Genomic DNA, 54,685 nt, shown 5'->3' on the forward strand with positions numbered 1-54,685 from the left:
CGGCGTGGGCGGTGGCAAGGCCGGTGATGATGTTGGTGGCTCCCGGGCCGGAGGTGGCAAAGCACACGCCGGATTTTCTCTTTATCCTGGCATAGCCGTCTGCCATGTGCGCGGCGGACTGCTCGTGCCTGACGAGTATGTGGCGGAGGTTTGCGCCTACGAGCGCGTCGTATATCGGAAGATTTGCCCCGCCGGGAAGTCCAAAGACTACGTCTACGCCCTCCTTCTCAAGGGCATGGATCAACGCTTTTGCGCCGGTCATTTCAACCATTTTTTACATTATCACCATGATTTTTGAAGACAAATGCCCGCTGGTCAGCAGAGATTTGTCTAGGCAAGTAGCAGCAGGACCAGAATCTTAACTTTGTGCCTAGAACATTCGCTGCCTGTGTGGGGCATCCAGAATGGATTGTAGTGATATAATTTATAAAGTTTTGTGCTCTAACTGCCAATGAACATTATATTGTCCGTGACGAATTCCGCTAAAATCAGGGACCTGATTTACAAATATTTCCAGATAGCCAAGAGCAAGGAGATAGAGGGATTGCCTGACTTTTTCGCCGAGCGGTTTACAAAGTTTGGCGACTCGCCGCCGTACGACCTGCGCGACATCGACAGGGCGCTAATGTTGGAACAGTTGCAGTTTGCAAGCATCTCTGACTATGACTTCAAGATAAACGACCTAAAGATTGAGCTAGTGGGCGACGATGCCGCTGTCGCGACGTTTGCGCTTGAAAGCACCGGGATCATAGTCGACGATTACAGTTTCCGCGGGACTGCAATCAACAACAAGTCGCGCGTCACAATCGTGCTCCAAAAGGACAAAAAGAGCGGCGGGTGGAAGATGCTCCACCAGCACTTTTCAAAGATGCCGGGTTAGTCAGTCAAAGTCCGCCGATCTGCTTATCGCCTTGACTACCTTTTGCGGCTCTTTTGTCTTGGCTTTTTCGCGCTCGCGCAGGAATATGTCATACGCCTCCTTGACGTCTGCCTTGCCGTGCACGATTGCCTTGACTGCCTTTACCATGGCAACGGGGTAGTCTGACTGCCAGATGTTCCTGCCCATGTCCACTCCTGATGCACCGTGCGTGACAGAGTCGTGCGCGAGTTTCAGTGCGTCCATCTCTGGAAGCTTTTTTCCTCCTGCCACGACCAGCGGCACTGGGCACGCCTCGACGACCTTTTCAAAGTTGTCGCAATAGTACGTCTTGACCACATGCGCGCCAAGCTCTGCCGCGACCCTGCACGCAAGTCCGAGGTAGCGGGCGTCGCGGCCCATCTCCTTTCCTACCGCGGTGACTGCAAGCACCGGGATGCCGTATTTCTCTCCCTCGTCGACGAGCCTGCCAAGGCTTGCCAATGTTTGATGTTCATATTTGCTCCCGACAAATATTGAAAGCGCAAGGCACGACACGTTCATCCTTATTGCTTCCTCGATGGAGGTCGTTATCGTCTCCTTCGACAGGTCCTCGCCGACGATGCTCGTCCCGCCGGAGACGCGGAGCACTATCGGTATGTCACGCTCTGCGGGGACGCAGTTGCGCAGAATGCCGCGGGTAAGCATGAGAGAATCGGCGTACGGGAGAAGCGGGGCTATTGTCTCGGTGGCGTTTTCCAGTCGCTCTGTTGGGCCAAGGAAATAGCCGTGGTCGACTGCAAGCATGAGGCAGCGGCCGTCTTGAGGGCGGATTATCTTTGAAAGGCGGTTTTTCATTCCCCAGTCCATTTACTATCGGCGGGCAATGGCTGTTTTTATTATTTATATATTCCCCGTGGTCACGATGACCTTCATCGCGTCCTTGGCCTCGTGCGCGCATTTTATCGCCTCTGACGCGTCGTTGATGTCAAAACGATGCGTGATGAGAGACGCAATGTCTATGCGCTTTTCGGCCATCAGTTTTATCGCCTGGTTCGTCTCGACCTCTGATGCAGCATAACTTGGGATGAGCGAATGCTCGTTTGAGTACAGCTTGCTCATGTCGTACGACATTGCCGAGCCCTTGGAAGGCACGCCAAACATCACTATCTTGCCGGCGCGCCTTGTCATGTCAAACGACTGCAAGAGCGCCTTTGTGCTGCCGGTTGCGACTATTGCAACGTCGACCCCCCGCCCGTCAGTTTGCTCTTTGATTTTCTGGGTAAGGTCGGGAACCGCAATAGAGTTGAATATCTCAACGCCATATTTCTTGGCAAAGCCAAGCCTGAAATCGTTGATGTCGGAAACAAACACCCTGCCCGCGCCAAATGCCTTTGCCAAGATGACGTGCATCAGACCAGCTGGGCCGGCGCCAAGCACCGCGACGTCGTCGCCGTGCTGGAAATTGCACTTGTTCCACGCCCTGATGCAGCAAGCCAATGGCTCAACGAGCGACGCCTCGTCAAACGTCATGCCTGCTGGAAGTTTTATCAGGCCGCCCCTCGACACGTTCCACTCGGGCACCAGAAACTGCTCTGCAAGGCCGCAGGGCGAAATGTTGCTCTTCTGGTACTCGGGGCACATGGTATAGTCGCCGTGCAGGCAATAGTGGCAGGAGTAGCACGGCACGTGGTGGTGTATAAAGACGCGGTCGCCGGGCGCAAAGCCCCTTGTGTTCTTGCCGACTGCAACCACCTCGCCGGCCGGCTCGTGGCCAAGTCTGCCTGACGCCATGCCATACTCACCGTAGACCTTCTCAAGGTCCGAGCCGCAGAGGCCGCAGGCGCGCATCCGCACTAGCACGTCGCCCTCACCTACAATCTCTGGAGTCTTTATCTCGTCGACTGAAACGGCGCTGTGGCCCTTTACAAAAACCGCCTTCATGCCTTTTGGGAATACGCCGGCGGTCTATAAATAGCGTTTGAATCAGGCAAGTTTGCAGCAAAAACAAAAAAATCTTAAGAAAGAAAAAAAGTTAGGAGAGGGGGTTTATCTCCCTGATTGTAAAGTCCGAGTACGCCATCGTCCCGAATTCGTGCCTTGCGTAGACGGAAAGCATGGGCTTCTTCGACTCGCTGCTGGCGTTTATGAACGAGTGTATTAGAGGCAGCGCAGGATTCACGCCGGACCTGCAGGCGCCGTGGCCGTCGCCAAAGTTCTTGCCGTTATCTATGAATTCTGTCACCTTTTGCCAGTTGCCGCCGTTTACGCCGCCGGTCGTGTCGCGGTACAGCTCTAGCTTTACCTTCGTTCCTCCGTCCATGTTGCGAAGGACGTACTTGAAGCCTACCCATGTGTTCTTTGGAAGGTCGCCTGACGGCCTCTGGTCTGCCGCGCCCGCATAGCCGTTGTCTAGATGATGTGCCGTTTCTTTTTCAAACGACCAGTCGCCATTGATGTTCACCAGGCCGCCGTAGCCCCTGTCATCGCAGAGGTTCACTTCTTCGTTGGCGTTCGTGCCATGGTTTGTGCGCGCAAACACCTGGAGGCCGGAATAATCCACGACCTGTGTCTCGCTTATCCTCTTGACGTACATCGTTATTTCCAGGTTCTCTGACCATTCTCTTACCTTGGCAGGATCGTGGACATACATCCTGACGGTGTCGCCTGACGCGGTCAACGTGCCCTTGCCATCGATTGCATACCTTCCTTCTCCATGTGCGGTATCAAACCATCTGTCGTCAGGGTCTATCGCATTGCCGATTGTCCGTGCGTGCCCGTTGTCCCAGCTCGACGACCACTCTATTCCTCCTGCGGCTGTCGGGTTTAGCTTTGTGATGCCAAACTTGTCTTTAGAAGTCGTGGGGCCTGGTATTATTACCTGAGGTGGTGTCGTGGCCGGCTTGGAGACCTTTACCGAAATGGCAAACACCTGCTGGTTTCCGGCGTTATCAGTCGCGCGTGCGGTTATCTGATGGCTTCCAATCGACAACGTGCGGGCCTGGGTCCATGTCGACCAATCTCCCAGAGTCTTTGGTGTCGCTGGCTGGTAGGCGCTGCTTTCCGTCCTGACCTCGACCAGTTTTATACCGCTACCCGTATCGGACGCCCTGCCATTAAGGCTGACTGCGGCCGTGGTGGAAGAAGATGACGCCGCAACTATCTCGCTTTTGTCTGTAGGCTGATCTATGGCTATGAAAGGCTTGATCACGTCCTGCGCGCCGCCTCCTGGAACGTACCCGTACACCTTGATCTCTGTGATGGATGCCCATTCGTTCTCAGTGTTGCCGTTCACGATAATCCTGACGTACCTTGCGCTGATGTCTGGAAAGTCGTACCTCTGAAGGCCCGCGCTCGTACCTGAGCTTTTGGCAGAATAGTCCGGGATGTATGTTTCGCCGTCAGACGAATGCGATATGACAAAAGCGTTCTGCCTTTGGTTTCCCTTGTACCAGGCCACGTCGATATAGCAGACGTTCACGAGTCCTCCGAGGTCCGCTGTAATCCACGAGCCTTTGCCAAGGTTCGACCATCTCGTCCCAAGCTTGCCGTCAATAGCGTTTTTTGGTACGTTCCCGTCGTTTCCCGATGCTATTACTTTTGTTACTTGCAACACCGCGCAGACCGGAGCCGCGCTTGCATAAGGGATTGTACCTGTAGCTGCCGGCAGAGCCAGCATCAGGATCGCGCCAGACATGAAAAAAACCAGTCGCTTGCCGATGCTGCTTCTGTCCGGAGTTTTCGTTGGGTGGTTCACCGTTGCTGAAATTCGCATGGTGGTGTGGGGGTCGCAAGTAGATAATTCATTAATAACTTTAGGTAAGCCAGTTCTATGGATTTTTTGTGCTAGATAGCTGCAGTAACAATATTCTTTTTAAACAAACAAGCGATATATCTGCATGTCCCATTTCTTCTAGGTAATTCACATTACTTGCCGACCCTGCGGCAACTGCATCCGGTGTATGAACAAGTCCGTTCAAACAACCTTTAAATAGAAAAAAAGCCAAAGTTGCTCCTGTCTGCAATGCTTCTCCCTTCTGAGATAGAGGCCAAATCGCTCATCCCTGCGGTAAGGGCCATCCTTGCCAAGAAGCTGATAAGGGAATACCTGCTCAAGGAGGAAGACGTCGCAAGAGTGCTTGGCATCACGCAGGCCGCAGTCAGCAACTATGTAAGGGGGACGAGGGGCGACCTTGAACTCATCCTGAAGCTGGAAGGAATTCGCGAGGTGATGCGCATGATTGACGACATTGCGCGCGAACTTTCTACCAACAAGGCGTATACTCCAAGCACACTTGCAAAATTCGTGGGCCTGACGAACTATATGCGCTACTCGCTCCTCATATGCGACGTGCACCACAGCATCGAGTCCAACATCGACGAGACTATATGCGAGCAGTGCAGGGGCACACTCATTCGCGAGCAATAGCGAGCGTTAGCAATCGCCTCTGACAAAAATTAATATACAGTCTGTAGTGATTTTCCATTCAATAATCATGGAACGCATAAACGGCGAAGCAATCGCAGGTGCCGCCCTGACCATTCTCGGAGCACTTTTCATGTTCGCAGCACAGGTGAACAAGACGTGGGTAGCCGCAATACCTGCAGCCATCGTCCTTATTGCTGTCGGCATCGCCCTCATCGTGCTTGGCGCATACACAATCAGGAACAACCGCTCCCGCCCGCACACAGAGGAACACTCAAGCCACCACTAACTTAGCCGGCAACGCTTAAAATGATGTCGGCCTTTTGCTTTATCATCCATGCCAGCCCAGGACGAGGACCTTGTAAGCGCCTACTCCAACACTGAAAAGACGTTTTTCGAGCTTGCAAGCGAGCAGCGCCTTTCAATATTGTTCCGGCTAAACGAGAAAAAGGCCAAGATCTCGCAGCTTGCCAAGGACCTCAACATAACCATGCAGGAGGCCCATAGAAACGTCAACCGCCTCCAAGACGCCGGCCTGATAGAGAAGGACCCCGAGGGCATATTCTCGCTCACGACCTTTGGCAACACGATAATCAAGCAGATCCCCACGTTCAACTATCTCTCAAAGCACAAGGAGTACTTTTCCGAGCACATCCTAGGCGAGCTTCCGTTCAAGTTCATAATGAGGCTTGGCGCGCTGGACAGATGCGAGTTTGTCAAGGGTGTAGTCGCTATACTGGAGCGCTGGAAGGACATCTACAGAGAGGCTGACGAGTACATCTACGAAATAGTGCCTCAGGTGCCCATCGACCTTATCGAGCCTGCGCTCAGCAGGGTCAAGGAGAAAGGCGTGAAATACAGCTATGTCCTGCCGCAGAACGTCATAATCCCAAAGGGACGAAAGGATCTGCTGAAAAAGCTGGGTCACAACGAACTGTTGACAAAAGGTGCAATAGAGCGCAGGATGGTGGACAGGGTGCAGGTAGCAGTCATCCTGAACGAAAAGCAGGCGGCAGTCATGTTCCCAAACCAAAAGGGGGAAACCGACATGAACATGATATTTTCCAGCACCGACAAGCTCTTCCACGAATGGTGCCTAGACTATTTCCGGTACCGCTGGTACGGCTCGGACATATTTGATGAAACGCACCTGAAAGAGATCTAGCTATTTTTGTGTATTTTCTTGACAGTGTAAAATGCTGCCAACAAGCCTGCAGTACAAATCCCTGCAAGCACGATAAATGATGTTGGATCATCGATCCCGTATGTAATATCAGCTACGTCATTTCTGACCATCCAAGAAGAGTTGTACATGTCAGGTACCTGGTCGCTTATGTAGTAATAGAAATACGTATTGTAATTGGCATGATAGTTCAAAGTGTCCCCATCTTCGATCCACTCTTTTAGTTTCCCATCCTTGATTGCTTGATCCATTGCCACCTTTTTCATCTCCATCCGTTCTTTGCCTTTGTAGTCATAGTACTTTTGCCATACCTCTTTGAGGTAGGACTTTGAATAAGGCGGGGAGTCAAGACACGGCTTTTCGGGCCAGTCGTCATCTACTGTGCGTAGCGCTTGGGCTTGCGGAATAACGTTTGCAGTTATCGGCGCCGAGGCTGCAAGTGCCAGAATGCCTGCCGCTAGAAGATGCATCTGCAACATTTGTAGCAATCATCAATTGTCTTTCGTACTATTAGGGAAATATGCCCAAAAATGCAAAATGCAGAGGATTGATTGGATCTTTTTCTACTTCATCCAGTCAATCGGTATGTCCTGATACATGCCGTTTGGCAATACACGGCGTATGGAAATGGGGAGAGCCTTTTTCTCTACCTCTAGCATCGCAAGCGCGATTGAAGTGTTGGCGCCGTCCGGCTTTGTCAGCGGCGGCGCGCCAAGCGACAATTGCAGCGCACGGGCCCCTGTGATCCTTGCGCGCTCGAACCTCGTGAGCCATGGCAGGCCAATCAGAATCTTGTTTCCCTGCGCAGGGACTTCTTTTAGCTCGTACTCTTGCTCAGAATAAGTCACCACCTCATCGGCCGGGCGGTTCGACTTCTTGGTCTCCTCTACTTCGGCCTCCGCACCCTTTTTACCCTTGGTCTTGGAGGCGGAGGACTTGCGTGCAGCAGATTTTTTTGTAAAGCGCTTGATTACCAAGAATGTATGGAAAAGTTGGTTGCTATCTAATTAAATGTTGCGAATTTTTCAAGGTGCTTTTCTGCGGTTTTTCCAGAAACGTTTTCATTACATCGGCGCTTTTCAGCCTTTGTGCAGGCTGCTGGTTCCGTGTCAAGGGTCAGGTTGGCGGCGGAAGTCGCCGGCAAGGGCTCTGCCGAGTGCGAGCTGGTGCGCCACCTTGCGCCGCTGACTACGAGCGCGCTGCTAAAGGGCCTGCCTGTGCAGGACAGGGTGCACAGGCTTGAGGACAAGTTCGTCTACATCGAGACCGGGCTTGTCATCGGAGCGGAAAAGACGCGGACGCAGTTCAAGCGGGGAGACCTTGCTTTTCTGCCGTCAAACGGCGCAATCTGCTTTATCGTTAAAGACTGCACGACGCAGGCGATGAACGCGGTAGGGAAAATAGTAAGCAATATCAAAGTCATTGAAGGCGTGCAGGCAGGCGACGTTATAGCCGTAAAAAGGCTGGCTACTATTACTACTTGACCTTGGCGTACACCCTGTGGCCGCTGTAGCCGCCGACCTTCTTGACGACTCCTTTCGCTTCAAGCGTCTTTACCAGCGAGTTTGCCACCGAGATCTTTACTCCCGCGGCCTTTGCGACCGACTGAACGGTGATTGCCTTCATGTTCTGGATGGCCTTCATGCCCTGGTTCTCGTCAATCGTTACTGCCAGCCTTTGCTTTTGCTGCGGCTTTTTCTTCTCTTCCTTTGCCGCCGTCTTTATCTCGCCGGCCGGGCCCACTGCCGTGCCCTTGTCCTGTTTTGCTGCTGGCTTGTTCTTGTTTCCGCCCATTCGTAATCTGCCCTTTTACCGGTTTCCCCTTTAATATTCATATTCAAACAAACCTTAAAGCGGGAACCGCCCAAGCTCTAGCCGTGGACTTTCAGCCGCTGGTAGAGACGTTTTGCAAGATGGAGCAGACATCCAGCAGACTGGCCCTTACCGATCATCTAGTTGCATTGTTGAAAAAGACGCCGGCGGACCTGATAGACAAGGTGACGTACCTCATACAGGGCAAGCTGTACCCAGACTATGAGGGAATAGAGATGGGCCTTGCAGAGCGCATGGCACTCAGGGCCATAGCAAGCTCATCCGGCAGGGGCATGACCGAGATTGAGACAATATACCGGGACACAGGCGACATTGGCGACACCGCCGGCAAGGCCATGGTGTCAAAGGGCCAGTCGACCTTGTTTTCAGAGCAGATGACTGTAGAGCGCGTCTACTGCACTTTTGACAAGATTGCCAAGACCACTGGACCAGGGTCGCAGGAGACGAAACTGCGCCTAGTCGCAAGCCTGCTCAACGATTCCACGCCGGAAGAGGGGCGCTACATCATGAAGTTTGTCATGGGGGCTCTGCGTCTTGGCATCGCAGACTATACTGTGCTTGACGCGCTAGCCCTTGCATTTACCGGCGACAAGGCAAACAGAAAGGCGCTTGAAAACGCCTACAACGTTTCAAGCGACCTTGGCACGGTAGCCAAGCTGCTTGCAACAAAAGGTCTTGACGCAGTCAAGGCTGTCCAGATAACCCTGTTCAAGCCGATAAGGCCGATGCTTGCCGAGCGCGTCTCCACTTCAGAAGAGGCAATGGAGCGCATGGATGGCCGTGCCGCAGTCGAGTACAAGCTGGACGGCGAGCGTGTCCAGATACACAAGGGCAAGGACCGCGTCGAACTATTTTCGCGCAGGCTAGAAAAGATAACCGACCACTACCCCGACGTGAGCAAGGCCGCAATGTCGCTTGCCTGCAAGGAGGCGATAATGGAAGGCGAGGTCGTAGCGGTAAATCTGCAGACGGGCGAGTACCTGCCGTTTCAGCAGCTCATGCACCGAAGGCGCAAGCACGGTATTGAAGAGGCGATGGAAAACTATCCAGTCGTCATCAACCTTTTCGACATGCTCTACCTTGACGGCAAGAGCCGGACGGAACTTTCGTACGACGAGCGCAGAAAGCTCTTGGCAAAGACGGTCGTCAATAACAAGAACAAGAATAACGACATGACGATGTTGAAAATAGTGCCGCAGGTAGTTGCAAAAGAGCCTGGTGAGATTGATCGCTTCATGGCTTCTGCAATAGAGAACGGCTGCGAAGGAGTCATGGTAAAGATGCCGTCTAGCACGTACCGCGCAGGAGCGCGCGAGTACCTGTGGGTGAAGCTAAAACGCGAATACCGGACGGAACTAGCGGACACGCTTGATCTTGTCATCGTGGGCGCGCTACACGGCCGGGGAAGGCGCGTGGGCAAGTACGGCGCTTTGCTTTTGGCGGCGTACGACCCAAAGGAGGACATTTTCCGGAGCGTGACAAAGGTGGGGACTGGCTTTACCGACGAGCACCTTGACCAGTTTTACCGCGAGCTGGAAAAGCACGTGATACACCAAAAGCACGCCCGCGTGGACACGGGCATGGACATGGATGTGTGGTTCGAGCCGGCGATAGTAATCGAGGTCATCGCGTCAGAGATAACACTCAGCCCGTCGCACACCGCGGCAATGGGCACAATAAGAGATGGCTATGGCCTTGCACTGCGGTTCCCCAAGTTCACGGGTAAGATCCGCGACGACAAGGAGCCAGAGGATGCGACCACCACCGACGAAATTGCGACCATGTATAGGCGCCAGCTAAAGGTGCACTCTGGCGCCAAGCCGGAAGAAGAAAAGGTAGAGAAAAAGAAAAAGGAAAAAGAAGAAGGGGAAGAAGAGTGAGCGGCAGGTTAATTACGCCTACAGTTTACACCGGATTGATAATATAATAATGAAGGTCTCGGAGCTGTGCGCCATGATTCAGGATTCTATAAGGTCCGGCCGCTACCCGCTTGCGACAGAGACTGAAAAAAAGTTTGCCGGCGCGCTGCAGGTAACGCTGAAATCCGGCGCCGACGACCTGAAGGCCAAAGACATTGCAGTAGAGGTCAGGGTGCACGATTTTTACATCGTCAGCAACTATGTTCCAAATATCCAGCACCTTCCCGGGGTCATAGAAGCCGAAATTGTGGATTCGTACAAGATGATCTGCCGCAAGATAGATCGGCTTGACAGTGGCGTGCAGTTGAAAAAGCTCTAGAGATCGTTACTGCCTTCGCTTTCTACCCTTGAAGCCATCTCGTCAAGTTCTTCCATGCCCCGGAATTTCTGGTACGTCAGTTTCTCTAGCGTAGCAAGCAGGCTTTTTGCCGCGCGGAACTGGGGTACCTGCGGGTCGTCGATCTCTGCGTACAGCCCTATTCCCTGCAGGCCGGCCTCCTTGGCAAGGCCCAAGATGAGGCCGTTAAATCCTGTGATGAGCGACGAGCCGGGCGTCGGCTCTAATCCAAGGCGCTGTATCTGCCCTGCAAGCTCTTGCGTCGTTGCCGCGAAGAAGGTCTTTGGACTCTTGCCGTATTTCCTGTCGGTGTGAAAAGCGCCGAGCGTGTATACGAGCTGGGCGGAATACTGCCTTGCGACTTCTATAACGTCTTGGCACAAGTCGTAGAGCTCCTGATTGGTCTGGGGCTGGCCCATCCCGCCCCCGAACACGACCACCGATCCGTCAGAGCCGTACCTGTACTCCCACTTTTCCCGCTGAAAGTCGATGTACCCGCCGTTATCCACGACATAGTTTGGAAATGGAATTGTAATATGCCTGAACGGCCGCGTGCCGAGGCTCTTGTTTACAAAGTCGATGGCGATGCTCCCGACGTTGCCCATGTCCTGCATGGCGGCTATGACTATGGGCTTGCGTATGTCCGCATCCTCGACCCTGACGGCCTTCATATAGGGTACTTTCCGCAGGCGCCTGATAAAAAAGTGTAGCCGGATAAAAGATTAAAAATCAGGGTCTGCTGCCAATGGTGCGTAGAGACTTGACTGGTAGCGAAGGCAATGACGATCTTTCCGGGGATCACAAAGCGGCAATGGCCGGATGGAAGGCACGAAAAGAGCAGTTGCACCGCCAGCAGGAATCAGTGTACAGGGCAAACGACGAGGCAGAAAAGGTCAGCCTTCTCTCCCTTTCAAAGAAAAAAGAAGAAAAGAACCCGCTAGCTTGACAGCCTCGGTTTCCACCTTTTGAGCGCAAGCGAGCTTGCAGTCACAGACACCGAGCTTGCGGCCATTGCGAGGCCCGCAAGAGCTGGATAGAGCAACCCCATCGCCGCTACCGGTATCAGGACGACGTTGTAGAGAAACGCGTACGCAAGGTTCTGCTTTATCTTGCCCACCGTCTTTCTCGCAATCTCTACAGCCGATACCACATCGCGAATGTCGCTTTTCACGAGCACAACGCTCCCTGCCTCTATGGCAAGGTCCGTGCCAGAGCCAATTGCCATGCCCACGTCGGCCGCAGTCAGAGCGGGGGCGTCGTTGATGCCGTCGCCCACCATAGCCACCACCATGCCTGCCTTGCGTATCTTGGCTATCGCGTCAACCTTGCCGGACGGAAGCACGCCAGCATAGACCCGCTCTATGCCGACTTGCCGGGCTATCTCCTCTGCAGTCCTCCTGTTGTCGCCTGTAACCATCACCGGCTCGATTCCTAGGTTCTTTAGAGCCTCTACCGCTTCCCTTGCCTCCGGCTTTGGCGCGTCCATCAGGCCAATTACTCCAATAACGTCGCTTCCTGCAGATACTAGCACCGCTGTCTTGCCCTGCGCCTGCAGGTTTTCCACAGCCTGCACGGAAGAGCCGGTGCCTATGCCTGCCTGTTCGATGAACTCTCTGCTGCCCACCCTGACTGTGGCGCCATCCCAAACAGCAGTCACGCCCATACCGGGAGTCACCTGAAAGTCTGACACCTCTGCCGGCTCGATTCCTGCTCCCTTGGCGTGGCCGATTATCGCTTTTGCAAGTGGGTGCTCCGAGTAGTTTTCTGCAGTGGCGGCAAGGAGCAGCACGCCTGCGCCGCCGGGCACGCTCTGGCCTTGCGCGCCAACCTCTTGCTTTAGCTGTATCACGTCCGTGACCTGCGGCCTGCCCTGCGTAAGCGTGCCTGTCTTGTCAAACACGATTGCCCTGACCTTGCTGAGGGCTTCTATTGCGTCGCCGCTCTTGAATATCACCCCGTGCGAGGCGCCCTTGCCCATGCCGACCATTATCGCGGTGGGCGTTGCAAGGCCGAGCGCGCACGGGCACGCCACGACCAGAATCGCGACTGCCGGGATTATAGCCGCCTCTGTTCCTCCTGCCGCAAGCGCGTACCACGCACCAAAGGTCGCGACGGCTATTGCCATCACCGCGTACGCAAAATACCCTGCGACTTTGTCCACGAGTTTCTGCATCGCCGGTTTTTTGCCCATCGCCTCTTCGACGAGTTTCACCACCTGCGAGAGAAAAGAGTCTGCGCCGACCTTGGTGGCCTTGACAAGCAGCATCCCTTCCCTGTTCACGGTGCCTCCGATCGCGCCATCGCCGGCTTTTTTGTGCACGGGCACGGATTCGCCTGTCGCCATCGACTCGTCGACTGCGGACTCGCCCTGCACGACCGTCGAGTCGACGGGTATCTTTTCACCCGGCCTGACTATTATGATGTCGCCGGGCTGTATCAGCTCAACCGGCGTCTCGATCTCGGAGCCGTCAGCCTTTTTGACCCTTGCTGCCTTGGGCTGGAGCTCTAGCATCTTGCGTATAACGGCGCCCGTCCTGCCCTTTGTTTTTAGTTCAAGGTATTTTCCAAGCAGTATGAACGTGATGACAAGCGATGAGGCGTCGTAGTAGATGCCGTGCCACGTTGGCGCCGGGAACGTGTTGTACGCGCTGAAAGCGTACGCGGCAGTCGTGCCAAGGACCACGAGCGTGTCCATGTTGGCAGACTTCATCCTTGCTATCCTGAAAGCGCCAGAGTAGAACCTGCTTCCCGTGACAAACTGGACTATAGACGCTGCTGCAAAGGCGATATAGGCTGCGGCGTTTGTCCCTGCAAGCGGCAGGAACGAAAATACTTCGGGATAGCTGAACAAGACGGCAGGTATCGTGAATGCAACTCCGAGAAGAAACAGGCCCTTGAGTTTGCGAGCCTCGACATCGTGAGCGCTTGCCTGCGCGCTCTCGCCGACAACGCTGTAGCCATAGTCGCCTACCTTTTTGCGGATGTCGGCAAGCGACACAAGCGCGGGGTTGTACTCGATAAGCACCTGCGCATTTCCATAGTTTGCAGATGCCGACCTGACGCCTTCCATCCTTGAAATCCCGCTTTCGAGCCTCTGGGCGTCTGCCGAGTCGGTAATGCCCTCGACCTTTAGCGACACCTTCTCATAGACTACCCTGTAGCCTATTTCTTCGACCGCTTTTTCAATGTCGGGCAAGCCAATCTTTGCAGGATCAAACTCGACTGCCGCCTTTTCGCTTGCGAGGTTGACCTCGACTCTCGACACGCCGTCGACTGCAGAGACGCGCCTCTGGATGGAACTGACGCACCCTGCGCAGTGCATCCCGCCTATCTTGAGAAGCGTCTTTTTTGTTGCCTGGGCGCCTGCCTCTGTCTCCACGGCTGGTTTTTCGGCAGCCGGTTATTTAATTACCGGACCTTACAATTGTAAAGCCTGTTTTCTGATAAATTCACGCAGCTCTTTTGCTTCTTCCCTGTACGCCTTGACTGTGTGAACACCGTCAGGGCACGCGACGGTCACGATGACTATGTTGACCTCCGCGTCGGACGCAAAGACTGCAGGCTGCACCTTTTGTACCTTGCAGCCTTTTTGCAAGAGGGCTTTTAGCTCGCCAACAGCCGGCATGTACTGCATTGCCGCCCAAGATGATAAAAACATTGAAAATTCTTATTAGCCGTGCGCCTGCAAATGGCATCATGTCGCTCTCGACAAATGACAAGCTCACCCTGCTCCAGTACGCCATAAACAAGTACGACTCGGAAAACACCATCAAGGAAAAACTGAACGGCATACTGTCTACAAAGGACGTCGAGAGGGGAATCGACACCCTTATTGCTACACAGAGGGTGCGCAGGATAGGCCCCGACATCATTCAGAACAACGTCAGCCACACCGAACTTCCAGAACTTCCGGACAGCCTCAAGGAAATAGTCGAAAGGTTCTAGGCATTTTTCAAACACGCGATGCACTCGGTCAGTATCCTTGCCGCAAGGCCCGCGGTAAGGCCATCTGCGTCATAGTCAGGCGACAGTTCCACGATGTCAAAGCCGACGATCTCGCAGCTGCTTATCGTGCTTGTCAGCAGGTACAGCAGGTCTGCGATGGTAACTCCGCCCGGCGAAGGCACAGAAACACCGGGCGCAAACGCCGGGTCGACACAGTCAAGGTCGACAGAAATGTACACCCTACTCCCTGCGACCTTTTCCCTTATCATCTCTGCAACATTGTGCACGCCAAAGTCCGTGATGTCGATTGGTGTGACCATTGCAAGGCCGGCCTTCTTGGCATTTTCAATCTCTTCCGGCTCTGCCGCCCTTGTCCCTACCAACATGCTCTTTTTGTAATCAATATAGTCTGCCGAGTCGGTCAGCACCGAGCCGTAATAGTTCCTTGCCGACGACACGAAATCCGGGTGTGCGTCAAAATACAAGAGTGCCAATTTCTGCGCGCTTCCTGCAGCCTTTAACACGTCGGCGGTAAGCGAGTGGTCGCCTCCAAGCGTAACGGGGACCTTGCCCGCCTCGATTATTTTCCGCGCCTGCTCGTACACCTTGTCTCTCTGCACGTTTCCTGCATCAAAGACGCGCTTGCCCTCCAGCGTCCCGCGCATGGGGACGGTAGGTATGAGTTTTCCGTCGCGCATAAAGAACTCGGACTCGTCGGATATTGCGCGTATGGTGTCCGGCGCCGTGTTTGTGCCTCTGCGAGTTGCGTGTGACCTGGACTCGTCAGGCACGCCCATCACGACGACGTTTGCGTCGCCAAAACTCTTGGCGTTTGCGCGGTGGAACTTTGCCAACGCCACATACCATGTACTAGCCTGCTTTTAACTTCGCACCCTTGTTGGCGTGTACGGCCTTCACAACGTACCTGAACAAGCTTTAATTTGAGGCAAAAGCTGCCCCTCTCCCATATGTCCACAATGAAGTATATCCAGCTTGAACCGCACGGCGACATTGCCGTCGTCAGGATAAACAGGCCAGAGGCGCTCAACGCCATGAACGTTGACGTCGTTGCCGAGCTTTCGCGCACAATAGACATCCTTGCCGCCGACGAGGGAACAAAGTGCGTCATCATCACCGGCGCCGGCGAGCGCGCGTTCTGCGCAGGAGCAGACATTGCCTTCATGGTAAACATCGAGCCGATGGCCGCAGAGAAATATGCCTCAGCGGCACAGGCGGTCCTCAACAAGATAGAGAAATTGGACAAGCCGGTGATTGCAGCGGTAAACGGCTTTGCCCTTGGTGGTGGATGCGAGCTGGCGATGGTCTGCGACATACGCATCGCCTCTGAAAACGCCAAGATGGGCCAGCCAGAGGTAACGATCGGAATCCCGCCGGGATGGGGCGGCACTCAAAGGCTGTTGCGCATAGTCGGCCCGGCAAAGGCAAAAGAGATGATATACACCGGCAAGATGATAACCGCAGACGAAGCGGCGTCAATCGGCCTCGTCAACAAAGTCATCAAGCTGGGCGCTGAAGATCAGCTGCCACCGGAAGCTCCAAAGGGCGACGCGGCCACAGAAAAGGCGCGCGCCGCGGAAGTGGCCAAGGTCCTGAACAAAAAGCTGATGGCCGACTGCATGGCCCTTGCCAAGGAGATAACAAAGAACAGCTTTAATGCCGTCAAGGTGAGCAAGATGCTCATAAACCGCGGCATGGACTCTGACATCGAGACGGGCCTGCGCCTAGAGATCTACGGCTGGGCGCTATGCTTTGCGCACGAGGACAGGAAGAACATGATGTCAGCCTTCCTTAACAAGGGCAAAAAGTAACTACACTATACGCGCGCCCTTGCTCGGACCACAGGCAAAGGTCCGGCATTTTACCCCGGACTCCAAAAAGCCTGCGGCCATCGCCCCTGCCACCTTTTTTATTCCCTTTTTCCCTTTCAGAAAAGCAATCATCGAAGGGCCTGCGCCGCTGATGGTCACCGCAAGCGCGCCTGCCGCAAGCGCGTTTTTCCTGACGCCGTCATAGCCTTGTATCAGGTGCTTTCTTGCCGGCTCGACAATGACGTCGTCAATCCCGCGTGAAATCATCTCTGCATCGCCAAGCGCAAACCCTGCGACGATGGTGCTTGCGCCAGACACGTTGTGCACCGCGCTTTTCAACGGCACTTCCCTTGGAAGGACGCTCCTTGCGACCTCTGTTTTTTTTGCCGGCACCGGAATTGTCGGTACTGCGACTACCATGAGAAGGTCTTTGGGGGGCTCGATGCGGATGAACTTTACTCCCTCCTGCCCGATGCTAGAGATTACAAACCCTCCGAGCACCGACGCCGAGACGTTGTCGTAGTGGCGCGCCCCTGCGCTTGCCACCTCGCCTTCGGCCGCGTACTCGACCAGCTTGTTTCTGTCTATTTTCAGTTTGTAAAGGCCGGCAAAGGCAACTGCCGCCGCAGCAGCCGACGCGGCGCTTGAGCCCATGCCGTACCCCGCCGGCACGCCCTTTTTCACCACGACATCGAGGTTGTCCGTGATGTTAAAGTCCTGCGCCATCTTTTTTATGACGAGCCCCGCCGAGTTGGACTCGGGCGCAGAAGGTATCGCGCTGTCTGACATCTTTATCGCTATCCTGCTGCCGTCGTCCTTTCCAGCAGCCGCTTTTGTTATCCTGACCCTGTCGTACAGGGCGTCAAGCGCAAGGCCAAAGACGTCGTAACCGGGGCCGAGGTTTGCAGTCGACGAGGGCGCAATAGCCGTACAGGACTTTTTTTTCACGACCGTGCTATCCGTCCTCCCCCTGATTAAGGGTTCGGGCAAGGGCGGCCGCTATGTTTACGAGCCCATTCATGGTCGTGCTAGAGATTGCGACGAGGCCGGGCGCAAAGCCAGCGCGGGTCATGCTCCTCGACAAATCCTTGCTCAAAAGCGAATACTCGGCATCCTTTTCAGAATTGAGCGCTGACTCTAGCGCCTGCGCCGATCCCGCCCAGTCTAGTATGTCCTTTAGTTTGTCGATGACAAGGTCCCTTTTTGTGAGCGCGTTTACCTGCGCGGTCTTTAGGCGCAGTTTCACGGCCGAGGCAAGGAGTGAAATCGATACAAAATTGATGGGCGATGAAACAAGTGTTCCGTCAAACGCAAATACTGTCGCCTTGTTGTCTGCCTGCAGGTTTGATACAAAGTAGGGTCCGCTTGCACGGAACGCAAACAGCTCTATCTGACCCGGCGTGTCCACTATCAAATAGTCGGGGTTTGCCTCGTCGACTTCCTCCTGCAGCTCGTCGAGTTTTGTCGCCACCATATCGCTTGCCATCACTAGCGCGCCGTTTGGTCCAAGCGCATAACTATCCATCAAGGTGCCGATGTCTATGTAGTTACGCACGTCGATGTCCGGCTCGTAGGGAAGGGTGACTGCGCCAGGGTCGAGGTTGAGTGTCACGGGGTACGCGCCCGTGTCACGGTACCACTGCACCAGCCTGGAGGTCAAAAGCGACTTGCCCGAGCCGGCAGTCCCGGTCACGAAAACGGCGTTTACCATCTCTAACTGGGCGCTGTGCGAAGTATATCTGCTTTCACATTTTTGCTGTCGTCAGCCAAACCTGACTCCAAGGAGGCTTGCAACCTTTTCTAGCAGTTCATCATGGCCGTACGGCTTTACTATTGGCAGGATGAGCACGCTGCCGTCCGGGACGGCGAATATAAAAGTGTCAAGCGTCTCGTGGTTGGTCATGACGTAGCCGGTCCTTCCAAACAGGTGGTCGCTCTCTTTTGTCATGCTCAAAAACGCCTCTGCGCGCATGAACAACTTTTCCAGCTCCTTGGCCGGAGGGATGGGTACTGCCTGTCTGACGTGTCTGGCCTTCATCTCTCCTCGCAGGACGACTATTGCCGCCTGGATGTTGCCGTGGATGGCCACAGCGGCCCTGCAGAGGCCCCCTTTATCCATGACTAGAAGGTCTTTACCTGTCGGATTAACATTTCTGGCATTACTGCTATGCGTTATTATATCTCCAAAACGTACAAAACACAGCGTTGAACTGGAGAATCGCTGCTATCCCGGCGAGCATCGTCCCCTTCATCATAATGTTCCTGACCACCAAGGTCTCGCCGCAGGATATATTTTCAGTAGGGCTCGTGCCCTTTGCCGCCTCGGCAGTGGCGGCCGTGGCAAGGATAATGCTCCAGGCGTACCGGTTCAAGTACTTTGTGCGCAAGTTCATAGGTTACGACGTGAGCTCGCCCGGCAAGACCATGGCCGCAAGGCTTGCAGGCGAGTTTGTCACCTACACGACGCCCTCGTACGTAGGGGGCGAGTTTGTCAGGATAGCGTGGTTGTCCAAAAACGGCGTGCCGGCAGGCAAGGCCGCGTGGGTGGCCACGATGGAGATAATAGCCGACGTCTTTGCGGTGACCATACTTGCCTTTATCGCCGGCGGCCTTGCCATATCCCGGGGCGGAACTGCCATCGGGATAACCGTGCTACTCGTCGCGCTGCCGACGTTTGCCTTCTGGCTCATCCTCATACTCTACTCTGCAAAGCGCAACCTGCACGTTCCGCAGTTCATCGACAGGCTCGTCCGGCGCTTTGGCAAGGACAAGGCAGACAAGTACCTTACTCAGGCCAACAAGGCCCTCGACGACCTGTGCATGATGAGCCGCGAGAACTTTTCCTCCAGCAAGGTCATCTGGCCGTTTGCAGTCGGGCTTGCGATAACCTTCGCGTCGTTCCTTGCGTACGGCATCTCCTTCATGGTCCTTGCCGACTCGGTCGGAGTGGGAATCGGGATGTTTGACTCGCTCATGGCAGTCGCCGCGTCAAACGCGATTGCAAACCTTCCAGTTACCATAGGGGGCTCGGGCCTTGCGGAACTTGGCATCTGGGCGTACATCTCTAATCTGTCAAGTGTGCCAGACCTTACCGCAATAGCCGCCGACTCTAAATTGAGCGTGATAATCGCGTGGAGGATTGCGACCTACCACGTGCCGCTTGTCATAATGTGGATTGCCCTCATGAAGCTTGCGATAGGCAAGAAGGAAACCGTGGTTCCCGCCGACGGCAGCAAGAAAGAGGACTAACTAGTCGTCGCCTTCGCCATCGTCGCCGGACGACGCCGGAGCAGGCATGTCTGACTCTACGTCCATTAATGCAAGCTCCTTCATCTCAAAGTTGAATATCGCCTTCATCTCAAGGTTGAATTTCGTCTTTAGCAGTTCAGATACTTTGTCGCTCAGGGGCGCGGTGTAGACGTTTATCTTGAACTCGTATACAAAGCCCTTCATGAGGTCGTTTATCTTGACCTCCTTTGGCAGGCTGATGCCCTCGATTATGACCCTGCCGTCGGGCATCGGCTCGTACACTTGTATGTCAAGTCTGGAATCCTTCTCGTATATTTCCAGTATGTATCCTGTCCTCGTCGTGACTTCAGGCTTGCCAAACTGCGCCGATTTTATCTCGTCCTCGGCCCACTTGGGCAGTCCTTCCTCGTTGCTCTGGGCCTCGGCCTTTTTCGCTCTCGGCATGTGTGTAAACAGCGTCGCATCTTGATGATTTAATGTTTTCCACTGCCGGCGCGTGTCTACAAAATATTACCACTTGGTTGTCTAATTATGACATTTCTATTTAACGTCGTTTTCCAAGGCTAGCAGACATGACGAGCTTCAGCAATAACTGGGTCAAGGACAATAAATCGACGATGTCTGAGAGAGTGAAGGAAAGCCTCGGACCTCAACAACCACTGAAACCGAGGATCGAGTTCGCAAAGAACAAGATCCAAGCACAAAATCAGAAACTGGATGCTATTCTTGAGAAACTAAAGGGCAAGGAAAAATCCCTGTTCAACCAGGTGGTTTCCGCGCTCCAGAGGCACGACGCGCAGGCAGGCAAGATGGTCTCAAACGAGATTGCGCAGGTCAGAAAGACGATCAAGATGATCTCGCAGCTCAAGATGGCGCTTGAGCAGATACAGATGCGCCTAGAGACTACAATCGACCTTGGCGACGTAATGGTGGCAATCGGCCCGGCAATGGGCGCTCTCACGAGAGTGAGGTCCGGCCTTGCAGGTGTGATGCCAGAAGTCGACAGGGAACTGGGCGAGATAAACGGCGTGTTCAGCGACATCATGATGAACGCTGGAAGCATGGGCAACACCTCGTTTGCCTTCGACGCATCAGGCGAAGAGGTAGACAGGATACTCGCAGAGGCCGGCGCAGTCGCGGAGCAGAGGATGACTGAGAGCTTCCCCGACGTCCCGGTGGGCTCGGGCGCATCCAAGTCGTACGCAGGCGGAAACTCGCAGTAAGCGGGCTCTTCCCTCTCCTTTTTCCTTTCTTTTCTTTTTCTAATTTTCTAAAAAAATAATTATTACTTTACCGTCACTGACTTTGCTAGGTTCCTCGGGTAGTCGGGGTCGGCGTTCTTGGCAAGCGCAAGATAGTATGCAAGCATCTGCAGCGGTATCACTTCTACAATCGGGTAGAATGCCTCCTCCGCCATGTGCGGTATCTCTATCCAGTGGTCATAGACCTCGCTCTCGGTGTCTGAAATCCCAATGACGCTTGCGCCCCTTGCCTTTATCTCGTGGGCGTTTGAGACCGAGTCATTGTATGTGGCGTCTCTGGGGTTGAGAAGTATCACGAGCGTGTTTTTCTCCATCAGGGCAAGGGGGCCGTGTTTCAGCTCGCCGGCGGCCACGCCCTCTGCGTGCACGTACGCAAGCTCTTTCAGCTTTAGCGCGCCCTCAAGCGCAATCGGGTAGTGGATGGACCTGCCAAGGAGGTAAATGTCGTTTACCTTCTCCATCTCGCCGGCCATCTTTTCTATAGCGGTCTGGCTCGTCGCGATGGTTTTTTCCACCGCCTTTACAAACTCGGCCTCTTCGCCTGCCGCAAGAGCGCCAGAAGACAGCCTTGCAACGATGTTGTAGACAAGCGCCAATTGACCCGTAAAGCTCTTTGTCGCGGCCACTCCTATTTCCGGCCCGCAGTTGACCGATAGGAACGCGTCGCTTGTCCTTGCAAGCGACGATGTTGTGACGTTTACGATGCCAAGCACCCTGGCGCCCTGCCTTTTGGCTATCTTGACCGATTCAAGAACGTCCGCAGTCTCGCCGCTCTGCGAAAACGCTACCAGCGCAGAGCCCTCGTCGAGGCCCACAAGTCCGTCCTGCGCCTCGCTTGACATGACAGTCTCGGCGCGTATCTTGGCAAACCTGGCAAGCATGTGCTTCATTATCAGGGCAGAATGGTAGCTGGTGCCGCTCCCCGTGATGTAGACGCTCTGCGCGCCAGACAGGATGTCGCAGAATTTCTCCATCATGGCCTCGTCCTGCCTTGCAGCATTTGCGACCGTGAGGCGCTGGTCGTTTATTTCCTTTAGCGTATAGTGGGCGTACTTGCCCTTGTCGACCTCTCCAAGCTCCCAGGCGACCTGCGTTATGGGGCGCGCGACTGGGTTTGCGTCAAAGTCAAAGATCTCCATCTTGCTCCCGTCGATGAGTGCAATGTCATAGTTGTCAAGGAATATCGCCTTGTCCGTGTACTGCAGAAACCCTAGCACGTCTGACGAGATAAAGTAGCCGTCGTTTGCGACGCCGATTATGAGCGGCTCCTCGTACCTTGCGCCTGCAATGGTCCCGTCCTGGAAAACCGCGACAAAGGCAAACGTGCCTCTGAGCCTCTTGCATGTCGCCGTGAGCGATCCCTTGACGCCCTTGTCAGCATGTACCTCCAGTAGGTGGGCTATGACCTCGCTGTCAGTTTCACTTGAAAAGACATGCCCGGCCTTGATGAGCTCCTCCTTCAATTCCTTGTAGTTTTCGATGATGCCGTTGTGGACTACTGCGACGTTGTTCTTGCAGGCCGAGTGCGGATGCGCGTTGCTGTCAGTCACGCCGCCGTGCGTGGCCCACCTGGTGTGGCCTATACCTATCATACCGGACATGGAGCTGATGTTGAGGCTCTTGTTGACCTCGACTACCTTGCCCGTGCCCTTTTTCACCAGTATGTCGCCGTCCTTGAAAGTGGCTACTCCGACACTGTCATAGCCTCTGTATTCCATTCTCTTCAGGCTGTCGACCAGTATGGGCGCCGCAGACTGCTTGCCCTTGTAGCCAATGATTGAACACACGTGGAATGTTCCTCTTTCGCGTTTAAATTGATTATGAATAGAGTCTCTAACCACTACAAAAAATGCTATAATCATCTGTGCGTAAAACAACGCTTATTGGCCAATCAAAGTTTATACCGCTATAAAAGATTATATAATTCTGTCAGAACTGTACGGCATTGGCACGCAAGTCGCTCGTTTCAGTTTCGGACCATGATGGCCAGGCGTCGGCAAAAAAGATAACCGTGTTTCGGGACGTGGCGCAGATGCGCGTCCTTTCAAACCCTGTAGCGTGGCGCATGATGGAGCTCTTGTCAAAAGAGCCGATGTACCCTGCGCAGGTCGCAAAAGAACTCCGCATACACGAGCAGAGCGCTTATTATTACATCAGGCGCCTTCTGCGCGCCGGCGCGGTGGAAGAGGCCGGGAGCAACCTTGTCCGGGGAGGAACCGCGCGGCTGTACCAGGCGTCCAGCCCCGCGTTTGGGATAGAGCTCGACTGGGGCGAGACTGCGGTGGATGCGCCCGGTACAAGCCGCAACAGGGGCGCCCTCAGGTTCTTTGAGGGGTTTGTACACGATGGCGTATTTGATGGCCTCATCGTAGTCGGCGCGCCCGAGCCGCACGGTCAGTACAAGTCGTCGGCAAGAGACGGGCACTATGCGGTCCACCTCGCGTTCTTTCTTGGCAAGGTATCCGGCGTCATGCCTGCGGAATTTGCGGTAAAGCTGGACGTTGACGCCAAGGCGGAAAAGATGCTTTCCGGGACTAACCTCGTGACGATAGGCGGGCCGGGCACAAACATCGTGACTGCAGATTTCAACCGCCATCTGCCCATACGCTTTGACGAGGGGAATTTCTGGTCCGGCCTAGTCGACGGCGCGGGCAGGCGGTACAGCCAGGATAACCACGGCCTCATCGCCAAGATAAGGAATCCCTACGACAATGGCAAGTCAAGCGTCATAGTGGTCGCCGGCGTCAGGTCTGCCGGCACGAAATCTGCAGTAATCGCGCTGACAAACTATGGCGAGGAGATTCTGAAAAGATACAAGAGTAAAGAAGACTGGGCCCTGGTCGTGCAGGGCTTTGACATGGACGCGGATGGAAAAATAGACCACGTGGACGTGATAAGCGGCGGCTAGGATGCCGGCGCTGCGCCGTCGCCTGCTGGCGCTGCCGATGGGAGCTCAAGATGGAGGAGTATCTGTGCCTCCTCTTCCGTCTTTACAATGTAGCCCGGCCTGTTTATCTTCCTGTTGCCTATCGAGACGTGGCCGTGGCTCACCACCTGGCGTGCCTGCGACGCAGACTTTGTGCCCATCCTCTTCATGACTATTGTCTGGAGCCTGCGCTCAAGCAGGTCCTCAACCTTCAATCCGAGAATGTCATCAAGCGTTGCACCCTCTTTTACGAGGCCAATCCTCGACAAAAAGTTAAGCAACCTCTTTTCCTTCTCTGCCCTGGCCTCTGTCGAAAGTGCAAGCAGCGCGCGTGCCTGGTTCCTGACCCTTGCCATCTCTGTCTGGGCCTTCCAGAGCTCGCGCTTGTTCCTCAGGCCGTACGAGCCCATGATATAAAGTTCAGCGTTAAGCTGGTCTGTGGTCCATATTCTCCTTGGACGGTGGAAAAGTTTCTTTTGCTTTCTAGGATCTCCCATTCATGACACCTCTTACTTTTTCGCCGGCTCCTTTGCCGCTGCTGGCTTGGCTGCCGGTGCTGCTCCTCCTGCCGCGGGTTTCGCCGCTCCAGCTGCTGCCGGTGCCGCGCCCGCTGCTGGCTTGGCTGCCGCTCCTCCTGCTGCAGGCGCCGCAGCTCCTGCCGCCGGTGCTGCTCCAGGCGCTGCCGGTGCCGCGCCAGTGACGAGCTTGGTCTTTTTCACTCCGACCGCTCCTCCCTTCCTGCCGGTCGTCCTCGTGCGCTGGCCTCTCACTCTCAGGCCGAACATGTGCCTGTAGCCTCTCCAGCTCATGACCGTCTTTTCGCGGTCAACATCGTTGCCGACGGCAAAATCAAGATCCGAAGTAATCATGTGGTGCGTCGTGCCAGTATCCATGTCCTTCTTGCGGTTCAGGTACCATTCCGGCACGCCGAACTTGGTTGGATTAGAGATAGCTTCCTCTATCTCGCGCAGCTCCTTGTCTGTCAGGAAACCGACGCGCATATTCGGGTTAACGTTCAGCGACTGCGTCAATACTTGGGCAAAATTGTAACCTACGCCTTTAATCTCGCTGATGGCGACAAGCAATTTCTTGCTGCCTTCAACGTCCTTTCCGGCGATTCTGAGTATGTGTTTGTACTCCGAAGCGGACAAATCACCTTCACGGCGTATACTCGGCAATAAAAACCATGCTGGGCGTGCGGGCGCAAAAACCATGCAATATTTACAACAAACAGCCGCCTCGCCCGCCTGCTGACACTGGTTATTGAACACAGGAAGCAGTTTTGTAAAAATATTTTATTCCATTGCGCGGTTTGGTTCGGGTAAATCGTTATAAGCTGAGCCTTATAATAAAAACGAGAAATATGCCGTCAAAGAAAGAGGCTCCAGTGGCTCCAAAACTGGTGGCCCGGCCTATCAAGACGGCGCAGGATCTGGAAAACGAAGAATACCTGCGCCAGCTGGAACTTGCGATAGAAAATCATTGAGTATCTTTAAATTTGTGAGGGTCGAAAACAGCCCGTCTCACTAATATGAGCAGCAGCAAGATAGAAGAAACAGTCCGCCGTTCTTACACTTCAAAGCCCAAGTATTCAGAGGTAATGCCTGGTGTGCCCGAAGACTATAAACAGCTAAAGACGCTTGGCGATCTTTTGAAAATTAACTACAAGCACGTCACAGTAGAGGAGCAGCTGCGCGGCAACCTCGTTGCCAAGTTGAAGGCAGGCGAGCACCCGTACCCCGGCATCATCGGCTATGACGACGACGTAGTGCCGGCCGTCAACCGCGCGATTCTCTCTGGACACGACATCCTGCTCGTGGGTCAGATTGGGCAGGCCAAGACCAAGATTGCAGAGGCAATTGCCAAGAACTTGCTTTCTCCAATTCCTGTCGTGCGCGGGACAGTCACGAACGACATCCCGACCTCGATGCCTGAGGAGCACCTTTCTGCGCTGCTTGCAGACAGAGAGGTTGTCAGGACAGTCCCCGAGTTCACGGTGTCAAGGGAATGCGAGGACGTCATCCGTCAGGACAAACTAGAAACAAAGATCGACTGGCTCTCTGGCGCTGACAGATTCAAGTACATCCTCTCCACGCCAGACATCTCTGTCAAGGACCTCGTGGGGCAGATAGACGCGATAAAGATTGCAAAGAAAGGAGTCGAGCTGTACAGCATGGAGTCGTATTCCGCAGGCCAGCTGTTGCAGGCGCGCCACGGCATCCTGTGCATTGATGAATTGCCGGTGCTTGACCCAAGAAAGCAAGTGTCGCTATTGAGCGTGCTCCAGGAAGGCCGGTTTACCACGGGCGCTTACCCCGTCGTGTTCAAGCCTGACGTCAAGATAATCGCCACTGCAAACCCGATTGACTATACCCATTCTGGCAAGATAATCGAGCCTTTGTTTGACAGACTAAAGAGCCACGTCGACACGCACTACCCCAAGACTGTGAGCGACGAGATGCTGATCATAACACAGGAAACAAGGGTCGCAGATCCAAAGAACGTTTTCTTGCCCGTCTTTATAGTGAAGGCGATTGCCAAGATAACGCAGGCGACACGCGCCCACCACGACGTCAATCACGACAAGGGAGTCAGCGTCAGGATGGCGGTGCACTCGATGGAGATGATGATAGGGGAAGCCGAGCGCACGCGCTCTATCATATACAACATCAAGGCGGTGCCGCGCTTTTGCGATATACACTGCATACACCAGTCGTCCAAGTTCGAGCTTGCCGAGATGGAAGACACGCGGGAAAACCGCAGAAACATACTGGACTCTGTCATAGATGCCACGCTAAAGGAAGTGTCGCTTGAATACGTGGAGAAAATATCACCGGATCAGATAGCCAAGATGAAGAACGAATTTGCCAAGAACAAGGCGTTCCAGGTGTCGCAGGTACTGCCCGGCGGCAAAAAGGCCGACACCTCCGACTACGAGTCGCAGCTGACAAAGTTCCCTGCGCTAAAAGCGGCAGTCGCAGAGACTCTGTCTGCCATAAAGGACGAGCAAAAGCAGCTCGTAGAACAAGCAAAACAGCTTGGCATCCGTACTGACAGCATCGCACTTTCTGACCTTGACGGCGAGTTTACAGCCGCAGTCGCCGAGGTGGTCCTTGAGGGCCTACGCCACATCCAGCCACCACTCCTCGACAAGAAGGACAACAGCTATGCCCTCTCCCAGTAAGGTACCGGGAAGCAAGAAATTCGTCTACTTTGCACTGGAAGACGACGGTCAAAGCCCGCAGCAACAACAGCAGCAGGAAAAAAGCAGAGACCTGCCAAAAGATGTCCTAGACAAACTGCTAAAAACAATAGGCAGAGAGGCCCTCCGCGAAAAGACACCTTCCCTGCAGGAGCTTGAGCAGAGCCTGCAGAATGTCATGTCGCAGATGTCAAGCGAGCAAGGCCCGCAGGAAAAAGAGCAACAGCAGAGCTCGCAGTCCGGCAACCAAGTGGACGACGGCGACGGGATGCCGCTTGTACGCCAGTTAGTGCAAAAGGGCTACCTGAAAGACTCGCCAAAGTGGCTTTCAAGCAAGGGCTTTGTCAACATCGGCGGCAGGATACTGAGCGACGTGATGAAGGCGCTCAAGGCCGGCGAGTACGGGATGCACGAGACGCATGACTATGGGCAGGGATCGATAGTGCTTGACACGAGCAAGAAATACGAGCCCGGCGACGACATCCGGCTCTTAAACGTGCCAAAGTCATTGCTCAATACAATCCAGCGCTCGTTCAAGGACGGCAAGGACGTGAAACTCCCGCTGCAAATAGACGTGGAGGATTTTGAAGAATATGAGACGATGCAGGACGTACGCGTGGCGATGGTCTACTGCATCGACCTTTCGTCCACAATGCGCTACTCGACTATGTACGGCGACATGAGCAGGATAGAGGCTGCAAAACGCGCACTGTGGAGTTTGTATCTCTTGAACCGCAAGTTCTTTCCTTCTGATTCTGTTTACATCGTAGGCTTTGGGGCGCTTGCGTCAAAGGTACTCCCGCAGGACATCCCGTACCTGAAAACGTTTGAACCCGGCTCTGACTTTCTCCATTACACGAACTACCAGGCGGCATTCCGACTTGCAAGCAAGATTCTGCAAAAGGACGGCGCGGAGAACAAGCGCATCGTGCTTGTAACCGATGGACACCCGAGCGCGTGCTTTATCGACGACAAGGGCGAGCAGGACAAGATCCTGTCGCAGAGGCCGTACTCGCACTTTTACACGCCTGACAAGGACACGCTTGACACGGTCAAGGCAAACCAGAGCATGAACCTTGACGTTGCGTCCGGGGAACTGGTGTACCTGTGCTACCGCTATCGGCAGGTAGATCAGTACATCGGCGAGCGCACGATAGTGGAGGCGAAAAAATGTCACTCGATGAAGATAGATATTGACACCATCATGATAAGCGAGGAGGATTCCTTGCTTGGCTACGTAAACGAGATGGAGAAGTACGTGAAGGGCAGGTCGTACTACATCAACCCTGCTGAAATCGACAAAGTGCTGCTGACAGACTATTTGAGCAACAAAAAACAGCAGACAATCCGGGGCCGTTCATACTAAACTTAATATAATGAGGTGAATTTGCTTTGCTTACGCAACGAAACATGCTGGCTGTTTTTGATGTAGAAGGCGTTCTACTCGACGCCGAATATCTCCCTGTCCTTGCCTCCCTCGTGGGGCCTGAAAAGGAAAAGGAGATCTGGGACATCACAAAGGCCGGCATACGCGGCGAGATAAACTGGGAGGAGGGCCTTGTAAAGCGCGTCCACGCCCTGCGCGGCATCGACTACAACAAGGCAAAAGATCTTGCCGAGAACCTGCCCATAATGCCAGGGGCAAAAGAGCTGTGCAGCGCGCTAAAGAGCGCGGGGTGGAAGATGATTGCCGTCTCTGGCGGCTTTACCATAATCACCGACCGGCTAAAGCACGACCTTGGGATTGACAGGATATTCTCAAACGAGCTGATATTCAACGACCACAAGCTGCACGACGTAAAACTGAACGTCACGTCGGACAAGGCGGCTGCCATACGTTCGACCGTACAGGAATGGGGCGTGAAAAAGGATGACATTGTAGTCGTAGTCGACGGCGCAAACGACCTGAAGCTGTTCGCGCTCGCAGGCTATACTGTCGGATTTTGCCCTGTGGAAATAGTGAAGGAAAGGGCCGATGACACTATTGAAAGGCGCGACCTGAGCCTGCTCCTGCATCTGCTGGAGAAAAAGTACGGAAAAGCCGTGCTTGCGACTACGAACAAGTAGTAACTTTTTGTTTATATCTCTATTTTTGTAATTGGTGAACGTTGGAAACAAGAAGGCAGCATATTTCATCCGGCACAAAATGGGAGGCTGCGGTTGGATATTCCCGGGCTGTTCGCGTCGGCTCTATAATACACGTTTCAGGAACGACGGCGACTGACGCAGGCGGGAACATTGTCGGCGTTGGCGACCCATACGTGCAGACCATGCAGGCGATAATGAACATCGAGTCCGCGCTCTTGCAGCTTGAATCCTGTTTGGAAGAGGTAGTCAGGACCCGGATCTATGTGAAAAACATTGGCGATTGGGAAAAGATAGGCGCGGCTCATGCCAAGTTCTTTGAAAGAACGAGGCCTGCAACATCGATGGTCGAGGTCAACCGGTTCATAGACACCGACATCCTCGTCGAGATAGAAGCAGAAGCGATTTCTTTTAGCCGATAATAATCGGCTAGTTTTTGTAACCCACAACATCATCATCTGTATACCGCGTTGCCTTTCACAACAATAACGGTCATCCCTGTCAAGGTCGCCGGCGACATTGTGCCTAAAAGCGACCTTGGCCCGGTAATCCTTGAATCGCTCTATGCAAACGGCATTGCGCTGCAGGACGGCGACGTACTGGTGGTCGCGCAAAAGGCCGTGTCCAAGGCAGAAGGGCGCGTAGTCGACCTCGCCAAAGTCAGGCCGTCAAGAAAGGCAGCCAAGCTTGCCGGGGAGTTGCAAAAAGACCCGCGGGTAGTGCAATTGATACTGGATGAGGCAAGGGAAATAGTGATGATGAAAAACGGCATAATCATCACAGAAACAAAACACGGCTTTGTCTGCGCCAATTCCGGAGTTGACCAGAGCAATCTTGCTAGAAAAGATGCCGCAATCCTGCTTCCTATCGACCCCGATGCTTCTGCAAGGAGGCTGCGCTTGTTTTTCAAAAAGGATCAGGGCAAAGACGTTGCCGTGATAATCACCGACACCTTTGGCAGGCCGTTCCGGGAAGGCCAGGTGAACGTTGCGGTGGGAGTCGCCGGCATCAGGCCCATCAAGAACTATATCGGCAAAAAAGACATGTTCGGCAAGAAACTGCGCGTGACTGAAATCGCGGTCGCAGACGAGATAGCGTCGGCGGCAGAACTTGCGATGGGCAAGTCAGAGGGTATACCCGTTGCCCTGGTGCGCGGCTACGAATTCGAGCCTGCAGGCAGGGCGTCTGCAAAAGACCTGTCGCGGCAGAAAAAACGAGACATTTTCCGTCATGCGGGCAGCCACTAATTCTGCTGCAGGCTGCAGCATACAAACTATGATTTACTTTTTCGTCTGTTCGGGGAGCTCTAGCTCTACAAACTTTGCCAATTCCTCGTTAGCCTTTTCCTTTTCCTCTATGTTCAACCCGTGCCCGCTATTTTCAAACATGACCGGCCTCGAACCCTCCATCCCCTTGTTCATCACCTTTGCCAAGTCGAAAGGGCAGATCTTGTCCTTGGCGCCGTGAAATATGGCCACAGGCAGCCTTCTTTCGCTCACCTTGCGCATGTCGTCGCGAAGGTCGGCATCGCGCAGCTCTTCAAGACATTTTACCGTGGCGTACGGCGACGCCTCCATGTTTATTGCAAACAGCCAGTCGTTCATTTCCTTGCTTTGCGAGTCCTCTCTGCTAAAGAAAATCTTGCCAAAATCTGAGACCATCTTTGCCCTGTCGTTCAGGGACTGCGTGATAAGGCCGTCGCAGGCCGACTTGTCAAGGCCGTACGGATAGTCCTCCCTTTTTGTAAAGCACGGCGCGGCCGCACCCATGAATACCACCCTTGAAACCCTGCCTGAAGAGGGAGAATAATACTTTGCCGCATAGTGCATTGCTATGGCCCCTCCCATAGAAAACCCTACCAGCGTTGCGCCATGCAGGTTGAGCGCAGTCATCACGTCTTCAATGTCGTCGGCAAACGTTCCGTAGCTGTACCCTTCCCACGGCTTGTCTGACCTGCCAAAACCCCGGAGGTCGATTCCGATACAGCGGTATCCTTTATTGTGTAGGTGCATGAACTGGGGCTCAAACATCTGGTGGCTCAGCGGCCATCCATGAATGAATACGATGGGCTTGCCCTTGCTTGCCGTGTCTTCCACGTACAATGATGTCCCGTCGTTAGTCTTGACAAAGGGCATGTCAGAAAAAAGATGCATGTGTGAAAATTAATGAGTTTTGCAAACAAGTTCAGGTGAATTGTAAGGTGGCAAAAACAGCGTGTTTCTATAGGCAATTTTTTATATTCCCGTGGCCTTTTGCAATCATAAATTATTCACGACTTAAAAATCTTGTAAAGCCTAGGGTTTCCTAAAAAACACTTAATATAACGCTGTTGTTCAATACCCTTGTTCAACAGTATATGAGTACCAGCAGTAACCCAACAAAGTCAATCGACGTGAGGGGACTTTACTGCCCCGAGCCGGTCTTTAGGACAAAGATGGAAATCGAGCGCCTGTCAATCGGCGATGTGTTGAAGATAGTAGCTGACGACCCGGAATCCGAAGAGGACATTTCAAGGTGGGTCAAGCGCAACGGCCACGAGCTTTTGGCCATAAACAAGACACAGAAAGACCTGGAATTCGTAATCAAAAAGGCGAAGTAAAATGACTGCAGTCGCAAGCCCAGACGTGGTGCAGCGCATCGGACAGACACCACTTGTAGAGCTAAAGTCGTTTGCGACAAAGAATGTCAAGTTGTATGCAAAACTTGAATGGCACAACCCGTTTGGCTCTGTCAAGGACCGCGCCGCGTACTGGATGGTAAAGGACGCTGAAAAGCGCGGCATACTGAAAAAGGACAAGAGCATCATCATCGAGCCTACGTCGGGCAACACTGGCATCGCGCTGACAGGCATCGCGTCGGCGCTCGGCTACAAGGTAGAGATAGTCATCCCGGAGAAAGTGAGCGACGAGACGAAAAACATCCTGCGGCACCTTGGCGCGACGCTGCACGAGACGTCCGACGATCTGTGCCCGAGAGTGGGGGCAGGGACCGACCAGAGCATCGCGCTTGCAAAAGCAATTTCCAAGCCCCGGCCTGACATTTACTACATGCCAAACCAGTACGAAAACGACGCCAATTTCCTTGCACATTATGAAAGCACGGGGCCGGAGATCTGGAAGCAGACAAACGGCACCGTCACGCATTTCCTGACGGGCTGCGGCACAGGAGGCACTATCACAGGCACGGCGACGTACCTGAAGGAAAAGAGCCAGAGCGTCAAGGTGGTGGCGGTGCAGGCGCAAAAGAACCATCTGCTTCAGGGCCTTAGGAACTTTGAAGAATCTGCGATGCCCGACCTTTTCAAAAAACGCCAGTCGGTGGTAGACGAATGGTTCACCGCGACCAACAAGGGCTCCTTTGACGCGGCAAAACTGCTTGCAGAAAAAGAGGGGTTGCTTGTAGGGCCTTCATCGGGCTCTGTCCTGGAGTCGATGCTTGCGACCGCGCAAAAGATGGATGCCGGCGTGCTCGTGGGGATATTCGCAGACGACGGCCGCAAGTTCAAGAGCCTCTACGTGCGCGAGGGAGTGTTTACCGAACAGGAATACGACCGCGCCCTGAAAAACGCCAAGCACATGTCAAAGCTGGCCTACAGCCTGAACTAATCCTCTACTTTTTCTTGTTGTTGTGCTTTCTTTCAGAAAGCCACCTTTCGACGTCGATAGCCGCCATGCAGCCAAAGCCCGCGGCGGTGACTGCCTGCCTGTAGCGGTGGTCGTGGACGTCGCCCGCCGCAAACACGCCCTCGACGCTTGTCCTGGTGTTTTCCTTGAGCACCATGTAGCCCTTGTCGTCAAGCTCCACTTGGCCCTGGAATATCGACGTGTTGGGCTCGTGCCCGATGGCTACAAAGAGGCCGCCTGCCTTGACCGTAGTCTCTTTGCCGGTCTTTATGTCCTTTAGCAACACTGTGGCGACCTTTTTGTCGCCCTTGATGTCGGTGACTACGTTGTTCCAAAGAAACTCTATCTTTGGGTTCTCTTTTGCCTTTTCCTGCATTATCGCGCTTGCGCGCAGCGAGTCGCGCCTGTGCACTATTTTCACCGACCTGCCGAACTTTGTCAGAAACGTCGCCTCTTCTACCGCGGTGTCGCCCCCGCCGACTACCACAATGTCTTCGCCCTTGAAGAACGGGCCGTCGCACGTCGCGCAGTACGAAACCCCCCTGCCCCCAAACTGCTGCTCTGCCTGTATGCCAAGCTTTCTCGGCGATGCGCCGGTACAAATGATGACTGCGTCAGAGTCGTACGTTTCAGAGTGGGTGGTTATCCTAAACGGCCTCTGCTTGAAATCGACCTGCGTTACTTCGTCGTCAACGATGACTGCGCCAAAGCGTTCTGCCTGCTGGCGCATGTTCATCATCAGCTCCGGCCCGAATATGCCGCTTGGAAAGCCGGGATAGTTCTCGACCTCGCTTGTGGTCATCAGCTGGCCGCCGGGAAGCGTGCCGGAAATTATGAGGACTGAAAGTTTTGCGCGGGAGGTGTAAACGCCGGCAGTGTATCCTGCCGGGCCCGAGCCAATTATCACAACATCGTAATGCCTTTGGATGGTTTCGGCCAAACTAACTGTTCACGCTGATTTTCGGCTGACCTCTTAATAATCCGTTCGGAGGCCGGTTTTGTATCGATGTTATTGAATTATTTGCAATAAATATCTAGTAAAAATGGATAATCTATATTAGCAGCTGGGCGTGGTCAAATCCTTTTCCTTGCAGAGAGCCGGCGGTTGAATTTATTGGCAAGCGACCTGTGCCTTGCGCAGAGCGCCGGGTTTTCCACCTGCGTGCGTATCAGGTCCTCCTGCCAGTGGGCGTTGTATAGCCTGCAAGAATCGCTTGCGCAGAAAGGCTCGCCGCCGGTTACAAAGAAAAACAGCGCCTGCAACACATAGCCTACCGCGACTTCAGTCATCTTTTCGTCGCCATAGTCGATGAACCTGCCTGCAAGTTTTTTCTTTAGCGAGTATGTGTCAAGTTGGGAAGCATAAAACTCCCTTGGCTTGGCAGGGGCTTCCACGATGCCAGCAGTCGAAATTATAGACGGCGTCCCGCATACTACCGCCCTTGCGTGGTAGCGCCAGTCGTCTTCTGAAAAGGTGCATGTTAGCAGGTTAGTAAAAATGATGTGAACGTCTGTCTGGAACGCCGGCGCAAGCAGGCGCTGCAATTCAAAGCCGTCGTACAGTGCCGTCGGTCTGCCGTACAGGTCGAAATCCTGGTGCTCTTTGGGCTGGCGCTCAAATGGCTGCTTTATTTCAGAAATCCTCGTACGTTCAACATCTATACTATGATGCTCAAAGAACGGCTCGTGCACTTTGAAATCGCACTTTAACACTTGCGCCGTGTCCTCGATCACCTTGTCTAGGTCGATGTTTGATGATAAAGAAGGCTCGGGGTAAAGGTGGACGCGGTGGAAATCCAACAAAAAAGAAAAGAGAAAAGATGGTATTTTACTTTGCCTTGATCTTGGGCGGGTTTGGCATCTCCTTCAGCTTGCCAAGCGCCACCTCTGCCGCCTTCTTTCCAGAGAAGAGCATCGAGCCAAAGGTCGGGCCCATCCTTGGAAGGCCGTGCGTTTCGGTGACTGACATGCCTGCAGCGATGAGGCCGGGGAACACCTCGCCGGTAAAGTTGACGACGTTGTCCTCGCTTCCTTCCACCCACATCGGGTCCATGCCCTTCCACTTTACATATCCGCGGTCCATCAGGCGCTTTACCGCCACAGAGTCGTGGCCGGAGGCGTCTATTACCAGCTTGCTTTCAAGAGCGACAGGGTCGACGCACGTGATGTTCCTTGGAAGTGCCGAAACGGGCATCCAGTTCACCACGACTCCAGAGACGCGCTTGTTCTTGAGCACGAGGTCGTCAAACTTTGTAAGCTGGAGGAACCTGACTCCTGCGTCGCAGGCGCCCGCTATCAGTTTGGAGCACGCGTGCGGACCCCATGTCGCGTACAGGCCGTCGCTAATTTTTCTGTATGGAACGCCAAGCTCGTCCCATATCTTTTGCGCCGGCGCCCTCACGGTGACTGGGTTCATCATGTACCCGCCCACCCAGTAGCCGCCTCCGATGTAGTTGTTCTGCTCTACAATCAGGGTGCGTACGCCTGCCTTGGCAAGGTCGCGGCCTGCGGTGAGGCCGGCTGGCCCTGCGCCGATGATGATGACATCAGAATCGACAAACTCGTTCATGGTCTCGTTAAACATCTGGGCAATCGTCCTCGTGATCTCTTTCTCGCTAACGTCTGCGAATATCTTGGCCATTGACGCTAGCTGATGCTAGAGGATATTAATAGATTGTTGGGATTGCGTTTGCCTATGCAAACATCTCGACAAAGTCAGCATACGCCTTGCGCACCTTGGCCTTATTCTTGGGCGGGTTCTTGAACCCGTACGCGTTTATCACAGGCGCCTTCTTTGCCACCGGGCTCTTTGCCATCGCCGCCCTCGTTACGTCAAGGAGCACGTTGCCGGCGTTTGCGCCGTCGCTTGTCCTCAGGGTCAGGTCCATGATTATCTTGGCTCCTAGGAACCCCTCGCTTGACATCCAGTAGTAGCTGTTGCGCGAGTCGCCGAGAAAGTCTGTGTATTCGGTGGTGCCTGCCACGGACTCGAACTCGTACGGGGCCTCCATGCCTATCGACCCCGTCTTCATGCCGCGCTTTAGCATCTTTATGCGCTCGTCCATAGTGCGTTTTGTCTCCTCGCTTCCGCCCACGTCCAGCTGATAGCTCTTGCTGACGTGCACGCCACGCTCTACCATAAAGTCTATCATGCCCTTGTGGAACGCCGTGCCTCCAAATTGGCTGAGAAGGTCGTCGCCGGCAAGCACAAGCTTTTTCTGCGCAAACTTGGTTGCAAGCGGGGAATTTGCAATCTTGGCCGGAGTCGCGTTGACAAATGATGCGCCTGCCTTCAATGCTGCTTTGGCATATTCAGAAGATGACCTGTCCATGCCTGACGATATCAAGTTCAGGACAATGTCGGCGCCGGAATCTTCAAGTGCACCTGCAAAATCCTTTGCGGTAGTTGCCGCAGGCTTCCAGTCGCCATCGTTGGCGTCAAGCGCAAGGCCCGCCCCAACAGAGACCTTTGAAGAAACATCGCAGTATTTTTTCGTACTAGAAGTAGCGATTTCTGCAAGCGGCCTGCCGACCTTGGCAGGGTTGACATCAAATGCGGCAACTATTTTCACGTTTGAAGGGCGAAAGCCTGCCACTTTTTGGTGCCACAGACCAATCCCGTTCTTTGGGTCACTGTAATACTGCACGCCTTGGACAAAAGTTGCTCCCACGTTGCCTACGCCGATGACGGCAACCTTGATGTCTGCTGCCATTTGTGAGGCAATAAAGGAGGTGTAGATTTAATCTTTTGCTGACTTGCTGACCGGTCCCTGGCGCACCTTCATGTCAATTCTGCCAATCATGTCCATCATGGCAGCCTTGTTGGCGTTGAGGTATTCCTGACCTCTGTCGCGCAGTTTAATCTGCGCAAGCCTCAGGTCGCGGTGCTCCTCAAAGAACTGCTCTATCATTGCATTTCCGTGCTTGGCAGGACTTATCAGATCGTCAAAGCACTGCTTGGCCGTTTCGAGGTCGCCGCGCTCTACTGCCTCCTTGGCCTTGCCGAGGACTTCGCTGATGTCTTTGAGCTGCTGGATGGGTGCAGTCATCTGTCTTTCCTTGCCGAACAGTCCTACGCGCTTTGTGACGCCGACCTTGTCTGCGATGTCCCTTGTGAGCTCATAGTATTCCTCCATGCCGGTGATGTTGCGCTTCTCCCTCTTTGTTAGGAGGCCCTTCATCGTCAGCCTCATTATGGCGTCTTCTACTTCGATCTTGTCGACGCCGGTCAGCCAGACAATCTTGCCAACATAGTCATAGCCCTGCCTTATAGATTCGAGCACAACGACTTCAATAATCCTGCGGAAACCTTCTTCTGCACGGGCATTTTCAAAGTCCCTGTCCTTTACTGCCTTGCGTGCGTTTGCAATGTCTATCTCGATGGAGCGTTTTAACGATTCAAGGCCTTCGTCTACTTTGCCTGATAACGTGAGGTAACAGGCCCTGTTGTACCACGCCATGCCGTCGTTCGGGTCAATGTCTATTGCCTTTTCGCAGCATTCGATGGCCTTTTCGTGGTTCTTTAACTGATAATAAGCCAGGCCCTTGAGGTTCCAAGCCTCTGCGTCGTTTACGTCGACTTCAAGAGCCCTGTCGTACGAGGATATGGCGACCGTGAACTCGCCCATGTGAAAGTGTGCGTACCCTTTTTTGACCCACGCGTCCACGTACTTGGGGTCTATTCTCAGCGCCAGCTCGAAGCATCTTATGGCATCGAGCATCTTGTCGTTGGACATGTGGTTCTGTCCCTTCTTGAACAGGTCGCGCTTTTGGAACTCTGCATCAGAATAGTTCGGAACCTGCTCTCGCTCGGAAGGGGCCTCGTCCTTGCTACTATTGCCCTTTCCAAAGAATCTGCCCATCGTACAAGCTGACCCAGATCGAAGATAAATAGATTATGACTGCAAAAGAAAGCCGGCATAATTTTATCTCGAAATCCGTTACAGGCGTCAAAACCCCTGAAAAAGCAGCCAAAACAACCTGAGAAAGAGCAGGTACATATCCTGTAGGACAATAGTACGCCGTTTTTCGGCGTGCCATCAGCACCGAGAGGACCTAGACTATACTCGATGACAGGACATCGAATAGACAATCCTTTGTCTTTCGGCCGATGTAAACCAAAAGTCTCTCTGTCTAGTCTGGGGGCCTACCGCGTCCGCTGGTCGCTCGTCCCACTTCGGTATTCTCCCTGTGCTCGTGCGAAGGGCCATATCCTCCAAGCCGTCCTGTATACTCTCCTGTAATTTCAAGGACATCCTCAGAATCGGATATTTCTTTTAGTATCCTCAGATTCAGTTTTTGGTTTGTCACATAATGCGTCCCATTATCGTATATCTCCGGACTCATTCCCGTCTTTTCAATGACGTATCTTCTGACCTCTTCAGTGTTGAGACCCGGCTTTGTAAACACTTCAACAAGAAATATGGGGTCGTCAGATGGATTTTCCCTCTGGCGATTCAAAAGATTTCCTATCAGCACAGGGTCTACCTTTGGAAGGTGTTTTTCATATAACTTCTGAAGGTTTTCAAAGGCTACTGTAATTTCATCAACTGCAGACATCTAGTATAATATACTTCCATAAATAAAATGAATTTCGTTTTTTTAAGCCCGCAGATCGGTTTACTTTCTTCCTCCTACCCCCTTTTCTTTGCATGTTTTGCTGCACTAGGGCCAACCTGTCTGGTTTCCTCGGCATTGTTCAAAAGGGATTTCAACTCAGATTTTTCTCTAAATGATTCGTGATTTTCAAGACTAGATCCTCGTGGTCATAGGGAGCTTTAACCATCACGGCTAGCGTTCCGTTTCTTTCACTAGTGCCATATCTCGACAGGGGGAAAAAGTACATGTCAAAATAGTCGAAATACAAGCTGAAAAATCTCGACCGTCCAAAAAAATCAGAATTGCTCTTGGTTATGCTAGCTATAATTTCTGTCTGCAAAAACAAGGTGTTGAATTTCTTTTCGTCTGGAATTGGAGATTCGGGACGTGCAAACATCGCAACTAGATTGGCATTTTCAATTATTCCCGTTCCAAGTATGGTGCCATACAGATTACATGTACCCTCGCAAAGCTCAAAGTTATTCAATCAAGATGCATGTGTTGCTGTGTTTTTAATTCTTTATGGAGCGTCTGTAAAGTGCCCTAAAAAAATAAAATATATTGCTCGAAAATGGGATGAAAAACAGATCCGATAATCACAAGGATTCTATTCTCATCCTGTCATTTAGGCTCAAAACTGCAATAACGTAAAGTCTGGAGATCTGAGCGAACCGGTTGCTGTAACTAGCATATTCTCTTCAAGTTGGAGTCGCATGGAATTGATCTGTCAAATGCCGCAACATCTTGTTCGCTGAAGCAACTTGCCGATTTTCAAAAATATTTTTGGACAAGATTTCCTTCCTCCTATAATATTGGACGGGATAACACAGCATCTTGACGAACATAAAGAATAGCAACAACAACGGCAGTTTCGTCAGCTTTGGCGTTACGTCTGAATATGGAATATGGGTTAGCTCGTTAATGTAAGCCGCAAGAAAATACTTTGCCACAGCGTTCTTTTCGGCTTGTGCTTTGCGCGCCCTGGACCGGGCTTGTCTATTTATACCTAGAATGAGCTATCAGCTCCATGGCCGAGGCAAAAGACAGGATAGAGTTCAAGATGCTGGAACACGAGGGCATCGGCGACGACACCGTGTCGTTCAAGCTCGAAGACGGCACGATTGTCAAGGTAAAGGTGTCGCTAGAGCGCGTCGGGATTGCGACCAACTACAAAAACCCCGACGGCACGCCGCACTATGCGGTCAACTCGGCGGTCAAGGTCTACATTATACCGGCCGACAAGCGCTTTACGATGCCAAAGAACCAGGTGTCCGGCGCGGCGCAGGAAAGGCCGTCGCCAAGCCACATAGCCTGAACAAGTCAAAACTTTAAATCGGCTACGCAATACGCTTTTTCCTGAATGAAGCTCGCGCTTGTCAAGCTGGGAGGCTCTGTCGTCACCTTCAAGGACAGGCCACTTGTCGCAAACACCGGGGCCATCGACGGCATATCCGGCGCCCTTACGCGGCTTGACATGCCAGTTATTGTAGTCCATGGTGGCGGGTCGTTCGGCCACCACTGGTCGGTGCAGTACGACATGCACACCAAACCGGCGCCCTATGATCCACACGGAGTCGCCGTGGTGCACGAGTCGATGGTCGCGCTAAACCAGACAATAGTGAATTCCATGATAAAGGCAGGCGCAAACCCGTACGCCCTGGCGCCGGCGATGTTTACGGCCGGCCACAAGGCGATTGCTGCAAAGATAAGACAATTACATGAAATGACAAAGTCAAATGTAATCCCGGTCACGTTTGGTGACGTAGTGCACATGGGAGGCAGAAAATACTCTATCCTTTCCGGCGACGCGCTGATGACCATCATTGCAAAAGTGTTGAAACCTTCCCGGGTGATATTTGCCACCAACGTCGACGGGATTTACCGCGACATGGCCACAAAAGAAATCGTAAGGGAGCTCAAGCCGGGGAGGGGCAACTCTGTGGAATTCTCAAAGGTTGCCGGCGCCGACGTGACAGGCGGAATGCAGCGCAAGGTAAGGGAAGCATTTAAGATTGCATCAATGGGTATGGATGTCGTGCTGGTAAACGGGCTCTATCCTGAGCGCATCGCCCAGGCGGCGCAGGGCAAGATTCAAACAACAGGCACCGTCGTAAAGGGGAGGAAATAACAACAGTTGCCTGATGCAGACGTGCCCTCTGACATTGAAATAATAAAGCAGCGCAAAAAGGACGGAATCGACATCCCGCTGCAAAAGGACGTGCAGGCCCGGACGACTTCGACATACCTTGAATATGTGAAACTAGTGCACAATGCGCTGCCGGAGCTCGATTATGACGACATTGATCTTTCAACTGCGTTTCTGGGCCGCCGGTTCTCTGCGCCTCTGATAATCGACTCTATGACCGGGGGCACCGACGAGGCTACCATGATAAACGGCAGGCTGGGCGAGCTTGCCGAAAAGTACGGCTTTGGCATGGGGCTTGGAAGCCAACGCGCCGGCCTGAAAAGTGAGGAGCTGGCATCCACCTATTCGATTGCAAGAAAGAATGCGCCAAACGCGTTTTTGATAGCAAACATTGGAGGCGCGCAGCTGGCCAAGGGGCTGTCTGTCGACGACGCAAGAAAGATTGTAAGGATGATAGGCGCAAACGCGCTCGTGGTCCACCTCAACCCGCTGCAGGAACTGGTGCAGCCGGAAGGCGAGCCCCGCTACAGGGGCGTCTATGCAAAGATAGTGGAACTTGTCAAGAGCATGGATGTGCCTGTGATAGTCAAGGAGGTAGGGGCTGGCATATCGAGGGAAGCCGCGATAAAACTAGAGATGGCCGGAGTCTCTGCGATAAACGTCGCGGGGGCCGGAGGCACGAGCTGGGCCGGCGTTGAAAAGCTGCGCGCAGACATGGTTAAGGATCGCAAAAAGGCAAGGTTGGGCGAGATGTTCTGGGACTGGGGAATACCCACTGCCGCAAGCCTAATTGAAACAAGAAAAGCGGTGAAACTCCCACTGGTGGCATCGGGCGGCCTCAGAAACGGCCTTGAAGTCGCAAAATGCGTCGCGCTGGGCGCAAGCATGGCCGCGATGGCCTATCCATTCTTGAAAGCTGCGGCGCAGTCTAGGGAGGCGCTTTTCGAGTTTGCAGACTCTGTCCTTGCAGAACTACGCAGCACGATGTTCTTGGTGGGCGCCGCAAACGTGCGTGCACTTGCCAGCTCAAGGTATATATTGACAGGAGCTTTAGCAGAGGTCGGCCGCGCATGAGGGCAAGCAGCATGAAAAGCGAACTTGATTCCTGCGCCTTTTCTGTCAACGAATTCTTGCTTTCGCAGCTCGAAGGCAAGCCAAAGGCGCTCTATCAGGCTTCCTCGCATTACATCAGGTCTGGAGGCAAGCGCCTCAGGCCGTTCATGGTCATCAAAAGTTGCGAGCTCTTGGGAGGCACTATAAAGCGCGCCCTTCCGGCCGCCGGAGCGGTGGAGCTCGTGCACAACTTTACGCTAGTCCACGACGATATCATGGACAACGACGAGATGCGCCACGGGGTGGCGACCGTGCACCACCAATACGGGCTCCCGCTTGCCATCCTCGGCGGGGACATTTTGTTTTCAAAGGCATTTGAGATACTTTCCTACAACGGAAGGAAGGTCGGCATCAACGAAAAAGAGATAACCGAGATGGTCGGCCGCCTCGCAAACTCGTGCACAGTCATCTGCGAGGGCCAGACCATTGATATCGACTTTGCTTCAAACGCCAAGTTCCCAAGCGAGGCTCAGTACATCGACATGATAGGCAAAAAGACAGCCGCGCTCTTTGAGGTGTCATGCGCAATCGGCGCCCTGTCATCGCCAAACCCAAGTGACAAGGATGTGGGCAACCTGGCCTCGTTTGGCAGGCACATTGGCGTGGCGTTCCAGCTGGTGGACGACCTCATCGGAGCCATAGGCGACCCCAAAGTCACCGGCAAGGCAGCGGGAAACGACATACGCGAGGGCAAAAAGACATTACCTATACTGCTTGCGCTGCGAAAGGCCAAGGGTGACGAGCGCGACAGGCTGATGAAGGTATTCGGTTCAAAGGCCGCCTCTGCGCAGGAGATAAAGGACGCTGTCAAGGTCGTGTCGGACATGGGAATCGACGAGGACGTGAGAAACGCCGCGCGGCAGCATATGGCCAAGGCGCTTGGCTCCATCGAAGGCTATTCAAACGCAGACGCAAGGCGTTCGCTCCAGTTTGCCGCAGATTTTATAGTCGGCAGGAGTTTGTAGGTACACGTGCCACTTGACGGCGAAATCGAAAGGCTTGCCAAGACGCTTGCGCTGAAAAACGCGCTAGAGCACAGTGGCAAGGCCGCGTTCGATGCGGTGATTTCCAAATTCATAGGCTCACGCCCTGACAAGCGCTCAGAGATCAAGTCGCTTATACCGGACATAAAGGCGGTAGTGCAGGCGGTAAACGCCATGTCTGCTTCCGAGCAAAAGGTGCTCCTTGAGCAGCTGGCCCCCGGCGAGCTTGAAGCCAAAAAGCAGGTAGCAGCGGCAGTAGAGTCCGGCCCGCGCCTTCCTCCGCTTGAAGGCGCCGTCATGGGAGGGGTAGTGACGCGGTTTCCCCCAGAGCCAAACGGCTATCCGCACATTGGCCACGCAAAAGCTGCGATAATCGACGAAGAATACGCTCGCATGTACCAGGGAAAACTCATCCTGCGCTTTGACGACACCAACCCGCTCAAGGAAAAGCTGGAATACTATGACGCGATAGCGGAAGGGTTGAGGTGGCTTGGAGTAAAGCCGGACGTGGTAAAGAACACCTCGGATGACATTTCAAAAATCCACGAGCTGGGAAAAAAGCTGGTGGAAGCAGGCGGCGCGTACGTGTGCACGTGCAGCCAGGAAAAGATTCATGACTTGCGCGGCAAGGGCCTGCCTTGCGAGTGCCGGCTTGACCATTCGATTGCGCTTGACAGGATAGGCAGGATGTTTGACGGCTCATACGAGCAGAACCAAGCTATAATCCGCTTCAAGGGCGACATGGCAGACCAAAATACCGCGATGCGCGACCCCGCGCTTTTTCGCATAATCGAAGGCGTGCACCCCAAGCTTGGAAACAGAGTCAGGGTGTGGCCCACGTACGACTTTGCCGCGCCCGTGGAGGACAGCCTCGACGGCGTGACGCACGCCATGAGGACCAAAGAGTACGAACTCCGCAACGCGCTGTACTTTGCGATACTGGATAGGCTTGCCATGCGCAAGCCGGCTATGATAGAGTTTTCTCGGTTAGAGTTTGAAGGCATACCGGTGTCAAAGAGAAAGATCCGCCCGCTTATTGACAACGGCACAATATCAAGCTGGGACGACCCGCGCCTTCCGACGCTTTCTGCATTCCGGCGCCGAGGCTTTGTGCCGGAGGCGATACGCAAGTTCGTGCTGTCGCTTGGGATAACTCTTGCAGAGACAAAGCCGCCGTTCGAGTCGCTTGAAGCGTACAACCGGAAGGTGATAGACCCAACCTCTATGCGCCTGTTCTTTGTGCGCGACCCTGTCGAAATACAAATTGAAGGCGCAAAGCCGGCAGAAGTGACGCTCAAGAACCACCCGACTGACACGTCCCTCGGAACACGGAAGGTAAAGGTGTCTGACAGGGTGTGCATCGCCGGCGAGGACGCGGCAAACCTGAAGGAAGGCGACGAAGTGCGCCTCATTGAACTTTACAACATCCAAATAAAGGAAATCGTGAAACAGAACGGAAAGGTGGCGTCAATAATCGCCACGGCCGGCGGCGACGAAATCCGCCAGTCGATGCCAAAAATCCAGTGGATTGCAAAGAATGATATAGTTGATTTTAAGGTTATGATTCCCAAGGAACTGTACATAGGTGAGGAGTACAACACGAAAAGCCTTGAAATAGCAAAAGGTGGGGCAGAGTCGTTTGCGGCCGCCCTTGCACCCGGCACCTGCGTCCAGTTCGTGAGGTTCGGGTTCTGCCGCATCGACGGCAACAACACCGCCATATCGACGCACAGGTAAGGATGCAATGAAGATAGCTAGAATAAACGATTCCAAGTTTCAGGAAACATATGCGCTCGTCTCTGAGGACGGCAAGCGCCTGGTGACGCGCCAAGAGATCCAGGAGCAGACGGGAATACCAGTCCCGCCTAGCATAAAGGATTTCATGTTCAACGGGTGGTTAGACGAAGTCAGAAAGGCAAAAGATCGATTAACATTCAAGCACAAGGTGGAGGAGGCAGAACTTCTCGTGCCTATACCAAACCCTCCGAAAATTGTGTGCCTTGCGTTCAACTATTACGACCATGCCAGAGACGCCGGCCTGACACCTTCCGATGAGCCGGTGATTTTCCTAAAGCCTCGAACGGCGCTCAACAAGCCTTACGGCGAGGTCCACTGCCCACAGTTTGTCACGAGGCTGGACTACGAGGCCGAGCTTGCAGTGGTAATCGGCAAACGGGCGAAAAAGCTCTCCGAGGAAGAGGCGCTTGACTATGTGTTTGGATACATGATATTCCACGATGTGTCTGCACGCGACGTCCAGTTCAAGGACAAGCAGTTCACCCGGGGCAAGGGAATGGACACCTTTGCGCCCTGTGGCCCGTGGATAACCACCAAGGACGAGGTGCCCGACCCGCAAAACCTGATGATAACGACCAAGGTCAACAGCGAGACTAGGCAAAACTCTTCGTCAAGCAACATGGTCCTTTCGATAAAGCGCATAATCTCTGGTCTGACCCGCACGATGACGCTGGAGCCGGGCGACATCATTTCAACAGGCACGCCTGCGGGAGTAGCCATGTCGATGAAGGAGCCACGCTACCTGAAAAACGGCGACGTCGTCGAGATAGCCATCGAAAGGCTTGGTACGATAAGACACAAAATAGTGTTCCAGTGACTCTTTCCGGCAAGCAAGCCTTAAACGCGACTTTATCTATACCGACGATATACAATCCAAACCTTGACGGGAGGCCGGTCTGCGGGTCGGATGGTCAGTCGCGTGGAAAAAATATTGGCGGCCGAACGCTATAGCCCTTCTTGCGTCAAAAAGCGCCGTGAGCGCCTTCTTTGCCTGCTTCCCGCTTCTTGTCCTCTGTCATTATCGGAGGGGCGATTTTTCTCTTTGCCACTGAAAGCGCCATGGCTACAGACGCGCCGGACACAAGCGCCGCAGTGATGAATATCATGTTGTACGCCTTTTCTGTCGGAAACGTGCCTGGGACTCCTGGGACAGTCCCTTGGTCCATCTGCTGAAACATCCCGGCAAACGACGGGCCTACTGACATTCCAACAAGGTTAAGGAGCATCGCCATCCCGAGGGCAATCCCTGTCACCTGCATCGGCACAGAAAGGAGTATCACGTTAAACGCGCCGGTGATTGAAAGCGAAAGCCCTGCCGCGATTATCCCTAGCCCGACCGACACAATGTTCTCTGTCGAATGGAACATGAATATGCTGACAAATCCAATTGTGCTGATTGCGGTGCCTATCAGCAACAGCCTGACGTTGCCGATTTTGTTCAGGAGAAAGCCCGACATGATTGTCCCCGCAAGCAACACGACCATGAAGGGAAGCTGGACCCTTGCTGAGGTTATTGCGTCCCCTCCAAAGCCAAGCGGCACCGGGCTCCTTACCATGACGGGTATAGTCTGGTACACCATGAACATGGACATAAAGACCAGCATGATTACGATGACCGGTGGAAGGAAGAGCTTGCTGGTCATTATCTTGAGGTCAAGCAGGGGCATCTGCACCTTCTTTTCGATTGCGATAAACGCCGCAAGAGACGCCGCAGACGCGACAAAGAGTCCGGCAAGCAGGTACCCTGCGTTTTCGCTGTTGGTCTCTAGCAACGATATCCCTGCAAGGAACGTGACTATCGTAGCCGCAAGGGCCATCGTCCCCTTTATGTCGATTTTTTGGGTGTTTGAAAGGTTGCCTTTGCTTGCCTCCATCGGCATCGGAACATGCCGGACATGCACGAACTTTACTATTACCAGCAAGAGCGCAATTGCGGGTGGAAGTATCGCCACAAACGTCGTCTGCCACCCAAAGTTCTGGATGATTGCCGCGCCGCCCACCAAGCCGATGACGGCACCTCCGGAAAACGTAGAGCTGAATATCGTCTGGCCTATTGCAAGCTTTTTCTCTGGAAGGACTTCCCTGATTATTCCAAAGGCGATGGGGAACATGGCCATCCCGACACCCTGCGCCACCCTCGCTGCTACCATGATCTCAATGCTGTGGGCAAACCTTCCAGACATGATGCCCACCACATAAACTGCCATCACTATGAGCAGTATCTTTTTCTTGCCATAGATGTCGGACAGCTTGCCTGCAATCGGCGTCATGACGGCGCCTGCAATTATGTAAGACGCAAGTATCCATGACGATGTGCTGTACGAGATGTGGAAGTCACGAATGAAATCCGGAATTGCGGGCAGTATCATGGTCTCGTCAAACATGACGACCAAGCCCAGGCAGCTCAGGATGATGAGCGTCTTCCATCCGGAGCGATTGGTGTCTTGTTGTTTTTCTACGCTGTCCACTTTACAACTACTACCTGCTGAAAAACCCGCGTCCACTGTCTTGCGCGTTCACCGAGTGACCGTTTGTATCGTCATCATGATGACCTTTTATAACCAAGCTTGTGCCCTTTGTCATGCTTTTCTACTTTCCGCAGCCTAACGGTATAACTCAACGACCCTATTAAGTTTCAGATCAGCTCTCTCATCGGTGCTTATAAGCGGCTTTCCACTCTCCAAGACGACAGGATGAGCCGGATATCTGCATTGGGACACCGGATTAATTATTTATAGCAAAATGCCGCAACACTGCCAGTTGTTGAATAACAAGCCAAGGATGGTTGCGGCAAAGACACTCTTTTCCCGCATGAACGAGGGCAGGTCGCAGTGGCTCACAGAGGCGCAGATGCTAAAAGCGTGCGAGGAGTTTTTCAAGCACAATGATTATAACGACCTCGACTTTGGTGTCACGTTTGCCGGCCACCAGAATTTTACGTCGCCGATAATAGGCTCAAGCGAACTTGAGACCATCGCCACGATGTTCAAGCCAAAGCTCGACAGGTACGACATGGGGTTCTTTGGCACGGTCGAATCCGCGCTCTACGACGTTATTGACAACCACGACAAGGCCACACTGATGCTTGCGACCGACACGCTCTCTTATGACCCGATCACAAAGATCGAGGACATCAGCATTGCAATCGAGAACCTGATGGACGAGGGGATGTACCTGCTGTTCGTAAACGGCAGGCTGGCGCACGCGCTGTTTGACGACTTTAAAAAGCTGACGGCGCCGGTCCCTGTGCAGGACTGACTGTCATTTCTTTTCTCCGGCCTGCTTTGACAGGCGCACCACTTCGCCCTCCAATAGCCGGGCATAGTGCTCCCACGAGCCGGACACCTTGGCGCGAATGTTTGCCAGCTGTATGGAGAGGTTGAGGGCTTCAAGGCAGGTCTCTAGCGACCGTTCGGTGGCAAAGTCGTTCATGGCCTTGCCGAATCTTGCGGCAATCTTGCGCTGCTCGTCGCTCTGCTCGTTTATGGTCTGGTTAAGCTCGTCAATCTCGTCAGAGTTTCCGCCCCTCATCCATCCTGACATAAGGTAATGATGGTAGAGTCCAGATTAATTAATTGCGGAACGCGATTCATGCCCTATAGGCTGAACTATGTTAAGTAACTCTTTAACTTGATCGCAATCGCTTGTCATCAGTTCTGCTGGCGAGATATGGATGAACAACAAAAGTGCCACATTTTGCCTATTCCTGATTTCAATACTGTTGTTGTTATTGTTGGCGCCTTGCCTCATGCCGACGACTGCCACTGCCCTTGCATATTCTGCTGATAATAACCGCGCCCCGGATCACAAAGAAAAAGATGACGCCCTTTCCGCCCCTCCAAATTTCGGGACTCTGCTGTTCGACTCGTTGGCATCCGTATACAGGATGTTTGCGGCGCTGGGAATCTCGTTCATTGTATCGATTGCATTGGGCATAACGGCAGCAGCAAAACCCCTCGCATCAAAGATAATAATTCCAATCGTAGATATCCTTCAGTCCATTCCCATCCTAGGCTTCTTTCCTGTGGCGATTGCGTTCTTTATCGCCCTGTTCAACGGCAGCCCTGCAGGCATAGAGCTTGCCGCGATATTCCTTATTTTTTCCAGCATGGTCTGGAACATGATATTCTCTGTATACGAGTCTGCGCTCTTGATCCCGTCCGACCTGCAGGAAACGGCCAAAGCGTTCAGGGCAAACCCGCTCTTGCTCTTCCGAAAACTCTACCTGCCTGCGATAACTCCAAAACTTATCTACAACAGCATGATGTCCTAGTCCGGAGGGTGGTATTTCCTCACAGCCGCAGAGATAATCTCTTTGGGTTCAAAGACCTACACCCTGCCCGGTCTTGGGAGTTTGCTGGGCTCTTCAGTCTCTGCAGGCCAATACCCTTTGGCCTTTGCCGCGCTTGGAACATTGGTGTCAGTCGTTCTAGTCGTTGATTTTCTGTTCTGGCGCCCGTTAGAGTCCTTTGCAAACCGCTTCAAGTACGAGTATAATTCCTCGGCCGCATCCGGTCCCGCGACTTGGCCCGCAGGCCGGCAGAGGTTCCTATTGGAAAACGTGGCCAGACTTGCGCACGTAAGGGCCTTGTTCCCTCTGGCTAATCTGACTGATTTTCTGTACGGAAATCCCCGGCAGGCGCTGATACGCAAAAAGTCTGTTGCCGCCATGGAAAAAGTAGCTGCGTCGGCGTACAATCTTGAGCAAACGCTGTTCGCTCCAATCCACCGGTGGTTTGACGATAATTCCAAGCAATTGGGAAATTACAAAAAAACTGTGCTCTTTATTCTGTCCACGCTCGTAGTCGTGTTCATAATCGCCGAAAGCAGTGTAATCTCTAAATCGTTTCTGGGATTGTACGGCATGTACTCCTCCCTTTTCCATAATGCCGACACGGCCAAGGTCGTCTCTGAAATTCCCGCCGGCCTAGCGTTTTCCTACCTCAGACTGGCAGCGGCGTATCTCATAACTGTGGCTTGGACGGTGCCGGTCGCAGTAAAGATAGCCAAGAGCCCAAGGTTCGGGAGGACCATGTCTCTTATCCAGACTCTCGCATCCATCCCTGCCACTGCCTTCTTTCCCTTCATGGCAGTGCTTGTAAACTATGTTCCTGGCGGACTGGAGTTTCCGTCCATCCTACTGATACTGACCGGTATGCAGTGGTACATGCTGTTCAACCTGGTGGGAGGTGTCCGTTCTATTCCGGGAGACATTGAAGAATCCGCAAGGGCCTTTCGGAGCACGAAATCACAATACCTCCGGCGCGTCCTCTTTCCGTCAATCTATCCCTCGTTCATAACTGGAAGCATCACTGCATGGGGAGGAGGATGGAACGCACTGATAGTGTCTGAATATCTCGTCTACGGGGACAAGACATATTCCGTCCTTGGCATAGGCTCTCTTCTCGACGTTTCGGCCTACGGCTTGGGAAATACTGTGCTGATACTGATGATTGTTGGAGTCATGGTGGCAACGATAGTTACAATCAACAACCTTGTCTGGAGGAGGTTGTACAAAAAAGTGATCCGCAAATACAGCATGAGTGGATAGAATTTTTGCCATTGTCTTACCCCAGTCACGATGATAGCTTTATTGATGAGTCAGATTCAAGGCGAAACATGGCGGCCGCAGAATCCCTGTAGCACGCATATTAGGAGTGGCTCATGATGGTGACAGCTGACGACAATCCTGGCTTTGCCTTGCCCTTCCCTACCGACGCTGCTAAAAGAAAAGAGGCAAGATCCCATGACGAAGACAGTGACAGCCTTTTCTATGACAAACCGTCATCATCATCACCATCCGCTACAGAAACATCAAGCCCGATTTTGGAATTAGAGAGCATTACAAAAGAGTACAATGCCGGCCAAGGGGGTGGCAGAAGACTCGTCATACTCAAAGACGTAAACATGTCCATAAACAAGAACGAGTTTGTCTCAATAGTGGGGCCGTCGGGCTCTGGCAAATCTACGCTTTTGAGAATCATCATGGGTCTTGAGGCTCCGAACAGAGGCCAAGTGTTCTACAAGGGCGAGTCCACGACGGGAAGGGTAAACCCGTTTATGGCTATGGTATTTCAGTCGTTCGGCCTCTTTCCGTGGCTGACTGTGCTTCAAAACGTGGAATTTGGTCTAGAGTCCCTGCGCATTCCAGAGGAGCAACGGCGGCAAAAGAGCCTCCAGATAATTCAAGAAGTGGGTCTGGAGGGGTTCGAAGACGCTTATCCGCGCGAGCTGTCTGGAGGGATGAAGCAGAGAGTCGGAATCGCCAGGGCGCTTGTAATCGACCCTGAAATTCTTCTCATGGATGAGCCGTTTTCAGCGCTTGACCCGCTGACTGCCGAGGCCCTGCGCGAAGAAGTCCTTAAGGTGTGGAACAACAAGTTTACGACGCCCGAAGTCGTCGTCATGGTGACCCACAATATAGAAGAAGCCGTCTATCTCTCAGACAGGGTGCTCGTCATGAGCCCCAGACCTGGAACGATATCACACGAACTGCAAATCGATATCCCCCGGCCCCGGGAAAAACGCGACAATCTGCTCTATGAGTACATCGACAGGATCACGACCATGATAACATGAATCATGAAAATTTAAATCGATGAAAATGCAACTATGGTTCGCACTGCGCAATGCCGGCATGACTACTACTGCTATCCCTAAAATTCATTATGGCTCCCTTCAGGGCTTTTTGGAAATACTGGACGATATCGGCAGCAAGTCAGACCTTGCAGGCGTTGCCCTGAAACAGGGGCTGGAACTGGATGACCTTTTGCCAATAGTCGAGGCGGGAGAGATGTTTGGCCTGATTCAGATTCAGACGGGAGACGTATTGTTGACTGAAAAGGGCCATTTGTTTATAGCGGCAAGTCCCAAAGTGAGAAAAAAAATGCTGCATGACATGGTGCTCAATATCGACGCATTCAAAAAATTTGCAGACTATATGAAGAAGAGAGGTTCGCAGAGCATTTCAAGGGAAGATCTGTTAAAGTTCTTTTCTGAAAGTGCCGGCGCCCTTGATAATAACAATACTCAGGACGCAACAAACGACTTTAACTGGTTCATAGAATGGGGGAGGCAGGGTCTCGTGTTGACGTACGATGCAAATAGCGAGACTATAACCCTGCGAAAAAACAAGCTGTAATTGGCATCTGGCGTCTTGGCCAGTACCAAGCACGAACAAAATGAAGTACTTTCTCACCTGTTGATTCGCCTTTGAATATTAAAAATGTATTTATTATGCAGCCAAGGAGCTGTGAACTATATGGTCGTTGACAACAAGGGCAAGATCACGTACCTTCAGATAATCAAGGAGGATCTTGCGGTATTTAGGATAACCCCCGAAAACGGTCAGATTCCAGAGTTTAAGGCTGGCCAGTTCCTCACAATCGGCACCAACGTGCCAAGCGAGGGCAAGATAATCAGGCGCGCCTACTCTATCGCCTCGCCCCCCGAGCAGAAAAAACACTGGGAGCTTTACATCCGCTGGGTCCGAAAGCCGGTTCCCGGCAGGCTGACTACGCAGCTTTTCAACATGAAGGAAGATGATGAGATCGCTTGGGTCAAGCCGACCGGCATTTTCACGATAAACGAAAAGATGCACGACGGAAGCCCCGACAACCGCAGGATGGTCCTCATCGGAGGCGGGACGGGACTTGCACCGTTTGTCTCCTACTCTATGCACCTGCACGCTGCGCAGAGCAAGCGCGAAATAGTGGTGCTGCACGGCGCAAGCTATGTAGACGAGCTAGGCTACCGCGAGCTGCTCACCTCTCTGGAAGAAGAGAGCCTCGACAAGGGCAAGGACAAGTGGAACTTCCGCTACCGCGCCTCTGTCAGCAGGCCGCAGGAATGGTTCAACAGGACTTGGGACGGCCAAAAGGGCAGAGTAGAGTCCTTCCTGAGACCAAAGGCTGGCAAGGACCTGTCGCCCCTCGAAGAACTGGTCGGTGAGAAGGTGACGCCGGAGAACACGTCGTTCTACATCTGCGGATGGCAGGGAACCGTGGACGGCGCGCTGGACTACCTCATACCAAAGGGGTTCGTCACTGAGCGCAACAAGCGCAAGGACGGATCGTACGACATCAAGTTCGAGTCGTACGGCTAAAATCCTCTCTTTCTTTTGTTAAAACCTTTTATCCCTGTCATAGCGCACACCAAGCATGAAATTTGAGTATGAAGAGTTCAACACAATAGAGGACGTTTTTCTCTATCTCGTATCGGTGGCGCCCTACGGCAAGCAGGTGATGCCTGTCAGCTCGTACAAGGGCTATGTGTTCTCGCTAATCCCACTCAGCCCGCTTACGGGCGAGCTTTTGATGATGGTCTACACAAAGGGCAGCGTGGAGCCGGGACTTGCCGAGTTTGACGTGTCGACCAAAAAGTTCCGCATGGTGCCGGCGGTAGAGCGCGCCGACCGGAATTACTTTATCGTGCTCACTCCAAAGACCGCCACGCTTGCAGACGAGGCAATAAAGGGCCTGAAGTAGGGCTCTGGATCTTTATTTGCGTCCATCGTTGCGCCCTTTTTCTTTCCTTATCTTTCTTGGCGTTTTTCTGCACGCTATTTAGAGTCCTTCGATAATATGCAGGAGACTGAAAAGTAGACGGGCGTGTTGGAAAATCCGCCCGTGGACGTATGTGCTCAGAGTTTCTTTGGAAGCGGCGCCGTGACGGACCTCTTGTTCGTGTAGCGGGCAACAATGTCCTCAGGCAGCTGGCCTGCAAACAGGTCCTTTGACAGCCCCCGGAGGTACTTCATGATTGCCCACGTCCCCGCCTTTATGAGGAGCGCCATGAACACCTTCATCATAGGACCGTACGACTTGTTCCTGATGATTATCGGGATGATGTCGTTAATCACGCGCAGGTTGTGCTGCCAGCACATCCAGAACAGCGTGAACTGGGCCTCGTTGAGGTTGCCAAAGTGCATTGAGTTCTTTTCGGAAAAGTCCTGATAGAGCAACGGCGCAACGATTCCGCGCATACCCGTTTGCTTAAAGTCCTCGATGAGGTCGATGGTGTACTGCGTTTCGTCTGGCGTCTCGTCGGGCCAACCGATTATGAGCGTGAGCGCCGGGAACCAGTGGTTGTCGTTGAGGATCTTGCATCCATCCCTCACTACTGCGCCCCATTCCTCTGGCTGGAACGGCTTGGTCTTTACCCCGAGGTGCTTCTTGACCATCCTTGGCGCGACCGTCTCAATGCCCAAGTTGGTAGCAAGCCACCTTCCGCCTGCGACGTCCATCTCGTTTATGTGCGACAACTTCTTTATCAGGTCAGGTGACGATGCAACCGCGGAAAGCGTCATGTGGGTTGTGCCGACAAAGCGGGCGCCCGTCGATTTCAGGCCGCTCCACAGGTGGGTGATAGCATCTGTGTTTGGAATAAAGTCCTTGTTGTCGCAGCCGTACAGGAGCATCTCGTCAGACTGGAGCCATATCGAGTCAAAGCCATAGTCGAGGTTGAGCTTTGCTTCCTGCTGGAGGCGCTCCAGTGGAAAATCCTTCTTGGTCCTCTTGTTCACGTCGCAAAAGTCGCATCCCCTGCCGCAGCCGCGCATCGCCTCTATTAGCGAATTGACGGTCGGGCCCTGCATCATCGGCACGTTTTCGATGTTGCGGACAAAAGTATGCAATAGTTCCGGCGCGTCGCCTGCCTCCAGGTCATGGAAGAGGTCCAGTGCAAGTTCGTCGGCCTCGCCGATTACGACCGTGTCGATGCCGTGGATCTTCATCCTGTCGGGTTTTGCCAGCTCCCACGAGCCGTTTCCGCCGACTACGACCTTGAAATTGTATTTCTTTTTTAACTGGATAATGGAAGCGCACATCTTCTTGAACTTCATGGCGACGTACGACAGTTTCTCCGGCGACATCGTAGTGGTCACCGGCGCCATGCCGAGCGGGTCCATAACGTTGAGGCCGACCACCTTTGTCTCGGGGCCAATGCACTTTTCAAGCATCTCTGGGTGGGCAAGGAATATGTCGTCGCGCTTGTACTCCTTCAGGAGGGCGCCTTCGATTCTGCGGAGGCCGCACTGCGCGACCTTGACCCCGCCTGTGGCGTTGTCTGTCTCGACTGATGGGCAGAATATCTTGTCAAAGACAAACTCGGGCACAAGTTCGTAGGGGCCGCAGGCGATAAAGCCGTAGAGGAAGTTGCCCCTGTAATTGGTCATAAGACTGCGGTCCGCAGTCAATACTATCCTTTTGCCACCTGATACTACCATCTTATGCGTTTACTCGTGCGTGCTCGGCTATAAATAAATCTATTACCCTATTTTCCACTCTGACAGTTAGTAGAGGCCCTTCTGGTGCCCCCTGTCGAGGATCTGTCGCAGTTTCGCGTGGTCCAAAAGCAAGAAAGCATCCTTGAGC

Annotated in this window: 64 protein-coding genes (2 of these 64 cut by a window edge); 34 read left to right on the forward strand and 30 right to left on the reverse strand. The window is 53.4% G+C overall.

All coding sequences use genetic code 11. The features are described 5' to 3' along the window. Positions 1-271, reverse strand: the start of a protein-coding gene (gene ilvB, locus ACYOR7_RS03640) for a biosynthetic-type acetolactate synthase large subunit (protein WP_294808054.1). 1,418 nt of this gene lie to the left of the window's left edge; only the first 271 of its 1,689 coding nucleotides appear in the window; it begins with the start codon at positions 269-271; the stop codon falls past the left edge of the window. 198 nt (positions 272-469) lie between these two features. Here ilvB and ACYOR7_RS03645 point away from each other — a divergent pair, with 198 nt between their 5' ends. Further along, a complete protein-coding gene (locus tag ACYOR7_RS03645) occupies positions 470-880 on the forward strand; it encodes a YybH family protein (protein WP_479913142.1) in 411 nt (136 codons plus the stop codon). On the opposite strand, the gene lsrF is transcribed toward ACYOR7_RS03645, so the two are convergent. The 3 genes from lsrF to ACYOR7_RS03660 all read right to left on the reverse strand — a co-directional run bounded on the left by lsrF (position 881) and on the right by ACYOR7_RS03660 (position 4,631). Next, positions 881-1,726: a 3-hydroxy-5-phosphonooxypentane-2,4-dione thiolase gene (gene lsrF / locus ACYOR7_RS03650; RefSeq protein ID WP_294808288.1), complete on the reverse strand. Its 846-nt coding sequence runs from the start codon at positions 1,724-1,726 to the stop codon at positions 881-883. It abuts the gene before it with no gap. Between the two features lie 33 nt (positions 1,727-1,759). Further along, complete coding sequence (locus ACYOR7_RS03655; RefSeq protein ID WP_479913143.1) at positions 1,760-2,800, reverse strand: zinc-dependent dehydrogenase; 1,041 nt, start codon at positions 2,798-2,800, stop codon at positions 1,760-1,762. Between the two features lie 91 nt (positions 2,801-2,891). Next, a complete protein-coding gene (locus ACYOR7_RS03660; RefSeq protein WP_479913144.1) occupies positions 2,892-4,631 on the reverse strand; it encodes a discoidin domain-containing protein in 1,740 nt (579 codons plus the stop codon). 249 nt (positions 4,632-4,880) lie between these two features. Between ACYOR7_RS03660 and ACYOR7_RS03665 the strand changes: the two genes are divergently transcribed. The 3 genes from ACYOR7_RS03665 to ACYOR7_RS03675 all read left to right on the forward strand — a co-directional run bounded on the left by ACYOR7_RS03665 (position 4,881) and on the right by ACYOR7_RS03675 (position 6,447). After that, complete coding sequence (locus tag ACYOR7_RS03665) at positions 4,881-5,285, forward strand: transcriptional regulator (RefSeq protein WP_479913145.1); 405 nt, start codon at positions 4,881-4,883, stop codon at positions 5,283-5,285. 67 nt (positions 5,286-5,352) lie between these two features. After that, positions 5,353-5,571 carry a hypothetical protein gene (locus ACYOR7_RS03670; protein ID WP_294808039.1) on the forward strand — a complete coding sequence of 73 codons (219 nt, stop codon included), beginning with the start codon at positions 5,353-5,355 and terminating at the stop codon, positions 5,569-5,571. A gap of 48 nt (positions 5,572-5,619) precedes the next feature. Then, positions 5,620-6,447 carry a helix-turn-helix transcriptional regulator gene (locus ACYOR7_RS03675; RefSeq protein ID WP_479913146.1) on the forward strand — a complete coding sequence of 276 codons (828 nt, stop codon included), beginning with the start codon at positions 5,620-5,622 and terminating at the stop codon, positions 6,445-6,447. Here ACYOR7_RS03675 and ACYOR7_RS03680 read toward each other — a convergent pair. Together ACYOR7_RS03680 and ACYOR7_RS03685 are read right to left on the reverse strand one after the other, a co-directional pair. Further along, the gene (locus tag ACYOR7_RS03680) at positions 6,444-6,944 is read right to left on the reverse strand and encodes a hypothetical protein (protein WP_294808033.1); all 501 of its coding nucleotides are present in this window, start codon (positions 6,942-6,944) and stop codon (positions 6,444-6,446) included. The two genes, ACYOR7_RS03675 and ACYOR7_RS03680, sit on opposite strands and share 4 nt — an antisense overlap. 84 nt (positions 6,945-7,028) lie before the next feature. After that, entirely contained in the window at positions 7,029-7,442 is a 414-nt protein-coding gene (locus ACYOR7_RS03685) for a DNA-directed RNA polymerase subunit K (protein WP_294808030.1), read from the reverse strand. 129 nt (positions 7,443-7,571) lie between these two features. Between ACYOR7_RS03685 and ACYOR7_RS03690 the strand changes: the two genes are divergently transcribed. Further along, a complete protein-coding gene (locus ACYOR7_RS03690; protein ID WP_294808027.1) occupies positions 7,572-7,949 on the forward strand; it encodes a cyclophilin-like family protein in 378 nt (125 codons plus the stop codon). Here ACYOR7_RS03690 and ACYOR7_RS03695 read toward each other — a convergent pair. Beyond that, complete coding sequence (locus ACYOR7_RS03695; protein ID WP_294808024.1) at positions 7,942-8,259, reverse strand: MarR family transcriptional regulator; 318 nt, start codon at positions 8,257-8,259, stop codon at positions 7,942-7,944. The genes ACYOR7_RS03690 and ACYOR7_RS03695 overlap by 8 nt on opposite strands. Positions 8,260-8,342: 83 nt before the next feature. On the opposite strand from ACYOR7_RS03695, the gene ACYOR7_RS03700 reads away from it, so the two are divergent. Together ACYOR7_RS03700 and ACYOR7_RS03705 are read left to right on the forward strand one after the other, a co-directional pair. Beyond that, complete coding sequence (locus ACYOR7_RS03700; protein WP_294808021.1) at positions 8,343-10,178, forward strand: ATP-dependent DNA ligase; 1,836 nt, start codon at positions 8,343-8,345, stop codon at positions 10,176-10,178. 49 nt (positions 10,179-10,227) lie between these two features. Continuing rightward, on the forward strand, positions 10,228-10,536 hold the full coding sequence (locus ACYOR7_RS03705) for a hypothetical protein (protein ID WP_479913147.1): 309 nt from the start codon (positions 10,228-10,230) through the stop codon (positions 10,534-10,536). Here the strand turns inward: ACYOR7_RS03705 and ACYOR7_RS03710 are convergent. Next, entirely contained in the window at positions 10,533-11,225 is a 693-nt protein-coding gene (locus tag ACYOR7_RS03710; protein ID WP_479913148.1) for a PAC2 family protein, read from the reverse strand. The genes ACYOR7_RS03705 and ACYOR7_RS03710 overlap by 4 nt on opposite strands. An 89-nt stretch (positions 11,226-11,314) precedes the next feature. Between ACYOR7_RS03710 and ACYOR7_RS03715 the strand changes: the two genes are divergently transcribed. Beyond that, positions 11,315-11,500 carry a hypothetical protein gene (locus ACYOR7_RS03715; protein WP_294805831.1) on the forward strand — a complete coding sequence of 62 codons (186 nt, stop codon included), beginning with the start codon at positions 11,315-11,317 and terminating at the stop codon, positions 11,498-11,500. Here the strand turns inward: ACYOR7_RS03715 and ACYOR7_RS03720 are convergent. Next, positions 11,492-13,933 (reverse strand): heavy metal translocating P-type ATPase, encoded by a 2,442-nt coding sequence (locus tag ACYOR7_RS03720; RefSeq protein WP_294805830.1) that lies wholly within the window; start codon positions 13,931-13,933, stop codon positions 11,492-11,494. The genes ACYOR7_RS03715 and ACYOR7_RS03720 overlap by 9 nt on opposite strands. Positions 13,934-13,972: 39 nt before the next feature. Further along, positions 13,973-14,179 carry a hypothetical protein gene (locus ACYOR7_RS03725; protein WP_294805828.1) on the reverse strand — a complete coding sequence of 69 codons (207 nt, stop codon included), beginning with the start codon at positions 14,177-14,179 and terminating at the stop codon, positions 13,973-13,975. 71 nt (positions 14,180-14,250) lie between these two features. Between ACYOR7_RS03725 and ACYOR7_RS03730 the strand changes: the two genes are divergently transcribed. Continuing rightward, positions 14,251-14,499, forward strand: coding sequence for a hypothetical protein (locus tag ACYOR7_RS03730; RefSeq protein WP_294805827.1), 249 nt, complete (start codon positions 14,251-14,253; stop codon positions 14,497-14,499). On the opposite strand, the gene ACYOR7_RS03735 is transcribed toward ACYOR7_RS03730, so the two are convergent. Continuing rightward, entirely contained in the window at positions 14,496-15,353 is an 858-nt protein-coding gene (locus ACYOR7_RS03735; RefSeq protein ID WP_294805826.1) for an arginase family protein, read from the reverse strand. The genes ACYOR7_RS03730 and ACYOR7_RS03735 overlap by 4 nt on opposite strands. A 123-nt stretch (positions 15,354-15,476) precedes the next feature. On the opposite strand from ACYOR7_RS03735, the gene ACYOR7_RS03740 reads away from it, so the two are divergent. Then, entirely contained in the window at positions 15,477-16,328 is an 852-nt protein-coding gene (locus ACYOR7_RS03740; protein WP_479914446.1) for an enoyl-CoA hydratase-related protein, read from the forward strand. On the opposite strand, the gene ACYOR7_RS03745 is transcribed toward ACYOR7_RS03740, so the two are convergent. From ACYOR7_RS03745 to ACYOR7_RS03755, 3 genes are read right to left on the reverse strand one after another with little or no spacing between them, the layout of a single operon-like run. Next, positions 16,329-17,276 carry a homoserine kinase gene (locus ACYOR7_RS03745; protein WP_294805822.1) on the reverse strand — a complete coding sequence of 316 codons (948 nt, stop codon included), beginning with the start codon at positions 17,274-17,276 and terminating at the stop codon, positions 16,329-16,331. A gap of 7 nt (positions 17,277-17,283) precedes the next feature. Further along, positions 17,284-18,039 (reverse strand): ATP/GTP-binding protein, encoded by a 756-nt coding sequence (locus ACYOR7_RS03750; RefSeq protein WP_294805821.1) that lies wholly within the window; start codon positions 18,037-18,039, stop codon positions 17,284-17,286. 51 nt (positions 18,040-18,090) lie between these two features. Beyond that, positions 18,091-18,447 (reverse strand): hypothetical protein, encoded by a 357-nt coding sequence (locus tag ACYOR7_RS03755; RefSeq protein ID WP_479913149.1) that lies wholly within the window; start codon positions 18,445-18,447, stop codon positions 18,091-18,093. Positions 18,448-18,533: 86 nt separating this feature from the next. Here ACYOR7_RS03755 and ACYOR7_RS03760 point away from each other — a divergent pair, with 86 nt between their 5' ends. Continuing rightward, positions 18,534-19,577 (forward strand): lysylphosphatidylglycerol synthase transmembrane domain-containing protein, encoded by a 1,044-nt coding sequence (locus ACYOR7_RS03760; protein WP_479913150.1) that lies wholly within the window; start codon positions 18,534-18,536, stop codon positions 19,575-19,577. Here ACYOR7_RS03760 and ACYOR7_RS03765 read toward each other — a convergent pair whose 3' ends face one another. Beyond that, positions 19,578-20,021, reverse strand: a complete 444-nt coding sequence (locus tag ACYOR7_RS03765) for a hypothetical protein (RefSeq protein WP_294805815.1) — start codon at positions 20,019-20,021, stop codon at positions 19,578-19,580. A gap of 128 nt (positions 20,022-20,149) precedes the next feature. Between ACYOR7_RS03765 and ACYOR7_RS03770 the strand changes: the two genes are divergently transcribed. Next, positions 20,150-20,800, forward strand: a complete 651-nt coding sequence (locus tag ACYOR7_RS03770; RefSeq protein WP_294805813.1) for a Snf7 family protein — start codon at positions 20,150-20,152, stop codon at positions 20,798-20,800. Positions 20,801-20,862: 62 nt separating this feature from the next. On the opposite strand, the gene glmS is transcribed toward ACYOR7_RS03770, so the two are convergent. Beyond that, positions 20,863-22,626 (reverse strand): glutamine--fructose-6-phosphate transaminase (isomerizing), encoded by a 1,764-nt coding sequence (glmS, locus tag ACYOR7_RS03775; protein ID WP_479913151.1) that lies wholly within the window; start codon positions 22,624-22,626, stop codon positions 20,863-20,865. Positions 22,627-22,784: 158 nt separating this feature from the next. Between glmS and ACYOR7_RS03780 the strand changes: the two genes are divergently transcribed. After that, positions 22,785-23,747 carry a helix-turn-helix domain-containing protein gene (locus ACYOR7_RS03780; RefSeq protein WP_294805810.1) on the forward strand — a complete coding sequence of 321 codons (963 nt, stop codon included), beginning with the start codon at positions 22,785-22,787 and terminating at the stop codon, positions 23,745-23,747. Here the strand turns inward: ACYOR7_RS03780 and ACYOR7_RS03785 are convergent. Together ACYOR7_RS03785 and ACYOR7_RS03790 are read right to left on the reverse strand one after the other, a co-directional pair. Next, a complete protein-coding gene (locus ACYOR7_RS03785; RefSeq protein ID WP_294805808.1) occupies positions 23,744-24,262 on the reverse strand; it encodes a 30S ribosomal protein S4 in 519 nt (172 codons plus the stop codon). The two genes, ACYOR7_RS03780 and ACYOR7_RS03785, sit on opposite strands and share 4 nt — an antisense overlap. A 12-nt stretch (positions 24,263-24,274) precedes the next feature. Further along, positions 24,275-24,916 (reverse strand): 30S ribosomal protein S13, encoded by a 642-nt coding sequence (locus tag ACYOR7_RS03790; protein WP_479913152.1) that lies wholly within the window; start codon positions 24,914-24,916, stop codon positions 24,275-24,277. 212 nt (positions 24,917-25,128) lie between these two features. On the opposite strand from ACYOR7_RS03790, the gene ACYOR7_RS03795 reads away from it, so the two are divergent. From ACYOR7_RS03795 to cofE, 6 genes are read left to right on the forward strand one after another with little or no spacing between them, the layout of a single operon-like run. Further along, a complete protein-coding gene (locus ACYOR7_RS03795; RefSeq protein ID WP_479913153.1) occupies positions 25,129-25,251 on the forward strand; it encodes a hypothetical protein in 123 nt (40 codons plus the stop codon). 45 nt (positions 25,252-25,296) lie between these two features. After that, positions 25,297-26,949, forward strand: a complete 1,653-nt coding sequence (locus ACYOR7_RS03800) for an AAA family ATPase (RefSeq protein ID WP_479913154.1) — start codon at positions 25,297-25,299, stop codon at positions 26,947-26,949. Further along, positions 26,933-28,333: a VWA domain-containing protein gene (locus ACYOR7_RS03805; protein WP_294805801.1), complete on the forward strand. Its 1,401-nt coding sequence runs from the start codon at positions 26,933-26,935 to the stop codon at positions 28,331-28,333. The genes ACYOR7_RS03800 and ACYOR7_RS03805 overlap by 17 nt, the downstream gene beginning before the upstream one ends. A gap of 44 nt (positions 28,334-28,377) precedes the next feature. Further along, entirely contained in the window at positions 28,378-29,034 is a 657-nt protein-coding gene (gene serB, locus ACYOR7_RS03810) for a phosphoserine phosphatase SerB (protein WP_294805799.1), read from the forward strand. A 41-nt stretch (positions 29,035-29,075) separates the two neighbouring features. Then, positions 29,076-29,474 carry a RidA family protein gene (locus ACYOR7_RS03815; RefSeq protein ID WP_294805796.1) on the forward strand — a complete coding sequence of 133 codons (399 nt, stop codon included), beginning with the start codon at positions 29,076-29,078 and terminating at the stop codon, positions 29,472-29,474. Between the two features lie 48 nt (positions 29,475-29,522). Next, on the forward strand, positions 29,523-30,299 hold the full coding sequence (gene cofE / locus ACYOR7_RS03820; RefSeq protein ID WP_479913155.1) for a coenzyme F420-0:L-glutamate ligase: 777 nt from the start codon (positions 29,523-29,525) through the stop codon (positions 30,297-30,299). Positions 30,300-30,332: 33 nt separating this feature from the next. Here the strand turns inward: cofE and ACYOR7_RS03825 are convergent, their stop codons facing one another. Next, positions 30,333-31,205 (reverse strand): alpha/beta fold hydrolase, encoded by an 873-nt coding sequence (locus ACYOR7_RS03825; RefSeq protein ID WP_479913156.1) that lies wholly within the window; start codon positions 31,203-31,205, stop codon positions 30,333-30,335. Positions 31,206-31,408: 203 nt separating this feature from the next. On the opposite strand from ACYOR7_RS03825, the gene ACYOR7_RS03830 reads away from it, so the two are divergent. Then, positions 31,409-31,651 (forward strand): sulfurtransferase TusA family protein, encoded by a 243-nt coding sequence (locus ACYOR7_RS03830; RefSeq protein ID WP_294807542.1) that lies wholly within the window; start codon positions 31,409-31,411, stop codon positions 31,649-31,651. A gap of 1 nt (position 31,652) precedes the next feature. Continuing rightward, entirely contained in the window at positions 31,653-32,657 is a 1,005-nt protein-coding gene (locus tag ACYOR7_RS03835) for a PLP-dependent cysteine synthase family protein (protein WP_294807539.1), read from the forward strand. Positions 32,658-32,661: 4 nt separating this feature from the next. Here ACYOR7_RS03835 and trxB read toward each other — a convergent pair whose 3' ends face one another. The 7 genes from trxB to ACYOR7_RS03870 form a co-directional block, all read right to left on the reverse strand. Next, a complete protein-coding gene (gene trxB / locus ACYOR7_RS03840; protein WP_479913157.1) occupies positions 32,662-33,615 on the reverse strand; it encodes a thioredoxin-disulfide reductase in 954 nt (317 codons plus the stop codon). A 134-nt stretch (positions 33,616-33,749) separates the two neighbouring features. Further along, on the reverse strand, positions 33,750-34,475 hold the full coding sequence (locus ACYOR7_RS03845; RefSeq protein ID WP_294807534.1) for a DUF6775 family putative metallopeptidase: 726 nt from the start codon (positions 34,473-34,475) through the stop codon (positions 33,750-33,752). 28 nt (positions 34,476-34,503) lie between these two features. Next, on the reverse strand, positions 34,504-35,316 hold the full coding sequence (locus tag ACYOR7_RS03850; protein WP_294807531.1) for a sulfide-dependent adenosine diphosphate thiazole synthase: 813 nt from the start codon (positions 35,314-35,316) through the stop codon (positions 34,504-34,506). 52 nt (positions 35,317-35,368) lie between these two features. Continuing rightward, the gene (locus ACYOR7_RS03855; protein WP_479913158.1) at positions 35,369-36,388 is read right to left on the reverse strand and encodes a hypothetical protein; all 1,020 of its coding nucleotides are present in this window, start codon (positions 36,386-36,388) and stop codon (positions 35,369-35,371) included. Positions 36,389-36,415: 27 nt separating this feature from the next. Continuing rightward, positions 36,416-37,537, reverse strand: coding sequence for a tetratricopeptide repeat protein (locus tag ACYOR7_RS03860; RefSeq protein WP_479913159.1), 1,122 nt, complete (start codon positions 37,535-37,537; stop codon positions 36,416-36,418). Between the two features lie 271 nt (positions 37,538-37,808). Further along, positions 37,809-38,234, reverse strand: coding sequence for a hypothetical protein (locus tag ACYOR7_RS03865; RefSeq protein ID WP_294807522.1), 426 nt, complete (start codon positions 38,232-38,234; stop codon positions 37,809-37,811). 151 nt (positions 38,235-38,385) lie between these two features. After that, positions 38,386-38,760 carry a hypothetical protein gene (locus ACYOR7_RS03870; protein WP_479913160.1) on the reverse strand — a complete coding sequence of 125 codons (375 nt, stop codon included), beginning with the start codon at positions 38,758-38,760 and terminating at the stop codon, positions 38,386-38,388. Between the two features lie 540 nt (positions 38,761-39,300). On the opposite strand from ACYOR7_RS03870, the gene ACYOR7_RS03875 reads away from it, so the two are divergent. From ACYOR7_RS03875 to ACYOR7_RS03900, 6 genes are read left to right on the forward strand one after another with little or no spacing between them, the layout of a single operon-like run. Beyond that, the gene (locus tag ACYOR7_RS03875; protein ID WP_294804154.1) at positions 39,301-39,588 is read left to right on the forward strand and encodes a hypothetical protein; all 288 of its coding nucleotides are present in this window, start codon (positions 39,301-39,303) and stop codon (positions 39,586-39,588) included. 45 nt (positions 39,589-39,633) lie between these two features. Beyond that, complete coding sequence (locus ACYOR7_RS03880) at positions 39,634-40,401, forward strand: isopentenyl phosphate kinase (RefSeq protein WP_479913161.1); 768 nt, start codon at positions 39,634-39,636, stop codon at positions 40,399-40,401. 6 nt (positions 40,402-40,407) lie between these two features. Beyond that, positions 40,408-41,493: a type 2 isopentenyl-diphosphate Delta-isomerase gene (fni, locus tag ACYOR7_RS03885; protein ID WP_294804150.1), complete on the forward strand. Its 1,086-nt coding sequence runs from the start codon at positions 40,408-40,410 to the stop codon at positions 41,491-41,493. Continuing rightward, positions 41,490-42,497 (forward strand): polyprenyl synthetase family protein, encoded by a 1,008-nt coding sequence (locus ACYOR7_RS03890; protein ID WP_294804148.1) that lies wholly within the window; start codon positions 41,490-41,492, stop codon positions 42,495-42,497. Before fni ends, ACYOR7_RS03890 begins: the two co-directional genes overlap by 4 nt. A gap of 6 nt (positions 42,498-42,503) precedes the next feature. Further along, complete coding sequence (gene gltX / locus ACYOR7_RS03895; protein WP_479913162.1) at positions 42,504-44,252, forward strand: glutamate--tRNA ligase; 1,749 nt, start codon at positions 42,504-42,506, stop codon at positions 44,250-44,252. A gap of 7 nt (positions 44,253-44,259) precedes the next feature. Next, positions 44,260-45,129 carry a fumarylacetoacetate hydrolase family protein gene (locus ACYOR7_RS03900; protein ID WP_294804145.1) on the forward strand — a complete coding sequence of 290 codons (870 nt, stop codon included), beginning with the start codon at positions 44,260-44,262 and terminating at the stop codon, positions 45,127-45,129. Between the two features lie 145 nt (positions 45,130-45,274). On the opposite strand, the gene ACYOR7_RS03905 is transcribed toward ACYOR7_RS03900, so the two are convergent. Beyond that, positions 45,275-46,780, reverse strand: coding sequence for an MFS transporter (locus ACYOR7_RS03905; protein WP_479913163.1), 1,506 nt, complete (start codon positions 46,778-46,780; stop codon positions 45,275-45,277). 295 nt (positions 46,781-47,075) lie between these two features. Here ACYOR7_RS03905 and ACYOR7_RS03910 point away from each other — a divergent pair, with 295 nt between their 5' ends. Continuing rightward, positions 47,076-47,570, forward strand: a complete 495-nt coding sequence (locus ACYOR7_RS03910) for a hypothetical protein (RefSeq protein ID WP_479913164.1) — start codon at positions 47,076-47,078, stop codon at positions 47,568-47,570. Positions 47,571-47,573: 3 nt separating this feature from the next. Here the strand turns inward: ACYOR7_RS03910 and ACYOR7_RS03915 are convergent, their stop codons facing one another. Then, complete coding sequence (locus ACYOR7_RS03915; RefSeq protein ID WP_294804139.1) at positions 47,574-47,855, reverse strand: hypothetical protein; 282 nt, start codon at positions 47,853-47,855, stop codon at positions 47,574-47,576. 205 nt (positions 47,856-48,060) lie between these two features. On the opposite strand from ACYOR7_RS03915, the gene ACYOR7_RS03920 reads away from it, so the two are divergent. The 6 genes from ACYOR7_RS03920 (at position 48,061) to ACYOR7_RS03945 (ending at position 52,798) form a co-directional block, all read left to right on the forward strand. After that, the gene (locus tag ACYOR7_RS03920) at positions 48,061-48,585 is read left to right on the forward strand and encodes an ABC transporter permease subunit (RefSeq protein ID WP_479913165.1); all 525 of its coding nucleotides are present in this window, start codon (positions 48,061-48,063) and stop codon (positions 48,583-48,585) included. A 42-nt stretch (positions 48,586-48,627) separates the two neighbouring features. Then, positions 48,628-49,863, forward strand: coding sequence for an ABC transporter permease subunit (locus tag ACYOR7_RS03925; protein WP_479913166.1), 1,236 nt, complete (start codon positions 48,628-48,630; stop codon positions 49,861-49,863). Positions 49,864-49,976: 113 nt separating this feature from the next. Further along, positions 49,977-50,891 (forward strand): ABC transporter ATP-binding protein, encoded by a 915-nt coding sequence (locus ACYOR7_RS03930; protein ID WP_479913167.1) that lies wholly within the window; start codon positions 49,977-49,979, stop codon positions 50,889-50,891. A gap of 19 nt (positions 50,892-50,910) precedes the next feature. Continuing rightward, positions 50,911-51,453, forward strand: a complete 543-nt coding sequence (locus tag ACYOR7_RS03935; protein ID WP_479913168.1) for an AAA-associated domain-containing protein — start codon at positions 50,911-50,913, stop codon at positions 51,451-51,453. A gap of 120 nt (positions 51,454-51,573) precedes the next feature. Further along, entirely contained in the window at positions 51,574-52,416 is an 843-nt protein-coding gene (locus ACYOR7_RS03940) for an FAD-binding oxidoreductase (protein ID WP_294804131.1), read from the forward strand. Positions 52,417-52,471: 55 nt separating this feature from the next. After that, positions 52,472-52,798, forward strand: coding sequence for a hypothetical protein (locus tag ACYOR7_RS03945; protein WP_294804130.1), 327 nt, complete (start codon positions 52,472-52,474; stop codon positions 52,796-52,798). Between the two features lie 155 nt (positions 52,799-52,953). Here the strand turns inward: ACYOR7_RS03945 and ACYOR7_RS03950 are convergent, their stop codons facing one another. Both ACYOR7_RS03950 and ACYOR7_RS03955 read right to left on the reverse strand, forming a co-directional pair. Continuing rightward, positions 52,954-54,486: a B12-binding domain-containing radical SAM protein gene (locus ACYOR7_RS03950; protein ID WP_366137291.1), complete on the reverse strand. Its 1,533-nt coding sequence runs from the start codon at positions 54,484-54,486 to the stop codon at positions 52,954-52,956. Positions 54,487-54,603: 117 nt separating this feature from the next. Next, positions 54,604-54,685: the 3' end of a bis(5'-nucleosyl)-tetraphosphatase gene (locus tag ACYOR7_RS03955; RefSeq protein ID WP_294804127.1), read on the reverse strand. It continues 356 nt past the right edge of the window; the window shows 82 of its 438 coding nt (coding positions 357-438); its start codon lies off the right edge, out of view; its stop codon occupies positions 54,604-54,606.

Source organism: Candidatus Nitrososphaera sp. 86-2, from assembly GCF_056726185.1.

Coding starts and splice junctions, on each gene's coding strand:
- ACYOR7_RS03860 (WP_479913159.1), bottom strand. CDS start 37,537: ATGGGCAGATTCTTTGGAAAGGGCAATAGTAGCAAGGACGAGGCCCCT.
- ACYOR7_RS03940 (WP_294804131.1), top strand. CDS start 51,574: ATGGTCGTTGACAACAAGGGCAAGATCACGTACCTTCAGATAATCAAG.
- ACYOR7_RS03770 (WP_294805813.1), top strand. CDS start 20,150: ATGACGAGCTTCAGCAATAACTGGGTCAAGGACAATAAATCGACGATG.
- ACYOR7_RS03795 (WP_479913153.1), top strand. CDS start 25,129: ATGCCGTCAAAGAAAGAGGCTCCAGTGGCTCCAAAACTGGTGGCCCGG.
- ACYOR7_RS03665 (WP_479913145.1), top strand. CDS start 4,881: ATGCTTCTCCCTTCTGAGATAGAGGCCAAATCGCTCATCCCTGCGGTA.
- ACYOR7_RS03785 (WP_294805808.1), bottom strand. CDS start 24,262: ATGGGAGATCCTAGAAAGCAAAAGAAACTTTTCCACCGTCCAAGGAGA.
- ACYOR7_RS03765 (WP_294805815.1), bottom strand. CDS start 20,021: ATGCCGAGAGCGAAAAAGGCCGAGGCCCAGAGCAACGAGGAAGGACTG.
- ACYOR7_RS03830 (WP_294807542.1), top strand. CDS start 31,409: ATGAGTACCAGCAGTAACCCAACAAAGTCAATCGACGTGAGGGGACTT.
- ACYOR7_RS03850 (WP_294807531.1), bottom strand. CDS start 35,316: ATGGCCAAGATATTCGCAGACGTTAGCGAGAAAGAGATCACGAGGACG.
- ACYOR7_RS03875 (WP_294804154.1), top strand. CDS start 39,301: ATGGCCGAGGCAAAAGACAGGATAGAGTTCAAGATGCTGGAACACGAG.
- ACYOR7_RS03800 (WP_479913154.1), top strand. CDS start 25,297: ATGAGCAGCAGCAAGATAGAAGAAACAGTCCGCCGTTCTTACACTTCA.
- ACYOR7_RS03915 (WP_294804139.1), bottom strand. CDS start 47,855: ATGTCAGGATGGATGAGGGGCGGAAACTCTGACGAGATTGACGAGCTT.
- ACYOR7_RS03890 (WP_294804148.1), top strand. CDS start 41,490: ATGAGGGCAAGCAGCATGAAAAGCGAACTTGATTCCTGCGCCTTTTCT.
- ACYOR7_RS03670 (WP_294808039.1), top strand. CDS start 5,353: ATGGAACGCATAAACGGCGAAGCAATCGCAGGTGCCGCCCTGACCATT.
- serB (WP_294805799.1), top strand. CDS start 28,378: ATGCTGGCTGTTTTTGATGTAGAAGGCGTTCTACTCGACGCCGAATAT.
- ACYOR7_RS03825 (WP_479913156.1), bottom strand. CDS start 31,205: ATGCATCTTTTTTCTGACATGCCCTTTGTCAAGACTAACGACGGGACA.
- ACYOR7_RS03750 (WP_294805821.1), bottom strand. CDS start 18,039: ATGGTAAACGCCGTTTTCGTGACCGGGACTGCCGGCTCGGGCAAGTCG.
- ACYOR7_RS03865 (WP_294807522.1), bottom strand. CDS start 38,234: ATGTCTGCAGTTGATGAAATTACAGTAGCCTTTGAAAACCTTCAGAAG.
- ACYOR7_RS03900 (WP_294804145.1), top strand. CDS start 44,260: ATGAAGATAGCTAGAATAAACGATTCCAAGTTTCAGGAAACATATGCG.
- ACYOR7_RS03930 (WP_479913167.1), top strand. CDS start 49,977: ATGATGGTGACAGCTGACGACAATCCTGGCTTTGCCTTGCCCTTCCCT.
- ACYOR7_RS03695 (WP_294808024.1), bottom strand. CDS start 8,259: ATGGGCGGAAACAAGAACAAGCCAGCAGCAAAACAGGACAAGGGCACG.
- ACYOR7_RS03880 (WP_479913161.1), top strand. CDS start 39,634: ATGAAGCTCGCGCTTGTCAAGCTGGGAGGCTCTGTCGTCACCTTCAAG.
- lsrF (WP_294808288.1), bottom strand. CDS start 1,726: ATGGACTGGGGAATGAAAAACCGCCTTTCAAAGATAATCCGCCCTCAA.
- ACYOR7_RS03655 (WP_479913143.1), bottom strand. CDS start 2,800: ATGAAGGCGGTTTTTGTAAAGGGCCACAGCGCCGTTTCAGTCGACGAG.
- ACYOR7_RS03755 (WP_479913149.1), bottom strand. CDS start 18,447: ATGGATAAAGGGGGCCTCTGCAGGGCCGCTGTGGCCATCCACGGCAAC.
- ACYOR7_RS03660 (WP_479913144.1), bottom strand. CDS start 4,631: ATGCGAATTTCAGCAACGGTGAACCACCCAACGAAAACTCCGGACAGA.
- ACYOR7_RS03740 (WP_479914446.1), top strand. CDS start 15,477: ATGAAGTATATCCAGCTTGAACCGCACGGCGACATTGCCGTCGTCAGG.
- ACYOR7_RS03675 (WP_479913146.1), top strand. CDS start 5,620: ATGCCAGCCCAGGACGAGGACCTTGTAAGCGCCTACTCCAACACTGAA.
- ACYOR7_RS03680 (WP_294808033.1), bottom strand. CDS start 6,944: ATGTTGCAGATGCATCTTCTAGCGGCAGGCATTCTGGCACTTGCAGCC.
- ACYOR7_RS03705 (WP_479913147.1), top strand. CDS start 10,228: ATGAAGGTCTCGGAGCTGTGCGCCATGATTCAGGATTCTATAAGGTCC.
- ACYOR7_RS03710 (WP_479913148.1), bottom strand. CDS start 11,225: ATGAAGGCCGTCAGGGTCGAGGATGCGGACATACGCAAGCCCATAGTC.
- ACYOR7_RS03805 (WP_294805801.1), top strand. CDS start 26,933: ATGCCCTCTCCCAGTAAGGTACCGGGAAGCAAGAAATTCGTCTACTTT.
- ACYOR7_RS03920 (WP_479913165.1), top strand. CDS start 48,061: ATGCCGACGACTGCCACTGCCCTTGCATATTCTGCTGATAATAACCGC.
- ACYOR7_RS03950 (WP_366137291.1), bottom strand. CDS start 54,486: ATGACCAATTACAGGGGCAACTTCCTCTACGGCTTTATCGCCTGCGGC.
- ACYOR7_RS03935 (WP_479913168.1), top strand. CDS start 50,911: ATGAAAATGCAACTATGGTTCGCACTGCGCAATGCCGGCATGACTACT.
- ACYOR7_RS03835 (WP_294807539.1), top strand. CDS start 31,653: ATGACTGCAGTCGCAAGCCCAGACGTGGTGCAGCGCATCGGACAGACA.
- ACYOR7_RS03945 (WP_294804130.1), top strand. CDS start 52,472: ATGAAATTTGAGTATGAAGAGTTCAACACAATAGAGGACGTTTTTCTC.
- ACYOR7_RS03855 (WP_479913158.1), bottom strand. CDS start 36,388: ATGGCAGCAGACATCAAGGTTGCCGTCATCGGCGTAGGCAACGTGGGA.
- ACYOR7_RS03730 (WP_294805827.1), top strand. CDS start 14,251: ATGTCGCTCTCGACAAATGACAAGCTCACCCTGCTCCAGTACGCCATA.
- ACYOR7_RS03725 (WP_294805828.1), bottom strand. CDS start 14,179: ATGCCGGCTGTTGGCGAGCTAAAAGCCCTCTTGCAAAAAGGCTGCAAG.